This window comes from Actinobaculum suis (assembly GCF_900618115.1).
GTDB classification, from domain to species: Bacteria; Actinomycetota; Actinomycetes; order Actinomycetales; family Actinomycetaceae; genus Actinobaculum; species Actinobaculum suis.
In genome coordinates, this window is the sequence record NZ_UYIO01000001.1 from 863,539 (window position 1) to 921,209 (window position 57,671).

Below are 57,671 nucleotides of genomic sequence, written 5' to 3' on the forward strand. Positions count from 1 at the left end.
CCGCGACGGCGCTTTCCTGGTACATGGCGGTGGTTTCCGTACGCCCGATTTTCGAAATGATCCAGGGCTAAACCTGCCAGCGCCCGCAAAGTTTGCGCTAGTACCGTAAAGCGGTGTGAAGGGATAAGGTAAGGGAATGGTATCGATTGATTTGAATTCGGATCTGGGAGAGAACACTCCTGATCGCGTAGTTTCCGACGACGCCGCTATGCTGGGCATTGTTTCCTCCGCGAATGTGGCGTGCGGATTTCACGCGGGTGATCCGGCGGGTATAGCCGCGACTTTGCGGGCCGCCGCCGCGCACGGCGTGGTAGTTGGCGCACATCCCGGATACCGCGATTTTGAGGGGTTTGGGCGGCGCGCCCTGGATATTCCGGCCGCGGAACTGCAAGCCGATATTGAATACCAACTGGGAGCTTTGCAGGCCCTTGCCCGCGCTGCCGGTACCACCGTGAGCTATGTAAAACCGCATGGCGCTCTTTACAATTCCTTGGCACGGGACCGCAAGCTCGCCCACACCGTAGTGCGGGCGATCAAAGCGGTCGATCCGAACCTGGTGTTCTTGGGTTTGGCCGGTACCGAAGGAATCGAAGTGGCCGCACAGGAAGGTTTGCAGGTAGCGGCGGAAGCTTTTGCAGACCGCGCCTATACGCCCAGCGGAGATTTGGTGCCGCGCAGCCAAGCCGGTGCCGTACTGCATGACCCACAGGAAGTATCCGAAAGGATTATGCGGCTGGTAGAAACCGGAAAAATGCGGGCGATTGACGGCAGTGACGTGCAGGTACAAGCCGATTCGATTTGCGTGCATGGAGATTCTGCCGGGGCGGTTGCCATGGCCCGGGCCATTCGCGAAAACCTAGAAGCCGCCGGAATCATTATCCGGCACTTCGAAGGCCGCGCAAATCCTAAATAGGGCCATGCGAATAACCACTAATTAAGGACAATTAGGGGCAAACTAAGGCCGCAATCTCGCGCGGCCTCGCCTGGCTCTGCCACACGAATTGCGTAAGCAAACTGGAAAAGATTGCGCAAGCGAGTTGGAAAACTACGCAAGCGAGCTGGCAAAGAAGAACAAGAGAGCTGGAAAAGAGGAAGAGGACACGAAATGTTGTTTGCACAAGGAGAACTGCTCGCCAGTGCGCAGGCGGCCCGCGCCGCTGCCCGCGCCGGTAACACCGATCCCACCAGCGGGGTGGCAGAAGGCCTTGTGCAGGCCAACCTTATTTCGGTTCCCCGCGATTGGGCCTATGACGTTTTGCTATACGCCCAGCGTAACCAGAAAGCAGTACCGCTGTTGGACGTGATTGAAGATGGTGGCGTGGAATCAAAGCTGGCGCCCGGTTCGGATTTGCGTACCGATATTCCGCGCTACCGGATTTGGCACGAAGGCAAACTCAGCGCCGAAGTTGCAGATGTAACCGAAGCTTGGGCGGAGCACCCGGACCTAGTTTCTTTCCTCATCGGCTGTTCCTTTACTTTTGAAGCCGGGCTCACGGCCGCGCAAATCGAGATTCGCCACCAAACGGTAGGCCGCAATGTTCCCATGTATGAAACGAATATTGCCTGCACACCGGCGGGCCGTCTGCACGGCGCGATGGTGGTTTCCATGCGGCCGATTCCTGCTAATAGAGTGGCGGAAGCGGTGCAAATTTCGGGCCGCTACCCGGCCGTACACGGAGCCCCGGTACATGTTGGCGATCCGGAATCTTTAGGTATTGCCGATCTGTACTCGCCGGAGTACGGGGATGCTCCCGTGCCGTTGCGTCCTGGCGAAGTGCCGGTGTTTTGGGCTTGCGGAGTAACCCCGCAAGCTGCCATCCAGGCCTCGGGCGTGCCTTTCGCAATCACGCACGCCCCGGGATGCATGTTCGTATCTGATGTTTTGAATGAGAGCTATGCGGTATGAGTTTTGAACCTGAATCCCTACTCGTACTTCCCGCCGCGGAAGATACCGTGCTGGTCGAATATCCGGATCTTGATGCTGTGCTCGCCCACTATCCGGCGCTGGTTGCCTCGAAAATTTACGGTGTGCGCGAACTTGTGCCAGCGGCCCGCACCATCGCCGTCTACTTCGAACCTTCCATGAGTAGCGCCCGCGAAATTGCGGAAGCGGTACGAAGCGTGGAACCGCTCGACGTGGTTTCCCATGGCGGGGAACCCACCGAAATCGAAGTGATGTACAACGGGGAAGACCTCGCCGAGGTAGCAGACCTTTTCGGGGTTAGTACCACCGAGCTCATTACCCGGCACCAAGCGGCGCACTGGAAAGTAGCTTTCGTGGGTTTTGCGCCCGGTTTTGCGTATTGCGTGGGTGATGACGAACTGTTTGCGGCCACCCCGCGCCGCACGACGCCGCGCACCCGCATTCCGGCCGGTTCAGTTGGGCTGGCCGCCAACTTTTCGGCGGTATACCCGGGCGAAAGTCCGGGAGGATGGCAGCTGATTGGTAATTCGCGGGCGCCCATGTGGGATATTCACCGTACCTCTCCGGCGCTACTTTCCCCGGGCGACGCCGTTAAATACGTGGCCGTGCCCGAAGAAATCCAACTTGCACCACCGGCTAGCCCGGAATCGACTAGCCCGGAATCGGCTAGCGCAGAACCGGCCAGCCCGGATTTGGTTAGCTCAGAATCGGTTAGTCCGGAATCGGTTAGCCCGGAATCGGCCGGCGCGGTTGGGCAGAGCACATCGGGAGCCGAAAAGGCCGGCGCGGTTTCGGCTCCCGCCGCCGCGCCCGAACCGGCTGATTCGACGGCGCTTCCGGAACGGTACTGGGAGATCATCAATCCCGGCGTGCAAATGATTTTCGAAGATTTGGGGCGGCCCGGTTTACTGAACATTGGCGTGGCTGCGGCCGGCGCGGCCGACCACCAATCGCTCATGGCCGCTAACAGCGCGGTGGGTAATGCCCCGGATACGGCTGCTTTGGAAATTGCGGGCGGGGGAGCTGAGATTCGTTCCCATGCTCGCTGCGAAATCGCAATTGCGGGAGCTACCGGGGAAGTAACCGTCACCGAAGCAGAAACCGGGTACAGCTTTGCACTCACACCCGGTTTACCGGCCGCTATCGAACCGGGAGATACCATTTCCATCGGCTGGTTTGACCGCGGGGTACGTGCCTATCTGGCTGTGCGCGGCGGCTACGAAGTGGAGCCGATTTTAGGTTCGCGTTCTCTAGACACTTTGGCCGGCCTGGGCCCACAAGCGCTCACGGCCGGATCAATTGTGCCGCTCAGCGAAAAAGTGGCCAGCGGCGTCGTCGCCGATGCTCCCACCGTGGGAACCAAACTGCCTACGGAAGAGGAAGTAACCTTGCGGATCGTGCTCGGCCCGCGCACCGACTGGTTCACCGCCGCAGCATTGGAAAACCTCACCGCACAAGCCTGGAAAGTAACCCCGCAATCAGACCGCGTGGGCATCCGGCTGGAAGGTGAAAAACCGCTCGCGCGGGCCCGGGAAGGCGAACTACAAAGCGAAGGGGCAGTAACCGGAGCGATCCAGGTACCAACCTCGGGGCAACCGGTAATTTTCTTGGCGGACCATCCACTCACCGGGGGCTACCCCGTGATCGGCTCCCTGGTGCGGAGCGATATTGATACCGCCGCACAAATCAGACCAGGAACCACCATTAGATTCAAGATTGTGACGCCGTTCACGCAACTGTAGCGGCAGGGGAAGGGAAGATGAAGAGAATCCTTATTGCCAACCGCGGGGAAATCGCGGTGCGGATCGCGCGGGCATGCCTCGACCAGGGATACACATCCCTCGCCGTCTACGCGGATCAAGACGTGGATGCAATGCACGTGCGGCTCGCCGATGAAGCTTATGGGTTGCGCGGGCAAACCGCCGCGGAAACCTATCTTTCGATCGAAAAAATTATTGGGGTAGCAAAGCGGGCGAAAGCTGACGCGATCCACCCCGGATACGGTTTCCTGGCCGAAAACGCGGACTTTGCGCGCGCGGTGGAAGAAGCGGGGATGACGTTCATCGGCCCCACCGCGGAAACTATCGAAAAACTAGGCGATAAAGTAACCGCCCGCGAAATTGCGCGGGAAGTAGGCGCCCCACTCGTTCCCGGTTCGGAAGGCCCGCTCAGCGGCCCGGAAGAAGCGGTCAGCTGGGCGGAAGAAAACGGTTTGCCCGTAGTGTTGAAAGCTTCCTACGGGGGCGGCGGGCGCGGCATGAAAATCGTGCACCAAATCGAAGACGTGGCAGCGGCCTACCAAGCTGGTTCCTATGAAGCACAAATGGCTTTCGGGCGCGGGGAAATGTTTATCGAAAAATTCCTGGACCGGCCGCGCCATATTGAAGTACAAATTTTGGGTGACGGCACAGGTAACGTGCTCGTGGTGGGAGACCGCGACTGTTCCTTGCAGCGGCGCAACCAAAAACTGGTAGAAGAAGCCCCGGCCCCGAACCTGCCAGATCCGATTCGGGAAAACATTCACCGCGCCGCGCACGATATTTGTGCGGCCGTGAATTATCGCAGCGCCGGGACGGTAGAGTTTTTGCTCGGCCGGGATGGCACGGTTTCCTTCCTCGAAGTAAATACGCGTTTGCAAGTGGAACATCCGGTGACGGAAAAAACTTCCGGAATCGATTTGGTACGCGCCCAGTTCGCGATTGCGGAAGGGGAAGGCCTGCCGGCAACCACCATGCCCGAACCGGTGGGGCACGCGATCGAATTCCGCGTTAATGCGGAAGATCCGGGCCGTGGGTTCCTGCCTTCCCCGGGCCATATTTCCCGTATCCGCCAGCCTGGTGGCTTAGGCGTACGCTGGGATAACGGCGTGCAAGCGGGCGATGACATTCCGGCCGAATTCGACTCTATCGCCGCGAAGCTGATTGTTTCTGCTTCTTCGCGCGGGGAAGCTTTGGCGCGGGCGCGGCGCGCGATTAAAGAAACTTCGATCGACGGCGTAGCTACCACCCTGCCATTTATGCGGGCCGTAGTGCTGCATCCGGATTTTGCGGGCGAAATACCGGCCGTGGATACCGGGTGGATTGAACGTGAACTCATCCCGGTGCTAGAAGCCCAACCGCGGGCGAAACTGCGCCGGCGCGTGGACTTCCACCGGGTGCCAATCGAAATTGATGGGCAGATCCGCACTATCGGCCTGCCCGATGGGGTAGCCATGCTCGGCACGCCGGGCGCGGCAGCCGCCCAAGCCCCGGCCGAAGACCCAACGGAACTGAAGAGCCCGATCACCGGCACCATGTTCCGCCTGCTCGCCGCCGAAGGCTCGCGCGTGGAAGCAGGCGAAACCGTAGCGATTGGCGAAACCATGAAAATGGAAACGAACATTATCGCGCACATTACCGGCACCATCCACTGGCTCGTAGAAGCTGGCGGTCCGCTCGAAGCCGGCAAACCGGTAGCACGGATCTCCTAACCGGCAGCGGTGCTGGCCAGAAGCTTGCAACACAGCGGGAGCTAGCAACATAGCGGGAGCTAGCAACATAGCGGAAGCTAGCAACATAGCGGAAGCTAGCAACATAGCGGGAGCTAGCAACACAGCGGGAGCTAGCAACACAGCGGGGCCCGGAAGTTCGTAAACTTCCGGGCCCCGCTGCTTGTGCGCAGCGTGTGCGCAGCGTGTGCGCAGCTTGCGCGAAGCCGCGCGGTGCGCTGCGCGCGGCTTCGTTTTACTTGCTGGAATTCACGAGCGCAGTTGCCTGGCGAGCGATTTCCAGTTCCTCATTGGTCGGCACCACAAACACGCGGACGGAAGAATCCGGCGTGGAAAGCTCGCGGGATTCCTTCGACCGCGTGGCGTTCACGGCGGCGTCGTACTTCACCCCGAAAGGTGCCAGCCGGTCGAGCACGGCGGCGCGGATAACGTCGTCGTTCTCGCCCACCCCGGCGGTAAAGGTGAGCGCATCCAAACCACCCAGAATCGCCGTATAAGCGCCAATGTACTTGACGATGCGGTGCACATAAATATCCACCGCTTCCTTCGCGTTCTGATCGCCGGCTTCCACCATCGCGTGCACGTCACGCAGATCAGAAGAACCGGTAAGTCCCATCATTCCGGATTCGCGGTTGAAGAGGTTATCGAGTTCTTCTACCGTCATTCCCGCTTCGCGTTCCAGGTGGAAAACAGCCGCCGGATCAATATCCCCGGTACGGCCGCCCATAACCAGACCTTCCAGCGGGGTGAGCCCCATCGAGGTTTCCACGGCCTTGCCAGAATCCACCGCCGAAACCGAAGCACCATTGCCAATATGCAAAACAATTTGCTTCGCATCATCGCGGCCCAGTAGCTTAGCCACTTCCTGGGAAACAAACTTGTGGGAAGTACCGTGAGCACCATAGCGGCGAATTTCGTACTTATCAGCCACGTCGCGCTTGAGCGCATAACGCGCTGCTTCTTCCGGCAAAGACTGGAAGAAAGCGGTATCGAACACCACTACGTGCGGTACCTGGGGGAGGAGCTTGCGCGCCACCTGGATACCTTCCAGGGCCGGCGGATTGTGCAGCGGGCCCAGCGGCTGCAAATCCTCGATCTTGGAAATAACTTCTTCCGTAACCAGGGCCGGGCCGTCGAAATACTTACCACCCTGCACTACGCGGTGCCCCACCGCCACAATCGAACCATCGGTGAGGGAAGGTCCGGTTTCCGCGAAGAACTCCAGTACTTTTTCCAGACCAAAAGCATGATTGGGAATCTCACCCACATATTCACGCTCCTGCCCATTACCGGTGTGCTCGATATGCCCGGAGGGCAAACCAATCTGTTCCACCAGCCCCTTCGCCGTGGATTCTCCGGTGACGGGATCGATCACCTGATACTTGATCGAAGACGAACCGGAATTAATTACTAGAACGGACATCGAATTCTCCTTATTGTTTCTCTCGAAGCCGATCGGCACAATCCGCCCCGTCACCGTAATGGATTCCTGGTTACACTCCAGAAAACTGGTTACACTCCAGAAAATCTGAGCCAGTGCGGATCAAACTCTTCGGACATTATTCAAAGTATAAGGTGCCGGGCCGCCAAGCCCGGCACCAAAGCTGGCACTCAAACCAGCGCTAAAACTGCCTAACCGGACAGCAAAACGCTTAGCCCTGCGCTTGGATGGCAGTAATAGCCACGGTATTCACAATGTCTTCCACCAGGGCGCCCCGCGAAAGATCATTGACAGGTTTATTCAGACCCTGCAAAACCGGGCCTACCGCTACCGCACCCGAAGAACGCTGCACGGCCTTATACCCGATATTGCCCGCATTCAAGTCCGGGAACACAAAGACGGTAGCCCGGCCAGCCACCGGTGAACCGGGCAGCTTCTTGGCAGCAACTGCCGGATCAACCGCGGCGTCGTACTGGATTGGCCCTTCAATCAACAGGTCCGGCGCCTTTTCCTTGGCGAGGCGGGTAGCTTCCACGACGGCGTCTACCAGCGGCCCCTTGCCGGAAGTGCCGGTGGAGTAGGAGAGCATGGCCACGCGCGGTTCCACCCCGAACTGGGCGGCGGTACGTGCCGAATCCACGGCGATCCCGGCTAGCTGTTCCGGAGTGGGGCTGATATTTACAGCGCAATCGGCATACACGTAAACGCGGTCATCGAGCAGCATGAGGAAGGCACCGGATACCGCGGCGGTACCCGGCTTGGTCTTGATTGTCTGGAAGGAAGGCACAATCGTGTTTGCGGTTGTGTGGTTGGCACCGGAAACCATGCCATCGGCTTCGTCCAGGTAAACCATCATGGTGCCGAAGTACGAAGGATCTTCCATCGTCTTTTGCGCCTGTTCGTAAGTCACGCCCTTCTTCGCGCGCAACTCGGCGAACTTTTCCGCATAGCGGTGTAAACGATCCGGATCGTGCATGGAAACGATTTGGGCGGCGTCGATATTCAGGCCGAGTTCGGCGGCCCGCGCCCGCACTTCCGCCTCTTCCCCGAGCAGTACGATATTGGCCACATCGCGGGCCAAAAGCTGGGCGGTGGCCTGCAAAATCCGGTCGTCTTCCGATTCTGGGAGCACGATCGTCTTCTTCGCGGCCCGGGCCCGCGAAATCAAGTTCGCTTGGAAAGCTAGCGGGGTGACCACATCAGAGCCACGCTTGACGGCGGCCAGAAGAAGTTCGGCGTCGTTCCCCGCAAACTTGGCGGCTGTACCTTCCGCTACGAAAACTACCTGGCTGGCATCCCCGCGGTATTCCGCGGCCAGGTTTTCCGGAGCGTCCGTAACCACCAGGGCAGAAACCGGGGCATAAGATTCACTAATTTCTTTGGCGGCCAACTCCGCCACTACTTCCACCTGGGCAGGGGAGCGCATGGAACCGGCAACAACCGGTACCACCGAGGTGCCCAGATTGGCAGCGGCTCGGCCACTGCGCGCCAGCATTCCCGGATTTACCGGGTCGCCATCGCACAGACCGAGGATGAGCACCGCATCCAATTCCTGGGCATAATCCGTGTAGCGATTGACCAGCTGGTTCATCGCCGTTTCTTCATCTTCTACGTAAGCCCGGCGGGTAGTTCCCCAGGCCTGTGGCGCATCGGCGCGCTTTCCTGCCCGTTCGAGAAGGGTCAGGAAAAGTGAGTCATTTTCAATTGGTCCATTCGCGAAGGCGCGGAACACCCCGATATTGGAGTATTCCTGGAGCAAAAGATCAATGTAAGCAGTGGCGACGCCGAGGGTACCGGCATTGCCTTCCGCCGCTGTGAGATAAACACTGTAAGCCACTATGTATATCCTTCCGGCCCGTAGGCCACTTCTTGCGGGATGGCATACTCCACCCACTCCCTTAAAGATAATCGCAACCGCCCCTAAAGTGAGGCACAAAGCAGATAAGAACATTATTCAGGTTGGAATGAGGTGGGCAGAAGCTAAAAAATCTCGGCACGCCGGGGCCTAAATAAGCTCATCGTTCGATATCACCGCGCCGGACCTGCACGGGAAGGCCCTCACCCCGTAAACTGGGAGGGTGAGTAACCCTGAGATTTCTCCCGTTCTAGTTGTTGATTTCGGTGCCCAGTACGCCCAGCTGATTGCGCGGCGCGTGCGTGAAGCACATATCTATTCGGAAATCGTGCCCGCGGCAATGAGCGCGGCTGAAATGCTGGCTAAGAACCCGGCGGCGATTATCCTCTCCGGCGGCCCGGCTTCGGTTTATGCCGAAGGAGCGCCCAGTTTGGATCCGGAAATCCTTTCTTCCGGCGTACCGATTCTTGGTATCTGCTATGGCTTCCAAGTAATGGCCCAGCAACTGGGTGGGGAAGTGGGGCAGACCGGAACCAGCGAATACGGCCACACGGAAGCCGCGGTAAATAACGATTCTTGCCTATTCCGGAACGTTCCGGCAGAAGACATCGTGTGGATGAGCCACGGCGATAAAGTGACGGGCGCCCCGGAAGGCTTCGAAGTGGTAGCTTCCACACCGGATACCCCGGTGGCAGCTTTTGAAAATGCGGAACGCAAACTGTACGGCGTGCAGTGGCATCCAGAAGTGCGTAATTCGCGCCACGGCCAGCAAGTGTTGGAAAACTTCCTGTATAACGCGGCCGGCCTGCAACCGGAGTGGACTGCTGGTTCGATCATTGACGATCAGGTAGCCCAGATTCGGGAACGCGTGGGTGATGCGCAGGTTATTTGCGCGCTTTCTGGCGGCGTGGATTCTTCCGTGGCGGCAGCGATCGTGCACCGCGCCATCGGCGATCAGCTCACTTGTTTCTTCATTGACCACGGTTTGTTGCGCGAAGGTGAACGCGCCCAGGTAGAGAAGGATTACGCGCAAACCATGGGGATCCGCGTAATCACCATTGATGATTCCGATATCTTCTTGGACACTTTGGCTGGCGTAAAGGATCCGGAAACCAAGCGCAAGATTATTGGCCGCGAATTTATTCGCTCCTTCGAACGTGCCGCCCGCAAGGTGGTAGATGAAGTTTCCGGCGAAGTGAAATTCTTGGTGCAGGGCACGGTATACCCGGACGTTGTGGAATCCGGGCAGGGTGATAGCAACTCGAATATCAAGAGCCACCACAATGTGGGCGGCTTGCCCGATGATATGCAGTTCGAACTTATCGAACCGCTACGCGCCCTGTTTAAGGACGAAGTGCGCCAGATTGGCCGCGAACTGGGCGTACCCGAAAAAATTGTGGCACGCCAACCCTTCCCGGGGCCGGGCCTAGCGATTCGCGTGGTAGGCGAAGCTAGCCGGGAAAACTTGCGTATCTTGCGGGCCGCGGATGCGATCGCGCGTGAAGAGCTAACCCAGGCTGGGCTCGATGACCAAATCTGGCAGTGCCCGGTGGTTTTGCTAGCCGATGTGCGCTCGGTAGGTGTGCAAGGCGATCACCGTACATATGGGCACCCGATCGTAATTCGGCCCATCGAATCCGAAGATGCGATGACGGCCGATTGGTTCCGAGTTCCCTACGATGTGCTCGCCCGCATCTCTACTCGCATCACCAATTCCGTTCCGGAAGTAAACCGCGTGGTTTTGGACGTTACCTCCAAGCCGCCAGCCACCATCGAATGGGAGTAAAACGCGGTTAGCTCCGCGGCCGGGGAGGGCTGTTTTCCGGGTTTTTTCCGGGCTGTTTCCAGGGAACGGCTTCGAGGTGTGGTTGTTCCTAAAGAACACAGAGCCTCGCCGAAAATAAGGGTAGGATGATAAACGTCACGTGGGGCGGGCTAGCGCTGGTGCGTGGCTCCAGGGCCGGAATAATCCAGGCGGATAGCCCGTTCCAACGATGAGCGGGAAGAAGATACCTACTCCGCAGCGACGCCAGATACGGTGGTTAATTTCACCGCCTGCGTGCGCGCGTTAATTAGCAGAGTTTCGAGATCGCGATCGCCGCCGCAGGAGGTCGCGTGAATACCGGGTTTGCGGGCATACAAGTTCACAGAACGCGGGAATGGAAGCCCCTCCTGGGACTTAAGTCCACGGACGAAATGCCCGGAAAAAGTGGTCAAGCATTTGAGAAAATGCTAGATGTCCTAATGGAATAAAAGGAGAGAGCCATACATATGGAGCGCACTGCAACCGAGGTCCCGGTCGCCGGAGAGGCGGCATGGGCTGGATTCACCCCGGGCGAATGGACAACTTCCATTAACGTCCGTGACTTCATCCAGAAGAACTACACGCCTTACGAGGGCGACGCCTCGTTCCTTGCAGGTCCCACGGAAAAGACCAAACGCCTTTGGGATCACCTGGAAGAGAACTACCTTTCGGAGGAGCGCAAGCGCCGCGTTTACGACGTCGACGTCGACACCCCGGCGGATATCGACGCGTTCCCGGCCGGCTACATTTCCGAAGATGACGACGTTATCGTAGGGCTACAAACCGATGTTCCACTCAAGCGGGCAATGATGCCGAACGGCGGTTGGCGCATGGTGGAAACCGCCATCCGGGAAGCCGGTAAGGAGCCGAACCCGCGCATCAAGGAAATCTTCACCAAGTACCGCAAGACTCACAACGATGCGGTATTCGATATTTACACGCCGCGTATCCGCGCGGCCCGGCACTCCCACATTATTACGGGCTTGCCGGATGCTTACGGCCGGGGCCGTATTATTGGCGATTACCGCCGGGTAGCCCTGTACGGTATTGACAAGCTCATTGCCGAAAAGCAGGAGGCCAAGGACGCAGTTGCGGACAAGACCTTCTCTGAACACTGGGCTCGCTACCGCGAAGAACATTCGGAACAGATCAAGGCGCTGAAGAAGCTCAAGCATCTGGGCGAAATGTACGGCTTTGATATTTCGAAGCCCGCTACTACCGCGAAGGAAGCGGTGCAGTGGACGTACTTCGGTTACCTCGCGGCAATTAAGAGCCAGGACGGCGCTGCCATGTCGATTGGCCGCCTGTCTGCCTTCCTCGATATTTACTTCGAACGTGATCTGGCCGCCGGGCGCATCACCGAAACTGACGCTCAGGAGATGATTGACAACCTCGTCATGAAGCTCCGCATCGTCCGCTTCTTGCGCACCATCGATTACGACCAGATCTTCTCCGGCGATCCGTACTGGGCTACCTGGTCGGATGCTGGTTTTGGCGAAGACGGACGTTCCATGGTCACCAAGACCTCCTTCCGTCTCTTGCAAACACTGCGCAACCTCGGCCCGGCTCCGGAACCGAATATTACGATTTTCTGGGATCCGGCCCTGCCCGCTGGGTACAAGGAATTCTGCGCGGCGATTTCCATCGAAACTTCCTCCATCCAGTACGAATCTGATGCCCAGATTCGTGCGCAGTGGGGTGACGACGCCGCTATCGCCTGCTGCGTTTCCCCGATGCAGGTAGGCAAGCAGATGCAGTTCTTCGGCGCGCGCGTGAACGCCGCCAAGGGCTTGCTGTATGCCATCAACGGTGGCCGTGACGAAATGACGGGCGAACAGGTAACCCCGGCCGGCGAATTCCCGGCCGTGGAAGGCGATGGCCCGCTCGATTTCGATGACGTGTGGGAAAAGTACGAGCACATGCTTGACTGGGTTGTGGAAACCTACGTGGAAGCGCTCAACATTATCCACTACTGCCATGACCGCTACGCCTACGAAGCGATCGAAATGGCCCTGCACGATTCGGAAATCGTGCGCACGATGGGTTGCGGCATCGCCGGGCTTTCCATCGTGGCCGATTCGCTTTCCGCAATCAAGTACGCCAAGGTGTACCCGATTCGTGACGAAACCGGCCTGGTAGTGGATTACCGCACCGAAGGCAAGTTCCCGATCTACGGTAACGACGACGACAAGGCAGACGAAATTGCCGCCACCGTGGTCCACACCATCATGTCGAAGATCAAGGAACAGCCGATGTATCGCGACGCTATTCCGACCCAGTCCGTACTTACCATTACCTCGAATGTGGTTTATGGTAAGGCAACTGGTTCCTTCCCCTCGGGTCACCAGAAGGGCACCCCCTTCGCCCCGGGCGCCAATCCGGAAAACGGTATGGATACGCACGGCATGGTGGCTTCGATGCTTTCCGTGGGCAAGCTTGATTACCAGGATGCGCTCGACGGTATCTCGCTGACGAACACCATTACTCCGCAAGGCCTGGGCCGCTCTAAGGAAGAGCAAGTTCAGAACCTGGTGGGGATTATGGACGCTGGCTTTATCGGCGCCGACGCTGAATAACCAAGATTTCCGGAAGCGGGGCCGCAAGGCCCCGCGGAAGGACGGTAGATGTGACGGCGTCCGCGCTTATTAGCGGACGTTGAAATAACCTCAGCGCGGCCAATAAAGAGTAAAATTTGGGTGGGATGGTAACACCCGTCCCACCCGGGTTCTGTTTGCTAAAGCAGGATTTCAAAGAAAAGAGGAATTAGATGGCAAAGACTTATGAAGAACGGGTTGCTTCGATGAAGGCCCAGCGGGCAGAAGCCGGCACGACCGACGGCCTCTACCACGCGAATATTAATGTTTTGGATCGCCACACTTTGGAAGATGCGATCGACCATCCGGAAAAGTACCCGAACCTCACCGTTCGTGTTTCCGGTTACGCCGTCAACTTCGTCAAGCTGACCCGCGAGCAGCAGCTCGACGTGCTTAACCGTACGTTCCACCACGGCGCCTAATTGGTCCAAAGAATTAATTTCGACCCGGTCGGGGACCGTGAAATCGAGGATGATTACCAAGATTTCCAGGCCCCGACCGGGCGTTTGCAGGGAGCGGGTCTAGCCGGAATAGATACGCTCACGGATGTTGAGCGGTCCGATCGTATTAAAAAGATGCGGGAAGGAACGCTCGGATCCATCCACTCGTGGGAGCTCGTAACCGCGGTGGACGGACCAGGAACCCGGATGACGGTGTTCTTCAACGGTTGTCCGCTACGCTGCAAGTACTGCCACAATCCGGATACTTTCCTCATGAAAGACGGCCAACCGGTCGAACTTGATGAGCTCATGCGGCGCATCAAGCGTTACCGTCGGATGTTCAAAGCTACCGGTGGTGGGATTACGCTTTCCGGTGGGGAAGTGATGATGCAACCCAAATTCATGGCGAACGTTTTACATGGCGCCAAGAAAATGGGTATCCACACGTGTATTGATACTTCCGGTTTCCTCGGGCGCAGTGTTTCCGATGAAACCATGCAAGATATTGATCTGGTGCTCCTCGACGTGAAATCCGGAAATGAGGAAACCTACAAGCACGTCACGGGCCGCGCCTTGCAACCAACGATCGATTTCGGAGATCGGCTCAACGCCGCCGGAATTGAAACGTGGATCCGTTTCGTTCTGGTGCCGGGGCTTACCGACGATCCGGAAAATATTAACCAGGTAGCTGATATTTGCGCACGGTGGCGAAGCAACGTGACCCGTGTGGAAGTTCTGCCTTTCCACCAGATGGGCCGCGATAAGTGGCACAACCTGGGCATTCACTACGAACTCGAAAATACTGAGCCGCCAACGAATGTCGAAGTGGAACGAGCCCGGGATATCTTCCGGCAGCACGGCCTGAACGTACCCTCGTTCTAGGTTGCGCGGGATATGACGCAGCTACGCGGTTAGTTCTTAGCCACAAGGCCGCTGGGCGGGAAAGACGAACCCATATTGGTTCGCTCTCTCACCCAGCGGCCTCGTTTGTTATTTTGTGCTACCCGGGCTTAGTGTTACTTGTTTTCTGCCGGGGCCGCAGCGGACTTCTTGGCAATGTTTTCCAGGTAGGTGATAAGCGTGCGCACTCCGTACCCGGTGCCACCCTTGGGCGTGTAGCCCCATGGTTCTTCCGAGTTGAAGGAGGGGCCGGCAATATCGATATGGCACCAGGGAGTATCGCCCACGAATTCCTTTAGGAACAGGCCGCCTACGAGCATGCCACCATAGCGCGAACCGCTGTTTTGCAGATCGGCAACTTCCGAATCCAAAGACTTGCGCAGGTGGTTAGGCAAAGGCATGGGCCAAGCAGATTCGCCGGCCTGTTGGGAAGCTTCGAATACGGCGTCCACTACCTCGTCACTACCCATTAGTCCAGCAGTGCGAGAACCGAGTGCCGCAATTTGCGCGCCGGTAAGCGTAGCAATATCGATCACCGCATCAGGTTCTTCCCGGACCGCCAAACAAAGTGCGTCGGCAAGTACGAGCCGGCCTTCGGCGTCGGTATTGTTTACCTCTACCGTTTTTCCGTTCGGCATGGTGATAATGTCATCCACGCGCTGGGCGGTAGACGAAAGCATGTTTTCAGCCACCGCGAGCCAAGCGGTCACGCGCACGGGCAACTTCCGGGCCGCGGCCAACCGCACGGTTTCCATCACGGTGGCGGCGCCGGCCATATCAGACTTCATCGAAACAAGACCCTGGCTGGGCTTAAGACTCATCCCGCCAGAATCGTAGGTGATGCCCTTGCCCACGAGCGCCACGTGACCCTGCGGGTTTTCACCGCCGGCCCACTCGAGGCGGATCAAGCAGGGCGGGAATTGGGAACCGGCGCCGACGCCGATAAGCCCGCCACAGTCGTCTTCCAGGAGGTCTTCGACGTTCCAGGTTTTGACGCTGATTTCGTCGTCGGTCTCTTCGTCCAAAATTTCGGAAATCGTGTAGAAGAATTCCGGGTTGAGATAAGAACCGGGCATATTGACCAGGTCACGCACCATGTTTTGGGCGCTAGCCAAACGTTCCGCGGCGGCAATAGCCTGCGCGGTAGCTTCTTCTTCACCTTCGGTGAAAACTTCGATCGCGGTAATTTCCGGTTGCTTCTTGAACAAAGTAGGCCGGTAGCGGCCCAAGTTCGCGCCCTCCACAATCGCTTGCAGCTCTTCCATATTCTGGTAGGGCATCTGCAAAAGCACCTTGCCGCTCACGTCCTTGCGGCGCAAAGCTTGACCAGCGGCCTCCCGCAAATCGGCCAGACTCGGTTCGGCGGGCAAAGCAATTGCAATGCACCGGCGAGCCAGTTCCTGGGGAACCGCGAACACAGACATCGTGCCGGGCTTATCATAATCCGGCATGGCCTTGATCGCTGTATTCAGCTCGGTAGCAGTTGCTTCATAGCCCTGGAAAGCCGGGCCAGAAAGTTGCGGATTCTCAGCTACTTTGTAACCAAGTACGAGAATCGGACTTAGTTCTTCGGTATCGGGTACATGATTACTCATACCTTCGAAGGTAGCAGACGCCCCGCACCGGCGCACTGAATCCGCGCCATCTGCCGGCGCCTTACTGGTACGTGCACCCGCGTACTCGAATCACAACCCGCACGGCTGCCTTGATCTATGTCCTAGCATTTGCCTCGCAAAAGCCGTTAAATAGGAACTATGAGTAGGTATGCGGTCAATAATCCGAACACTGGTATCACTGAAGAAGAATTTCCTACCTTGCGGAAGGAAGAAATTCCGCAGGTCATCGATACTGCGTGGCAGGCGTACGAAGAGTGGCGGCGCACTCCCATAGCAGAACGACGCCGGCTCATGCTCCGCTTCGGGGAGCTCTGCGAAGAAAATGCTACCGAGCTGGCCCGGATTGCCGGGCAGGAAATGGGTAAACCGCTCGCGGACGGTAAAACCGAAGTGGCAAATGTGGCGGCCCACGCCCGCTGGTTCGGAGAAAACGCAGAGCGTCTGCTGGCTCCTACCCAGCTCGCGGTTTCTGACGGGGTGCCAACTTATGTGCGGCATGATCCGCTGGGTGTGCTCCTGGGGATTATGCCCTGGAATTTCCCGTATTCGCAGATGGCCCGGTTCGCCCTCCCGCAAATTATGGTGGGGAATACGATCCTCATGAAACAGGCGGGGATTTGCCCGCGCAGCTCGGCCCGCTTTGCGGAACTTTTGCGCGAAGCAGGTTTCCCGGCAGGCGTGTACCAAAACATTTACTTGGATACGGCAGATACGGAAACGGTGCTTGCCGATTTCCGGGTCAAGGGTGTTTCCCTCACCGGTTCGGAAGCAGCCGGATCGGCGGTAGCCAGCCTGGCTGGCAAACACCTGAAGCGTTCCCTCATGGAACTGGGCGGTAATGATCCCATGGTCGTATTGGACGCGGCCGATGTAGCAGCAGTAGCAGAAAAAGCAGTGCGGTTGCGGACCTTCAACGCCGGGCAGGTTTGCACTTCCAATAAGCGGATTATTGTGCTCGCCAATATTTACGACGAGTTCCTAGCCGCCGCCAAAGAAGCAATCGCCAAAATCCGGGTGGGTGCTTTTGATGAAGATATTGATATGGGGCCGCTTTCCTCGATCGGTGCGCGCGATGAAGTAGTACAACGCGTAGCCCAAGCGGTGGCCGAAGGCGCTACTTTGCACTATGGCGGGGTAGCTTTGGACCGGCCGGGAGCCTACATGTTGCCGGCCCTGCTCACCGATGTGCCAGAAGAACAAGACATTTCCTGTAATGAACTGTTCGGGCCCGTCGTCGTCATTTACCGCGCCCGCGACGAAGAAGACGCGCTCCGGCTCGCCAACGCCACCAAATACGGTTTGCAATCTTCCGTGTGGAGTGAAGATATCGACCGGGCAGAACGTTTCGCCGCGCAGATTAATGCGGGCATGACGATTATCAATAACCACCGCGAATCCGGGCCGGAATGGCCCTTCGGTGGCATCAACAATTCCGGTTATGGCCGGGAGGAAGCCGTGTGGGGTTTGCATGCGTTCACCAATGAGCATGCGATCCGCGTCCACAAGACGGCGCAGGTGAACTAGCTTGGGGCGGCCGGGCGGGTACCCTAGGGGATGATGTCAGAGAACGATTCCTTGAAGTCAACCCTCAACCGGCTGCGGGCCCGCATCGAACAGCTCGACGCCGGCCCCGCCGCCCCGGCCCGCCTCACCGGTACGTCCGGTGCCGCCGAATCCGCCGGAGCGGCTGCTGCCGGTGCTACCGGAACGGCTGCTGCTGGAGCTACAGGTGCCGGTGCCGCCGGAGCGACCGCTGCCGCCAGTGCTGCCGGTGCCGCTGCCGCCAGTGTTGGCGCGGCCCACCCGGCCGGGCCCGTTCCCGGTAACGCAATTTCTACTACGCCCTATGCCGGCGATGCGGGCGCGCCGGGTGGCTATAGGTCGCGGCGCGATACTAGCCATATTGTGGCGGGCTTGAACCCGCAACAATTGGAGGCGGTGACCTATGAGGGCGGCCCGCTCCTCGTGGTGGCCGGCGCCGGTTCCGGTAAAACCCGCGTGCTCACCTCGCGCATCGCCTACCTGATTGCGGAAGGCAAAGCCCGTGCCTCCGAAATATTGGCTATTACTTTCACCAATAAGGCCGCCCGAGAAATGCGGGAACGGTTAGAGCAGATGCTTGGCGGGCTGGCCCGTTCCATGTGGATCTCTACTTTCCATTCGGCCTGCCTGCGCATTTTGCGGGCCGAACACCGCGCTCTGGGGATGCGTTCCACCTTCACCATTTATGATGCCCAAGATTCCCAGCGGCTTATGAACATGGTGTGCCGGGAAGAAAACATTGACGTCCGCGCTTATCCGCCAAAGTCTTTGCTCCGGCAAGTTTCTAATCTGAAAGACGAACTGGTAACGCCGGCCCAAGCGGCCCGCCAGGCCGAAGATGCGGCGAGCGAAGTACTGGCCCGCGCCTACCGTTCCTACCAGGAACGCCTGCAGGCGGCCAATGCCATGGATTTCGATGATTTGATTATGCGGGCAGTACAGCTCCTGCATGAACACCCCGAGATTGCCGAACGCTACCGCACCCGTTTCCGCCACATCCTGGTGGACGAATACCAAGACACCAACCATGCCCAATACGTGCTCGTCCGCACACTAGCCGGCGCAGAAGCTGATCTGCTGCGCGCCAATCTCACCGTGGTAGGCGACGCCGACCAATCCATCTACGCTTTCCGCGGGGCCACCATTCGCAATATTGAAGACTTCGAAAAAGACTTCCCGGGTTCCCACACCGTCCAGCTGGAACAAAACTATCGGTCTACACAAAATATTTTGTCTGCCGCCAATGCGGTGATCGCCAATAATGCGCATCGGCGTGCCAAGCGCTTGTGGACAGACCAGGGCGACGGCGAAAAAATCGTTGGCTACGTGGCAGATTCGGAAAGCGACGAAGCTAAATTCGTGGTCGACGAAATCGACGACCTGCGCGCCCAAGCCGGCTACAACTACGGAGATTTTGCGGTCTTCTACCGCACTAATGCGCAATCGCGGGCCCTGGAAGAAATGTTTGTGCGCGCCGGCATTCCTTACCGGGTTATCGGCGGCACCAGGTTTTATGAGCGCAAGGAAATCAAAGACGCCATCGCCTACCTGCAAGCGATCGTAAACCCAGACGATACAGTTTCCATACGGCGGATTTTGAACGAACCCCGCCGCGGCCTGGGCGCCAAAAGTGAAGAACATGTGGCCATGCACGCAGCCCGCTGGCAGATTTCCTTCGGCGCTGCGCTCGCGGACGTTGCCGATCCCGAAGCGCACGGCCGCGGGGAAGTAGCCGGACTAACCGCGCGGGCACGCAATTCAATCACCTCTTTCGTGCAGGCATTGGACGCATCGCGACAGCTCGCAGCAGCGGGGGCCAGCCCGGCAGAAGTGCTAGATAAAATCATGGATGAATCTGGGTATCTGGCGGCTTTGCAGGAAAGTTCCGATCCGCAAGATATTTCCCGCGTGGAAAACCTGGCGGAACTGCACGCCGTCGCCGTCGATTTTGCGAACGCCCCCGAAAATGCGGGCGCTACCCTGGCCGACTGGCTCGACCAAGTTTCCCTCGTAGCCGATACCGATCGGCTTCCGGATGGCACCGGCCAAGCCGATGCGAGCGGCACGAAGAACACTAGCAGCGCAGCCGCGGAAACTAGCGGCACGGGGAACTTCAACAGAACCGGAAATGCTAACCACGCGGGCGCAGAAACCGGTGGCGCAGGTGCGGCGGGTGCGGCAGGTGCGGCAGGTGCGGCGGCGCGCGTTTCGGATGCGGCGGGTGCGGCGGCGCGCGTTTCGGATGCGGCGGGTGCGGCAGCGCCGGCTGCAGACGCAGCAGACGAAGTAACCCTAATGACCGTGCACACCGCCAAGGGGTTGGAGTTCCCGGTGGTGTTCGTGACCGGCTTGGAAGATGGCACTTTTCCCCATATTCGTTCCTTGGAAGATACGGCGGAATTGGCCGAAGAACGCCGCTTGGCGTATGTGGCATTTACCCGCGCCCGGCAACGTTTGTATGTGAGCCGGGCGGCCACGCGTTCTAGTTGGGGCGCACCCCAACAGTACGAGCCCTCGCGTTTCTTAGAAGAGATTCCGGCCAAACTCTTGGATTGGCGCCGCGCCGAATCGTCGCAAGATATTTTGCGCGGTTCGGCAAGCTATGGCAGTTACGGCGGATATCGCGGGTTTAGTAACTACGATTACGGTGATTCGGGCTATGGCCGCGTGCAGTACCGCGGCGGCAGGAAAGAACCTGATCTGTCCTTTGACGATCCAGATTTTGCGCCACCCATTGGTTCCGGCAAAGCAAAGTTCGTGCCCGGGAAACTGGGCGTGCGGCGTCGGCAAACGGAAGATGCCACAACGCAAACCAGTACGAGACCGGCGCGTACCGGTACCGATAGCGCGCAAGCTGCAAGCACCGGCACCAAGCTGGGAACCGGAAACACGAAAACGGCGGCAACAGACGCGCAGAGTAACGCTGCGGAAGCGGACGGTACCGGTGGTTTACGAGTAGGGGACCGCGTGCAGCACAAGGCGTTCGGTACCGGCACGGTACTTTCCTTCGAAGGTAGCGGTAAGTCGACGACGGCGAAAGTGCGCTTCGGTGGGGGAGTGACCAAACGGTTACTGCTCCGCTTCGCGCCGCTAAGCAAAGCGGACGATGCGACAGATGCCGAATAGGAGGCGGTAGCAGCCGCCGGGGAAACCCGCCGGCCGAGTGCCGCAAAATATGGACGGTTTTCACCTTTGCGGGAAAATGCGCTAATCTGGTGCCATGGTAAGCGTGGAACAAAGAAGCGGCCGGGTGGCCTTGGGAACCGAGGGTTCCGCGGCCCTGGCGCAAACGGCGGCAGAAGACAGCCGGCAAACGCGTTCTTGGCACGCAGGTACCTGGCTGGAAGGAACTGCGCCAGCACGGCGATGGTGGTGGGCGTAATTTTCGCGCCCATCGTCTAGCTCAATGAAGGGGAATACCGTGCGTCGTACCCACCCGTATACCAGTTTTTTCGGCGGAGCTACCAGTTACTTCCGCCATTATCGCAATCACACCGATGTTCGTCGCTCGGCGGCTACCGCGCTTTCTATGCGCCGCATCGGTTCACGCGTGGCCCAAGCCATCGTGGCTCCGGCCGCCATCGCGCATAGTTCTTCAGAACGCGTGATCTTGCTACGCCCGCCCGGGGAGCGATAATTCACGCCTCCCCACTCCAGTGGCAACTGTTTGCACTGTTTTGTTGCACCGTTTTGCAATCTTGTGCGCGCCGTTGTTAGCGCTGTTCTTTGTAGCGTTATCAGTACTGCGGTCAGCACCGTGTATACGTCGCGCAGGTACGCAGGTAGTTGTGTATAAGCGGCGTTTTAACGGCAGTGTTTTCTAGTGGGCGGGATTTTCCGGCAGGCAATATTTACCAGTCGGCAGCGTTTTCCGGCCCGCAGTATGTGTGTTGCTCGCGGTAGCTATGTTGCTCGTGGTATCTGTGTTGCTCGTGGTATATATGCGGCCGGCAACGTCTTTTGGGTCGCTAAACATATCGCGGGAAGCCAGCAACAGAACCGCAACAACAGCGTAAAACCAACAACCACGCAAACAGTAGAAACCCAGTTCTAAGGCACTCGGTTTCCCGCCCCTGTGAGTAAAAAGCGGAGTTTTTTCTAAACCACAGTAGCACCGGCGAAAGAAAGAAGAACAATGATTAAAGAAGCAATCCAGAAGGTCGTTGGTAAAGGTGATTTGACCTTCGACGAAGCCTATACCGTCATGAAGGAAATTATGAGCGGGGAATCTACACCCACTCAAAACGCTGCTTATTTGGCCGCACTTTCCACTAAGAATGCGCGCGCAGAAACCACGGAAGAAATCTCTGGCTCTGCTGCCGCCATGCGTGAAATGGCCGAAACCTTCGAGGTTCCCTTTGACACTTTGGAAATTGTGGGGACCGGCGGAGATAACGCCTCCTCCTTCAATATCTCCACAACTTCGATGTTTGTTATTGCAGCCGGGGGAGTAAAAGTTTCGAAGCACGGTAACCGTGCGGCCTCCTCCAAATCAGGTACTGCGGACTGCTTGGAAAGCTTGGGCGTAAATATTGACCAAGACCCAGAAACCTGCACGCGGCTTTTGCGCGATATAAATATGTGTTTCATGTTTGCGCAGCGGTACCATAAGTCGATGGGTATCGTCGGTTCGATCCGTAAAGAACTTGGATTCCGCACGGTTTTCAATATTCTCGGCCCGCTGACCAATCCGTTGCGCCCGGAATATATGGTGCTCGGCGTCTACGACGGATACCTGGTAGAACCGCTCGCTCGCGTTATTAACGACCTTGGCGTGAAGCACGGCATGGTGGTGTACGGGAAAGATAAACTCGACGAGATCTCGGTTTCCGCGCCCACGGAAGTATGCGAGGTCAAAAATGGCGAATACCGCTCCTACGAGATTTATCCGGAAGTATTTGGCCTACCCCGGGCCAATAAGAGCGACCTTGCCGGTGGCACCCCGGATGAAAACGCACAAATCACGCGCGATATTTTGAGCGGAAAAATTCAGGGCGCAAAACGCAACACCGTGCTGCTCAATTCCGCGGCCGGGCTGTACGTGGCCGGCGCGGCGAGCTCCTTGGCTAACGGCCTAGAACTAGCGCGCGAACTTGTTGATAGCGGCGCTGCATACGAACAAATCGAAAAATTTGTAACCGAGTCCAACGTAAGGAAGTAATGAATATTCTGGCGCAAATTGCGGAAAATACGCGAGAATTAGTGGCCGAGCGGCGGCGTCGTACCCCGCTTACGCAACTACGCGCGCAGGCAGAAGCCGCACCCGCACACAAACTGGGAGATTTCGCTTTTGAAAAGGCTTTGCGCGGGCCGGATGTGGCCTTTATTTGCGAAGTGAAAAAAGCGAGCCCTTCGAAAGGCGTGATCGCGGAAGATTTCCCGTACCTGCAAATCGCACAGGAATACGAAGCGGCCGGGGCAGAAGCAATTTCCGTGCTCACCGAACCGCGCTGGTTCCTTGGGGCACCGGAATATTTAGCGGAAATTTCCCGGGAAGTTTCGATTCCCACCTTGCGGAAAGACTTCATAATCGACGAATACATGATTTATGAAGCGAAATTGCTTGGGGCGGCGGCGGTTTTGCTAATTTGTGAACTGCTCAGCACCGAGCAGGCTCGCGAATACCGTGAGCTTGCCGAATCTTTGGGGATGAGTGCCTTGGTGGAAGCTTATGACGACGCCGCGGTACAGCGGGCGGCCGCTTCCGGGGCGAAGATCATCGGCGTCAATAACCGGGATCTCACCTCTTTCGAAGTAGATTTTTCGAATGCCCAAAGACTGCGCGCCTACGTTCCGGAAGGCACGATTTTCGTGGCCGAATCCGGGGTGAAAACTCCGGCGGATGTGGATGCGGTACGAGCGGCCCAGGCGGATGCGATCCTCATTGGGGAAACCCTGATGCGGGCAGATAATAAAACTGCCGCGCTGGCAGAACTGCGCGGCCACTAGTACCGCCACTCACTCCACTAACTACTCACTACCTAATAATTTGAAAGGAAAGGAGCGGATATGCCTACTCAGCAGGCCGGACGTTTTGGCATCCACGGTGGCCAATACATTCCGGAAACGCTCATGAATGCTGTTATCGAGCTTGATGCGGCATACCAGAAATATCGCAATGACCCGGAGTTCAACCGCGAGTTGCAGGAACTGTTTAATTCCTACGCGGGCCGGCCCTCCCGGCTCTATTTCGCGCAGCGGATGACGCAAGATTTGGGCGGCGCCAAGATCTATCTGAAACGCGAAGATCTCAACCATACCGGTGCCCACAAAATCAATAATGTGCTCGGCCAAGTATTGCTCGCCAAGAAAATGGGGAAGACCCGCGTAATCGCCGAAACCGGAGCCGGCCAACACGGGGTGGCTACCGCTACCGCGGCCGCGCTTTTCGGTATGGAATGCGTGGTCTTTATGGGGAAGGAAGATACGGAACGCCAGGCGCTCAACGTTTACCGGATGCGGTTGCTGGGCGCGGAAGTAATACCGGTCGCTTCCGGCACGGGCACGCTCAAAGATGCCACTTCGGAAGCCTTCCGGGAGTGGACTTCACGTATTGACGATACTCATTACTGCATTGGTTCGGTGATGGGGCCGCATCCGTTCCCCACGATCGTGCGCGATTTCCAGGCGGTTATTTCCAAGGAAATGCGCGAACAGATTCTCGACGCGGAAGGCCGGCTCCCCGATATGGTGGTGGCCTGCGTGGGTGGGGGATCGAATGCGGCCGGTTCCTTCTACCACTTTATTGACGAACCGGGTGTAGAACTCGTAGCTACCGAAGCGGCCGGGCGCGGCGTGGATTCCACCGATACCGCAGCCACTATCGCCACCGGCCGGGAAGGTATTTTCCACGGTATGAAGAGCTACTTCTGCCAAGACGAATACGGCCAAATCGCGCCCGTATATTCGATTTCTGCCGGGCTGGACTATCCGGGCATCGGCCCCGAACACGCCTACTGGCATGATACGGGCAAGGCCCGTTACGTGCCGATCACCGATGAAGAAGCCGTAGAGGCTTTCGAATACCTTTCACGCACCGAGGGCATTATTCCGGCGATTGAATCCGCCCACGCCCTGGCGTATGCGATGCAGGTGGCGCCAAAGATGGACAAGGACAAGATCGTCGTTGTCACCCTTTCGGGCCGCGGCGATAAAGATGTGGCGGCGATCGCCCGCTACCGGGGAGAAGATATTCATGACTAACTCACTTCCAGATGCGTTGAGCGCTTCCGTTGCTCGCATTCACCGTTCCTTTGCCGCCGGCAAAGTATTTATCCCCTTCTTTACTTGCGGGGATCCAGATTTAGAGACGACGGCGAACTGCGTGCGAGCAGCGATTCAGGCCGGGGCCGGGCCCGTAGAATTCGGGATGCCGTTTTCGGATCCCATGGCCGAAGGGCCAGTAATTCAAGCTGCTTCCGCCCGGGCGATTGCGGGTGGGGCCACCACGGACAAAATCTTCGCGATGATTGCACAATTGCGCGAAGAATTCCCGGACACCCCGTTCATCACCATGGGCTACGCCAATTCCGTGTTTTCCTACGGGATTGAAAAATGGAGCCAGGCGGCTGCCGCGGCCGGGGTAGACGGCGCTATTTTGGCCGATGTGCCCCATGAGGAAAACACTGAGTTCGCGCCCACCTTCGCCGCGCACGGCATTTCCCTCATCCCGCTAATTGCCCCGACCTCCAAGGAACGAATCGCGCAAATCGCGGCGAGTGCCACCGGATTCATTTACGTGGTTTCCTCGCTAGGGGTGACGGGCGTGCGTTCGGAAATCACCACGGATATCGGATCGATCGTGCGGGTGATTCGCGATACCACACAGGTGCCGAGTGCCGTAGGATTCGGGGTTTCCACGCCGGAGCAGGCCAGCCAAATGTCTGCCCGAAGCGACGGCGTTATCGTTGGCTCGGCCATCGTCCGGCTGATTCACGAAAGCGGGCCCGAAAAAGCACCGCAAGCCGTGGGCGAATACGTCACCAAAATGGTGGCAGCCCTGCAGTAAGCCCTGCAGTAAGCGGTGCAATAAGCGAGGCGGGTCTGCAACAAGAGTCACGGCGCCGCAATAAGGGGCGCGGCCCTGCAGTAAACCGGCCCTGCAGTAAACGCAGTGAACCTCGCGAAGTTTCGGCTAGCGTGCGGCGTGTGCAACACACCAGCCGCGTGCTAGCCGGAGCCTGGCCCGGCGAGGAACAATAAGCTTGATGTTTACGTATCCTCGCCGGGTCGCCGTCGGCCTGGCCGTAGTTCAGGCTTACATGCTGACGTGGCTCGGCGTGGTGCTGGTGTGCGTGCTTGCCTATGTGCTCACCGCCAGCTCCCCACTGCTCGGCGACGTGCAGTGGCAAGACGCCAGCAACTTCGGCAGTTCGGTATGGTTACTCTCCTTCGGCACCCCCATCGTGGTAGCCGGAGCCCATATTTCCTTACCGCCACTACTGCTCACCCTCATTATTTTCCTGACGCTACGCAGCTTTTTACGTTCCGCGCGTATAACCGACTGGTGGGATGTACTCATTGCCGCGAGCACCGGCGCGGTTTTAGGGGCTATTGCTTCCGGCCTGGCCCTTGCCCATTCTTCACTTTTATGGGCGATTGTGGGTGGCGGGCTATTCGCCGCCTTCGCCGCGCAATTCGCCTGGGAAGAACCACCCGAAATTCTCTATCTGGCACGCCTAGTAGCCGCGTGGAAGATCGCGCGGCCACTGGTGGGTGCCCTCGCCATTTTCAGTGTAATTCTGCTGATTGTTGCCCTTATATCCGGGTGGGATCGGATCAGCGCCATCCACGCCAGCTACCTGGTTTCTGGCACTTCGAGTTTCTTGCTAGTGGTAGCTCAACTCTTCTTCCTACCTGCCGGGCTTGCCTGGGCGCTTGCCTATGCGAGCGGAGCCGGATTTGCGGTGGGGGAGGGCACACATTTCTCGGCCCTCGGTGGAGTGGGCGCTCCCATCCCGGCGATCCCGCTTTTCGGTGCGCTACCCGAACCGGCAGGTACAAAATCCTGGCTTATCGCCATCCTGGTGGCTATCGGGTGCCTGGCCGGAGTATACGGCTGGTACCGGGTACGCCAATCGGGCCGCTGGGAAAAACTCGCGCTGGCGCTGGCCGAAGTAATTTTGATTACCGCCGCCCTTGCCGCACTTACGCGGGGAGGCATCGGCCCGGGCCGCATGGCCGAAGTAGGCCCCAACGCGCCGCGCGTTGCCGGCATGATACTGCTAGAAGTAGGTCTTCCATTCCTCGCCGTGCCTGCCTTGATCGAACTTTCGCGTTTCGGTGCCCGCCGTCTGCAAGTTTATCTAGCCCAGCGCCGCACCCGAAGCAAGGTAGCGTCCTTACCCGATCCTGACGCCGGCTCAGCTGCGAACCCTGCCGGCTCAGCTGCGAGCACTGCCAGCTCTACCAGCGCCGCCAGCTCGGCCAGCACCGTCAGCTCGGCCAGCTCTACCAGTTCCTCCAGTACTAGCTCTACCATTTCCGCCAGCTCGGCCAGCCCCGCTAGTACTGCTAGTGCTGCTAGTAGTGTTCACAGTGCGGGCTCTGCCGGTACTGCTAACGCTGCGAGCCCTGCCGGCACTGTTAACACAGCGCCGAGTGCAGATACGGGGACGGGACCGGCGGTCGGCGTGTCGCCAGAGCAGTCTTAGCGTGTTAACTTGCCCGAAAATCCGCCAGTTTCACGGCGCGTCCGCCGTGGGGTGGAGGGGCGAGCCGCCGCACCGGCTTAGTAAAAATCTAGACTAGCTGAGTGTTTGCTCCTGATTCGAAATGGACCTTACTGGTCAGTGCCCTGATCTTTGTGGGCTTGGTAGCCCTTGCGGGCTGGCGCTTGAAAAATGCGCGTGGCATCTGGGGGCGGATTATTAGCGCCGTAGTGGTGCTACTAGTACCCGTTTCCGGTTTTGTTACGGTTTGCTTCGCGATCAACCACGCCCGGCATTTTGCCCCTACCTGGCGGTCCGTTGCCGCTTTAGCAGGAGTGAAAGAAGAACGCGAGGTGCAGGTAGAAGAAGCCGCGATCCCGGCCTACACCGGCCACGACCGGCCCTTAGAAGCACCTGATGGCCCGCAGTGGAAAGCCCAGTTTGTGCGCGACCCCGAAAACGGCGCCCTCAAAACCGATTTCACCGGCCCGAATTCTGGCGTTACCATGCCCGTTTGGGTGTGGGTTCCCAGCGACTACGATCCGGCGAAAACCTATCGGGTAGTAATCTTGCTGGAAGGCTATCCTTCACTCACCTCTGACATTCCAAAGGTTTTGGACCTGGACGGCCAAATGCCTGGCATAACTTCAGACACCATTATTGCCATCCCGAAACTGGAGCTGGATAGCGAATCCCCAGACTGTGTGGATATTGCCGGCCGGCCCCAAGCGGGTTCGTGGGTGACGAAAGACGTCGTCGGCCTGGTACAAGCAAACTTCTCTACCTCGCAAAACCGTAACGACTGGGCAATCGCGGGTGCCTCCTACGGCGGTTGGTGTGCTCCGGTACTCGGCCTGTCCCACCCGCAAATTTTTGGCAGCGTGATTTCGATGTCAGGCTACAACCCGCCCATGACAGGCCGGCTCCAAGACGACCCGCGGGCCGTTTCCTCCTACACCATCACCAATATGATGCAGAAAGCTAGTTGGCCGCAACGGTTCTACCTCACGGGAACCACCGGGGATACAGATTCGGAAGTGTTCCTACAAGAAGTGAGCCAGGTAAACAAACCAAATTTGCCGGTGGAAACCTACCTGGACCCGCGCGGCGGCCATAATTGGAAGATTTGGCATGACCATTTCCCCGAAGCCTTACGCTGGTGGCAAGGCGAAGTGCCCGATAACGCGGTAGCGAAGAAAACCGATATAAAACAGGACGCATTTTTTACCGGACCGCTCGGGCCAGTACTCTGCGGCCTGAGCGTGGTACTGCTCCTAGGTTGGGCACTGGCGCGCGGTAAAAACTGGGGCATACTGAAACACACCATCGTAATGCTCGCCATCGCCGGTTTGGGGGCGTGGTGCCTGCTATTGATCGTCAACCTGGATACTAAAACCGTGGTGAGCTTCGAATCCATCGATGCTTTCTTCAAACTCCTGCACCGGTAAGAAACTCGCGCAGCCGGGCCGGCGCTAACCGTAGCGGACTGCCCGGTGCCAGCGATGGTACCTCGCATAGCCGGGAAAGCGGGCAGGAGATCTACCCTTGCCCGCTCGGTGCAGACCTTGTTGCCCGGGGTAAGAATGCAGAGCCCCGGGGCTGTCCCGGCCTGCCCGGCTGCGAATATTTTGGCCGGGTGGCTACGCGCCGCTACTACTGGCGGGCGGCGGGCGGAACGGGGATACGCAACTGCCGGCGGGCGCGGGAAGTTTCCCGGGGCGAATCAACCGTAAGGACGGCTTGCGGGCGGCTCGGGTGGGCGGCGTCGTACCAGGTAAAGACCTGCCCGGTAGCGGTTTCGGTAACCGTTGGGGAAGAGGCGGCCGCGCTAATTTTCTCCCAGCTGCCCAGGAGCGCAATCTCGTGGCCAAACTGGGTGGAAAAAGCTTCCGGGGCGGGAAGCCACTCCGGGCCGGGCAAGCCGCAAATTGTGGCGGCCACGCGCTGCGCACTAGCAAGCGCAGACCGCCAATGCCCACCGAGAAGTAGTTCGCGGGTATCCATAAATTTGCGTGCGGCGTTACCAGTAACGGTACGAGTCGAGTTGTTGCCGGCGAAGGTACCTGCGGCGGTGCCGGTGCGTGCGGGGTTGCTCGTACCGGGGAATGCGGGGTTGCCGGTGCTGGTATACGCGGTGTTGCGGGTAGCCAGGTCCGGAGTGTCACCTGGCACATTATCGGAAACTTCGCTGGCAACCTGGCGCGGCAAATACGTATCGCACGCGTCCCCGGCGGCGAAAAGACCGGGAATAGGATCGCCGTTCGGGGCGAGTACCCGGCCGCGCACATCTACCACCAGGGCACCGCGCGGCGAAAAGGCAACCGGCTCGCGCACAAAACCGAGCGCCGGACGCGAACCGCTAGCTTCCACCAACACGTCAGGTTCCGCAAAGGCGGGCTTGCCGCGCCACAGTTTTTGCGGATAGGCCTCCGGATGCCAGACCACGCCCGCCCGCGCGCACCACCCTTGCCACAATTCGTCTACCTGCGCGCCCAGGTTCGCACCCAAAAAATGCCCGGAGCGGCCCCACAGCTCAACGTGCGCACCAAAGGCCGCGATAGTGGCCGCAAGCTCGGTACCAAGCCAGCCCGAACCGGCAATATGTACCACGCTTTGCGGGGTGATCCGCGCCCGCAAACTGTGCGCATCACGCGCGGTATACAAAGGTAGAGCGTTAGGGAGGGTCATTAGCGGTTGCGTGCCCGAAGCAATAACGACGGCGTCCACGATTTCTTCCGGCGCAGCAGATTCAATATGCCACCGGTCTTCAAAACGTTCCAGCAACTCATCGTGGCGCCACACCCGATCCGCCGGATCGGAAATAACGGTGACGCCGAGCGCCGCGAAATCTCCCAGGCCGTCTGCGGCTAGCAGATGCGTAAAATCCGTGAACAGGTTTTTGGACAGTGGCGGGCGGTCATAGGGCGGGCATCGCTCCAGGTCCCAGGCCAAAATCTCTCCGGCAAAACCGTTTTCCCGCAATTCGGCGGCGGTGCGCAAGCCCGCAATCCCCGTGCCAATAATCCCGATACGCATGCTTCCAGGCTAGTCGTTTCCGGCGCTGGCTGGGGCACGCTAGGATGGCAGGCGTGAATATCCGGATGCCTTGCTTTGCTTACTACGTGGTTGTGGCGGTGTGGGTCGTGGCTTGTATCGGCGCGGCCTTCCTGTGGTCGGCCCGCTACGCGGTGTATGGCCTGGCTGCGGGGATGGTAGTAGGTGCAGTAGCCCGGGCTTTGGCTCCGGAAGGGGCGGTGGCACGCATACGTTCCCGGTGGCTAGACGTTGCCACCCTGCTGGCTTTCGCATCCGTACTGACCTTCTTGGCTCGTTTTGCGAGCACCCCGCCGGTGCTATAAGCGGGGCACGCTACCGGTGTTTTAAGCGGGGCACGCTACCGGTGCTATAAGCGGGGCATGCTACCGGTGCTTTAAGCGGGGCACGTCGCTGGTGTTTTTAACTAGGGCACGCCGTGCGCGTGTCACGATGTGAACACAAATCGCTTTTAAACGAAGATCGTGTAAGGATTCATACATCATTTTCGCGGTAAGGGGAGCGATATAGCACAGTTGCCCGCCTCCTTCCCGCGATTATTTATTAGCGGAGGATGGTATGGAAACACTCAAGAAATTGGGGATCTTGCCGTGGGTTATCTTGGCAATAATCCTTGGCATTGTGTGCGGAATGTTTTTCCCGGAAGGGCTCTCCCGCGTCTTCTACACCTTCAATGACGTTTTTGCCCTGTTCCTGAACTTCTGCATTCCCCTGATTATCGTGGGCCTGATTGTGCCGGCGATTGGGGATTTGGGGCGCGGTGCCGGATACTGGCTGTTCCTCACGGCCGTTATTGCGTACGCCTCTACCTTGTTCTCTGGTTTCCTCACCCTCTTCGTCTGCAACGCGTTGTACGACAAGGTGTTAGATCCGAATGCTTTCGCGGGACTAGGGGCAAGTACCGGTTCGGCAGAAGCCGCGCAAGATACGTTTAGCACCACGCCGGGCTATTTGCCCACCGAAGTATTGCAAATGCCGCCCGTTTTCTCGGTGATGACGGCGCTCATTTTGTCCTTCATTATGGGGATCGGTCTGGCTTTGGTACCGCGCGGGGTATTGCGCCGCGGTTTCCTCGAATTTAAGGAAATCATCAATGCGCTGATTTCCAAGATCATCATTCCCTTGCTGCCCTTGCATATTTTCGGGATTTTCCTGAATCTCACCGCGAGCGGTGCGGCCTTTAATGTGATGCGGGTGCTGCTCATCGTCGTCGTGATTGTGTTGGCGTTGGAAGTGGTAATTCTGCTGGCCCAGTTCATTGTGGCCGGGGTAGTGGACCGCAAGAATCCTTTCCGGGCACTGTGGAATATGAAGGACGCTTACCTGACGGCGCTGGGTACTTCTTCCTCTGCGGCTACGATTCCGGTGACCTTGCGGCAAACGTTGAAGAACGGGGTGCGCGAACCGATCGCTAGCTTCGTGGTGCCATTGTGCGCCACGATTCACCTTTCGGGTTCGACGTCGAAGATCACGGCTTTTGCCATGGCGATTGCTTTCACGCAGGGGATGCCGATCACTACCGGGCAGTGGATTGCTTTCATTTGCATGCTCGGCATTATTATGATTGCCGCACCGGGCGTGCCGGGCGGGGCGATTATGGCATCGATTGGCATTATTACTTCCATGCTCGGCTTCAATGATGCCCAGGTGGGGCTCATGATTGCCACCTATATTGCGCTCGATTCCTTCGGTACCGCCACGAATGTGACCGGAGATGGCGCGATCGCCATGATTATGGACCGGATTGCCGGCAAGAAGATCGACGAGCGGGAAAAGCAAGAAAGCCCAATCGGCCAATACGAACCCTTCGACCCGGACGCCTACTTGGCAGAAGTCAAAGCACAATAAGAACAAACTGCGGGCGCGGCACAAACCCGTGCCGCGGCAGCCGACTCCCTCGACAACCGGTGTACGGCGAAGCGGGTGCCTCGGCAACCGGCGCACTTGTAGATAAACTAGGGCGCCCCGCACCAGGCAGGAACTAAACCTAGCCGGTGCGGGGCGCTCTATTGCGCTGAGGTAACGCGAGTTGGTAGTCAGCTACGCAGTTCATTGGCCGCTCATTGGCCGCGCAGTTGGTACCTGTGGTACCTGGCGCTTCCATATAGTTAGCGTTGGGTGGTGTTCGCGTACTTGGCACTCGCGTTAGTTGGCGCTAGTCCAGGTATTTGTCTGGGTATTTGCGGGTGTACAGATCTAGCGGTAGTTGTTCGCCCGCCCAGAAACGTTCTCCTACGGTGTAGAGCACCGGTAATACGCCCAACCACCACGGGTCATAGGGTAGGCGGGTTTCCATATTCATCTGCTCGTCCATGTGGAGGATCGGATGGGTTACAAATTCGCCGCGCACCTGCCCCACATAACGGGAAGCGAAACGGCCCGAATCGAATTGCCGGTCGATTTCGTCTAGGGCGGCGTCTACGAGTTTCACCGCGAGCGTCCGGTCATATGGGCTAGGTTCGCCGCCTTGTTGCTGGTGGCCAATAATATTGGCCCGCACATCGAAAAGATTGCCGCCTTCTTCTTCGAAAATATTAGCCAGGAGCTCAGTGGTGTAGTACTTGGAGGCGTTCTCATTGCGGATTACCAAGTAGAGGGTGCGGGTGCCGCTAAAGGAACGGATCATCCGCTGGCAATCATTAGTGAGCTGTTTGAGGGTAATACCCAGTTCGAAGAGGTAAACCTGTTCGGCGCCGGTAGCGATCCCGCTCATCAAAGCCAAATACCCGGAACGGCGTCCCATTACTTCCACCACGAAACACCGGTTGGTAGCCGAAGCCGATTCGCGGATTTTGTCGATTGCGCGCACATTAGTGTTCAGTGCCGAATCCGCTCCGATGGACAAGTCTGCGCCCGGCAAATTGTTGTCAATCGTGGCCGGTACACACACGATCGGAATATTGAAAGCCGGGTAGCGATGCCGTTCCTGGGTAAGTGCCAAAGCTGCTTCGTAACCGGCCAGGCCGCCAATGAGAATAATCCCGTCAATCTGGTTTTTCTCAATCGACTGGGCAAGCGTGAAGTACTGGTCGATCGTGGGGATCGCGCGGCGCGTGCCCAACGCGGCCCCGCCTAAACCAGCCCAAGAATCCACGTCCATCCAGTGCAGTTCGTGGACGTCTCCCGCAATCAAACCGGGGAATCCGCCTTCTACTCCCAACATGGTATAGCCGCGGTCAATGCCGAGCCGTACCGCCGTGCGCGCCGCCGGATTCATTCCGGGGGCCAGCCCGCCCACATGCATAATGGCCAGGCGCGGGCTACGCCCATCAGGGCGCGGTTTGGGGGCGGGGAAGGGCCGGGAGATCGCCGAGAAAATATTGAGCATCTGCTGGAACCCCTTGCCGCGGCTGGCCACTGCGGCGTCGTAATTACCAGCGGCAAGATCCTGCGCTACCTGTTGCGTGTTAGCTACCGCTTTAACCAGCGGCAAACGCTGCAGTTGGTTATTGCATACGCCGATAATGCAGGAGTCATCGCCGGCTTGCATCCCCATGAGTTCCACGGCGGCGGTGTAGCCAAGCAAAGTAGACATCCACCGGTCATAAGCGGAAGGAGTGCCACCGCGTTGCACGTGCCCGAGGGCGGTGATGCGCGGAGATTCGTGCAACCGGTCTTTAATTGCTTGTTGGATCCGTTGGGCCGTGATTTTTTCGCCGTGCCGATCCTCGCAACCTTCCGCCACAATAATGATCTGCGCGCGCCGCCCGGCTTGCCGGCCTTGGGTGAGACGGTTACACATGGCGTCTTCCCAACCGTCTTCCGGTGGATGTTCGGGAATAAACACGTAGTCGGCACCGCCACCCACGGCCGCTTGCAAAGCCAAATATCCGCACCGCCGGCCCATTACTTCCACGATGAAAGTGCGTTGGTGAGAAGCCGCGGTAGAAGTAATCGCATCAATCGCATCCAAAATACGGTGCAGGGCCGTATCCGTACCTACCGTAATATCTGAACCTACGAGGTCGTTATCAATCGAGCCGACCACGCCCACCACTTGCAGTTCCGGATATTTTGCGGCCTGTTCGCTCGTAATATCCCCGCTGGCTACCAGTTCTTCCAAATATTTTGGCCAGCGTTCGTGGAGTAGGTTGGCGCCGGTGAGTGAGCCATCCCCGCCGATCACTACCAGGTGGTCAATCCCTGCCTGTACAAAGTTTTTGACGGCAACGCGTTGGCCTTCCGGCTCCCGAAATTCGGAGGAACGCGCCGAACCGATCACGGTGCCGCCCTTTTCCAAGATGGAAGACATATCTCCCCACACCACGGGCTGGATGAAATCGCCACCGGCAATCGCCCCCTTCCAACCTTCGTGGATTACACAGGGCTGCCATTTATTTTGCAAAGAAGTACGTACTACCGCGCGCAACACGGCATTCATTCCGGGAGCATCGCCACCAGAGGTGAGAACGGCGAGCTTCGGACGGTCTGAGTGAACCAGGCCAGGGCCGGCTAGCTCTTCCGTAGAAGGCACATTTTGGCTTGAAGCACTCGCCTGCCTAATAGATTCAAGATTCGCCATGGGCTTCTCCTCACTTGTTTCTCCGATAATTCTTTCAAATGGGGGAAGATTTAGGCGGGATTTAAGCCCGCGATTCTTCAAACTTGGCTGCGATCTGCGGGTTTGCTGCATACTGCCGGTTTGCCGCGCGATCATTTTGGGGCGGGTAGTAGCTTTGCGGGTAGCAGGTGTAGTTCGGGGCGGGTAGTGGGCGTCTGCTTTTTCGGGGAGGGTGACAGCCGTTTGCGGGGGCGATGAGCCGCTAGCGGGGCAGTATTTTCGGGGGGGGGGGGGGGCAGAAATGCGGCCTGTCTGGCTGGCGCGCCTGCGCAAAGCGGCCTATACCACAGTGCGCGGCGTTGGTTAGGATGGTTGTGTTACATACTCTTCAACGTGGAGGACTCATGCAGAAACCAATTGATCCCACGAGTACGGCCGCATGGGCGAAACTCGAAAAATTGTATGCGGATTTCCAGGTGGATTTCCGGAGCTGGTTTGCCGCTGATCCGCAACGGGCCAGCGAGTTCACGTATGAGGCGGGGAGCCTCAACGTAGATCTTTCGAAGTCTTATTTGACGGCGCCGGTGCGTGATGCCCTCCTAGAACTGGCCGCGGAAACCAAGGTGCTCGAACGCCGGGATGCTATGTATGCTGGCGCGCATATCAACACCACTGAAGACCGCGCGGTTTTGCATACGGCTTTGCGCCGCCCGGCCACCGATGAGCTCGTAGTAGATGGGCAAAACGTGGTGGCCGATGTGCATGAAGTGAAAGGCCGCATGTACGATTTTGCGCGCGCGGTCCGCTCGGGCGAATGGAAGGGCGTGACGGGTAAACCGATCCGCACCGTTATCAATATTGGGATCGGTGGTTCCGACCTCGGGCCGGTAATGGCCTATGAAGCACTTAAACCGTACGTAAAGGACGGTTTAGAATGCCGGTTTATTTCCAATATTGATCCCACCGATGTGGGGGAGAAGCTACGCGGCGTCGATCCAGAAACCGTGTTGTTTATCGTTGCCTCCAAAACCTTTACCACCCTGGAAACCCTTACGAATGCGCGCCAGGCACGTACCTGGTTGCTCCAGCAGTTGGCGGCGCGCGGGGTACAAAGTGCCGACGCCGTAGCTAAGCACTTTGTGGCGGTGTCCACCAATTTGGAGAAGGTATCCGAGTTCGGTATTTCGGTGGAGAATGCCTTCGGGTTCTGGGACTGGGTGGGCGGCCGCTACTCGGTAGACAGCGCGGTTGGCCTTTCCCTGGTGATTGCGATCGGCCCGGATAACTTCGACGATTTCCTGGCCGGTTTCCATGCGATCGATGAGCATTTCGCGCAGGCAGCACCGGAAAAGAATGTGCCCTTGCTGATGGGCTTGCTCAATGTGTGGTACGTGAACTTCTTCGGGGCGGCCACCCACGCCGTGCTCCCGTACTCGCAGTACCTGCACCGTTTCCCGGCCTATTTGCAGCAGCTCACCATGGAATCGAATGGCAAGCGGGTGCGCTGGGACGGCAGCCCGGTTACTACCGCAACTGGCGAAGTGTTCTGGGGCGAACCCGGCACTAATGGCCAGCATGCTTTCTACCAGCTCATCCACCAGGGCACGCAGCTTATCCCCGCAGATTTCATTGCTTTTGCCAACCCCACCTACGCCTTGCGAGATGGGGAAGCAGACCAGCATGAGCTGTTCCTCGGTAACTTCTTCGCCCAAACGAAGGCCTTGGCATTCGGCAAGACGGCCGATGAGGTACGGGCTGAAGGCACACCGGAAGAAATCGTGCCCGCCCGCGTGTTCCCGGGTAATAAGCCGACGGCGTCTATCATGGCGCCGGCACTCACGCCGGCAGTGCTCGGCCAGCTCATTGCCCTTTACGAACACATCACCTTCACTCAAGGCGTGGTATGGGGGATCGATTCCTTCGACCAGTGGGGTGTGGAACTGGGCAAACAAATGGCAATCGACCTGGCACCCGCCATTGCCGGAGATGAAGAAGCCCTCGCGGCCCAAGATCCATCCACGCGCGCGCTGATTGCCTACTACCGCGAACACCGGCAGTAAAACTCCAGTTGCGTTTGCGGTGCGCGGTAGCGCGAAAAAGTAAAAACATATATCTACGGCCCGGGCTAGGAATGCGTTTTTCCTGCCCGGGCCGTTTATTTTGCGGCGCTGCTAATTAGGCGCTAATTAGGTGCCTACTAAATAGGTACCTGCTAATTAGGTAGGGGCGCCGTTAGTTAGGCGATAGTTAGGCAAGACCGCGCGGTTACCTTCGCCTCGTTTTACTGCCCGCTCGTATTTACGATTTCGCGGATTTCCGCCACGTTTTCTTCTAAAACGTGGAGCGGCATGCGGAAGGCAATTGCTGAAACGCTGATCGCGCCGGCCAAATATTGACTACCCGGCGCGTAGTACGGCACGGCCAGGCAGTTGAGTCCGTTTTCGCTTTCCTCGCGATCCACCGCGTATTGCTGGGCGCGAATGATTTCTAGTTCTTTCCACAATTTCGGTACCGAGGTAATGGTATGGGCCGTGCGCCTCTCCAATTCGGGCGTGCTACCCGCGCTGGGTGCAGCCGGCCCACTTGCCACGCCGGCTTTGGTGGCGTGTGCGGGGGCAGCTGCGTGTGCTTTGCCGGTTACGGCGGCGGCGCGTGCTTCGCCGGTTACAGCGGCGTCAGTATTCGGTGTATTCGGTGTACTCGGCGGAGTGAGGCCCAATATTTCGTAGAGGTCCGTGAGCGTGTGGGTTTTATAAGCGAGGAGAAGTTTGCCGACGGCGGTGGCATGGGCCGGGTTAGCGCCGCCCACTACCGAGGTTAGTTTTACAGCACGGCCCTGCGGTTCGGCCTTTGCTTGATAGATCACGCGGTTACCATCAAGTACCGCATAGTGCGCGGTCTCCCCGAACCGTGCCACCAAACGGTTCAGAATTGGTTGCACGCGCTGGGTAAGCGGCCGTGATTCGGCATAGGTAAAAGCGAGGCGCAAAAATTCGTCACTTATTTCGTAGCGCCCATGTGCAGAATTCGTTACCAGCTCGGATTTAACCAGCGAACTTAGGGAACGATGCACGGTGGATTTTGGGGCCGCCATAATTTCCGCCAGTTCTTCCAAACTGGCACCTTGGGGCCGGTGAGCGAGCACGATGAGGAGAGCCAAAACACGATCGGCACCCTTGAGTTTACTAAGGTCCGCGGAAACCAGTGGCTGGGAAACCAAAGGTTGGGTATGAGGCTGGGTATCGCCGTGATAATACGCGCTATCACCGTGTACAGTGTGCTGACTCATCGCTCTACTTCTTTCCTACAACGCTTGTTCTTGCCACGCCCGGCAAACCAGCAGGCCCGGCAAACCGGTTTGCCTTCGGCGTGCGGCGGTGAGCCTGAAGCGTGCGGGCACATGCTGGCACACCGTCGTGCGGCCGTGGCTCCAAGCTTTCGGTTACTTGGAAGATACCGGAGTTTTGGGCCTTTTGGCTTAAAACCTGCCGAAAAAAACTCAGAATTAAGCAAGATTCATTTTGCTAAAACGCGGTTCCGGTTGATGGAATGCGCTTTTCTCGCTACCGTGAGGTTAAATTCAGATAGACGGACTGAAATTCGCACAACGTGAATTTACCGTATTTGATGGAAGGAGTCCAATGGCTGGAATTCTGACCCAGACATTGCCGCTTACCGCGGCGGCAGGCGCTGCAAGCAGTGCCTCTCCCACCCAGCTCATCGTGGCCGCGCTGGTGGGTGTTGCCCTCATTATCCTTTTGATTACCGCACTCAAAGTGCATCCCTTCCTCGCCCTGCTCTTCGGTTCCTTTGTGATGGCCCTAATCGCGGGCACGCCACTCTTGGATGCTTTCTCCTCCTTCACCACAGGTTTGGGAAGCACCGTAGGCGGGGTAGGAGTACTCATCGTCCTCGGGTCCATGATCGGCGAACTATTGATACGTTCCGGTGGCGCCGATCAAATCGTAGAAACCATTATTGGGGCTACAGGAACCAAACGGCTCCCGTGGGCGATGGCCCTAATTGCCTTTATCATCGGCATCCCGCTCTTCTTCGAAGTGGGCGTGGTGCTCATGGTTCCGGTAATCATGCTGGTAGCGCGCCGCACGAAACAGCCACTCATGTTGCTGGCTATGCCGGCGCTGGCCGGCCTAGTGTGCTTGCACTGCTTCGTGCCACCCCATCCGGGCCCGCTTATCGCCATCGACACCTTGGGCGCCAATATTGGCCTCACCTTGGGAATCGGCCTGATTATTGCCATCCCCACGGTGATTATCGCCGGCCCGCTGCTGGCTCGGCCCATGGCAAAACTCGTGCCCACGCACGTAACCGACGAACACCTCGAAGGCCACCAATCGGAAGTCGCACACAGCGAGCGGCCCAGTTTCTTCGCTTCCGTACTGATCGTGCTAATTCCCGTGGTCCTCATGCTCTTGCATTCGATCTTCGAGATCGTGGGCTGGGAATCGGACCTGGTGGCCTTCCTCGGCAAGCCGCTCGTGGCACTTTTGGTAGCCGTGCTCTACGGAATTATTGTGCTCGGCCTGGGCCGCGGGAAAAGCCTTTCTGAAGTTTCCGATATTATCGGCGGCTCCTTCGCCCCGATCGCTTCCGTCTTGCTCATCGTGGGTGCGGGCGGCGGCTTCAAGGAAACCCTGGTGGATTCCGGTATTGCCGACGTTATTGGCGGCTGGCTTTCCGGCCTGCCAATCTCCCCGCTGCTTGCCGCTTGGCTAGTAGCCGCTTTCATTCGCGTTGCCACCGGTAGCGCTACCGTCGCCACCATTACCGCGGCCGGTATCGTGGCCCCACTTGCCGCCGGCATGGTCCCGGTGGAATTGGCCCTCATGGCGCTCGCGATCGGTGCCGGTTCCACTTTCCTTTCCCACGTGAACGACGCCGGTTTCTGGCTAGTGAAGGAATATTTCCACCTCAGCGTGGGCCAAACCTTCAAAACCTGGTCCGTGCAAACCTGCCTGGTTTCCGTACTCGGAATTGTGTGGATCCTGCTCATCAACGTCTTCGTCTAAGCGTGCGGGGCGGCGCGGACAATTGCTGAAAAACAATGCGGCGCTGAAATCCCCATCACGCTTAGCTAGAGAAAGGAATAACTTTGACCTCTGCCCGTGCTTCTGCTACTACCGCTAAAAATCCTGCGGCCGCACCTGCGCTCCCGCAGCGAACAGTTCCCGCACCAAAATACTTGTGCCCGGTTATCACCCCGTTCCGCGAGGACGGGAGTATCGACGCCGATGCCTGCCGGACCCATTGGGATAAACTCTGCGCTTCCGGGTTGGACGGTATTTTGCTGCTCGGTTCTATGGGAGAGTTTTTCGCCCTCGACGCCGCCCGCAAGCAAGAACTGATTCGCCTTGCCGGGGCAGAACTGGCCGGGAAAACCCATCTCATGGTCGGAACCGGTGCTAATTCCGTAGCGCAAAGCGTGGAACTATCCCGCTATGCTTTTGACCACGGCGCCGATAGCGTGATCCTCATAGCCCCGTACTATATGCGGCTTTCCGAGGAAGATCTCTTCGCCCATTTTTCCCAGATCGCGCAGGCTTTAGCTGACAAACCCGTGTATCTATATAATTTCCCGGATCGTACTGGAAATCCTCTTACCGGGCCCCTAATCCGAAAGCTGGTAGAAAAACATCCGAATATTGTTGGCATCAAAGACACGATTTCGGATGTGGCGGGCACGCGCCAGCTAATTGCCGAAGTAAGCCCGTTAGCCCCGGATTTCATTTTCTATTCGGGAATGGACGAAAACTTCTTCCACAATGTGCTCGCGGGTGGGAATGGCTGCATTGCTGGGCTATCCAATGTGTTCCCCGAAGTATGCGCGGCCGGGGTTGCCGCAATCCAGGAAAATGATCTTTCCCGGATCCGCAGTATCCAGCGGATATTGGACGCAGCCTCGGCGCTGTACGGCGTCGTCACCTTCTTCCCGGCCGCGATCAAGGAAGCCACCCGGCAACGCGGGCTCGATATTTCCCCGCGTAGCGCGGCCACAAGCGCACCACTTACGGAGAAGGCACGTACCCAAATCAGCGGCATACTCGCCCAGGTAGAAGCACTAATGGAAGCAGAAGGGATCGCTACCACCTGAAACTGAGAACCAGAACCACGAAGGATGCACAAGATTCAAAGGAGAATGACATGAGCAACCTACTAGATGAGATTTACCAACCCCGCGAACCGGAGTTTTACCACGTAGATACGCACGCGCCCGGGCCGAAAGGGCGCCTGCCACTGACCGCTAAACAACTGCGGGAAGCCCCTTCCGGGGTGCTGTTTTCGATGACCCAAGGTGTGGGGATGGGGTGGGACCCCGAGACGATCGGGCAAGACGACGTCATGATTATCTCTACGCTAGGTGGTATGCGCGGGGAAGATGGCACGCCTACCGCGCTGGGCCTACATACCGGGCATTTCGAATTGGGAATGCTGATCGAAGAAGCCGCCAATGAACTAAAACGGCAAGGCGATGTGCCCTACGCGGGATACACTTCCGATCCGTGCGATGGGCGCTCGCAGGGCACTATCGGCATGTTCGATTCCCTGCCTTACCGTAATGATGCGGCGATCGTGATGCGCCGAATTATTCGTTCCCTACCCACCCGGAAAGCGGTAATGGGTATTGCTTCTTGCGATAAGGGCTTGCCCGCCACCATGATGGCACTTGCTTCCCAGCACGATACGCCCACGATTTTGGTGCCGGGCGGGGCTACGCGCCAGCCTACGGTTGGGGAGGACCTCGGCACGATCCAAACTATTGGGATTCGCTATGCGGCCGGGGAGATTGATCTGGACTATGCGGCCCTGGAAGGGTGCCGGGCCTGCGCTTCTGGTGGCGGGGGCTGCCAGTTCTTGGGGACCGCCGCCACCTCCCAGGTAGTTGGTGAAGCTTTGGGGCTGGCCTTGCCACATTCGGCCCTGTGCGTTTCTGGCGAACCAATCTGGAAAGACCTCGGCACTGCTTCGGCGCGCGCCTTGCACCGTATGAAGGAACAAGGAATTTGTACGCGCGACATTATCACCGATAAGTCGATCGAAAATGCGATGATTATGCACGCCGCTTTTGGTGGGTCTACGAACTTGCTCTTGCATTTGACGGCGATTGCATATGAGGCAGGTTGCCGGGTGCCGACCGTGGACGATTGGTCGCGGATCAATAAGATCGTGCCGCGAATTGTTTCGGTGTTGCCGATCGGCCCGGTTATGTTCCCCACCGGCGTGGTATTCCTAGCCGGCGGCGTGCCCGAAGCCATGCTCAAGATTCGCGAACTGGGGCTTTTGCATGAAGATGTGCTCACCGTTTCGGGGCAGACCCTGGGCGAAAACTTGGACTGGTGGGAAACTTCGGATCGGCGCCAGCAAGTACAGCAACGGTTGCGGGAAAAGAACCACACCGATCCGGGCGATGTGATTATGGATATCGAGGTAGCCAAGGAACGCGGCCTCACCTCCACGGTGACCTTCCCGAAGGGCAATATTTCCCCGGAAGGATCCGTGGTGAAATCTACCGCTATCGATCCGAGCGTAGTAGGGGAAGACGGCGTGTTCCGGCAAACTGGCCCGGCCCGCGTTTTCGCTTCCGAAAAGGCAGCGATCGCAGCGCTCAAGGACGGCAAGATCAAGGCGGGCGACGTTATGATCGTGGCCGGTGTGGGCCCGCGCGGTACCGGCATGGAAGAGACCTACCAGCTCACATCCGCGCTCAAACAGTTGCCTTACGGTAAGCATGTTTCGCTGATTACGGACGCCCGGTTCTCCGGGGTTTCCACCGGGGCCTGTTTCGGGCACGTGGGGCCCGAAGCTTTGGCGGGCGGCCCAATTGGCAAGATCCAAGATGGGGATCTGATCGAAATCGTGGTGGATACCGTGAACCTAGACGGTTCTCTCAATTTCGTGGGCAGTGCCGAAACCCCGCTTTCCTATGCGGAAGGTGCCCAGGTGTTAGCGAACCGGCCCTCGAATCCGGATCTGCAGCCCGATCCGGATCTGCCCGCAGATACGCGTTTGTGGTCCGTGCTGCAAGATGTTTCCGGTGGTATTTGGCGTGGTTGCGTGTACGACGTCGATAAAATCATCGAAACTCTGGAAGCGGGCACGGCTGCACTCGCGCAAAAGGAAAACCCTGCTGCGTAGGCAAATGCCCGCGCGTCCCTAAGCAAATGCTCGCGTGGGCCGCGTCAGCGGGAATGCGGCCGCGGGCGCGGAAGACACCCCTAGCAAATGCTCGCGTGGGCCGCGCGGGCCGCGCCGCGCGCTACAGGATTGAGGTGAAGAAATCCTGAGCGCGCGGTTCTTGCGGGTGGTCAATAACTTGTTCCGCGGCGCCCTGTTCCACAATGGAACCGGCATCCATAAACACCACGTTATCGGCCACCTCCCGCGCGAAACCAATTTCGTGGGTAACCACAACCATAGTCATCCCAGCCGCGGCCAAATCCTTCATCACGGCCAATACTTCGCCTACCAGTTCCGGATCGAGCGCGGAGGTCGGCTCATCAAAAAGCATGATTTCGGGTTCCATAGCCAAGGCCCGCGCGATCGCCACGCGCTGCTGCTGGCCGCCCGAAAGTTCGGAAGGATAGTGGTCTTGCCGGTCCGAAAGGCCCACTTGGGCCAAATAGTGCGCGGCTTTTTCGCGCGCTTGCGCGGCCGGCAAACCGGCCACTTGAGCCGGTGCTTCCGCCACGTTTTCCAAAGCCGTCATATGCGGGAATAAATTAAAACGCTGGAACACCATCCCCATGCGAGCCCGCTGCGCCGCCACCTCGGCGTCGGAACGTTTCTGCAACCACGTACCCGCAGCCGTAATCGCCCCTTGCCGTTTCGCGTTCCACAAAGCAAACCCTGTAGGGGCAGGTGATTCCGTCATCCCCTGCAACTCGCCATCTACGTAGATGCGGCCTGCCGAAATATTTTCCAGCTGGTTCAAACACCGCAAGAGTGTGGACTTACCAGACCCAGAAGGCCCTAAAAGCACCAGCACTTCACCTTGCTGAACTTCCAAATTGATGCCCTTGAGTACATGCAAATCCCCAAAATACTTGTGGACGTCCACCACTTGCACCAGCGGGGTAGAGGCAGTATCGGGCGCGGTTGCTACCGGCGCGGCGGCGGGCACGGCACCGGGTACAGCGGTCTCGGGCGCGTTACCGGGGGTGTTGCCGGGTGTGTTGCTGGGCGCGTTGCTGGGCGCGTTGCCGGGTGTGTTGCTGGTCGTGTTTCCGAGCGTATTCCCGGGGTCAGGTGCTTGCATTTTTTCTGCCTTGGTTTCCATCTGCGTCACCGTTCTTATGTATGCCGTTCTATAAAAATTCGTAACTATGTGTGGTAGCTCAGCGGTCCGCGCCGCGCCTAGGGCGTTACATCCAAAAATTGGGTACCGCGCGCCGTGGCCGCCCCGGCCCGGCCTTTCCCAGTGCCCGGCCCACCGCTAGCCAGGCCAGCACCATTTTCCGGCTCACCGCCAGCACCGGCAGCTTTCGCGGCGTTGGCGCGCGGATTATGCCCGCGTCCGAAATGCCGTTCCAAACGCGCTTGCCCCACCATGAGCACCGAGGTAATAGCCAAATACCAAATGGCGGCCACCATCAGGAAAGGAATCGGCAAATAGGTTTGCGAGCCCAGATCCGTCGTCGTAAACGTAAGCTCCAAAGTGAAAGGCACCGCGACCACCAGGGAAGTGGTTTTGAGCATGGAAATCGTTTCATTCCCGGTGGGCGGAATAATAATACGCATAGCCTGCGGGAAAATAATCCGCCTGGTAATCGTGCGCGGAGTCATCCCCAAAGCGAGCGCGGCTTCCCGCTGGCCCGGGTCGATGGACTGGAAACCGGTACGAATAATCTCCGCTAGATAAGCACCCTCATTGAGCCCCAGGCCCAGCAGCGCAGAAACCAGCGGCGTGAAAACCTGACTGGTTTCGAAAGTAATAAACTCCGGACCGAAGGGAATTCCCAGCGAAAAAGTAGAATACAGCGAGGGCAGCAAACCCCAGAAAATCAGCTGGGTATAAATAGGCGTACCCCGGAAGAACCAGATATACACCCAGGCCACCCCGCGCAAAAGCGGATTTGTGGACTGGCGCCACAGCGCCATCGTAAGCGCCAAAATAATGCCGATGACCATCGCGCCCACCGTCAGCAAAATCGTGAACAGCACCCCGCGCAAAATCCGCTTATCGAACAGATAAGAAAAGACGAGATCCCAACGGAAAGCCTCATTTCCCACCAGCGCTGAAACCAGCATGGCCGCCAAAATCGCGATCACCACGCCCAGCACAATATTCGAAATCTTTAGGTGCGACTGCGGATGAATAAGATCCGGTTTACTGGCCGCTCCGGCGCTCGCGGTAGCCACTCCGGCGCTCGCGGTAGCCGCTCGGGCGCTCGCGGTAGCCGCTACCGTGCTGTTCGCGCCGGCGTTTGCTTTGCCGTTCGCCGCGGCGGGCGCGGAAAGCGCGGAATTGGTTTCTTGTGAGTCGGTGGTGTGCATTAGTTGACCTCCGGGTTCAAAGTGGCGTGGGGTAGCGCAACTCCGCTGGCCCCGTAATAGGAAAGAATCTTTTCGAGTTCACCGGTATCGATGAGGTAGTTGAGGGCGTCTTCCACGGCCTGGGCTAATTCCGGATCATCTAGGGGAACGACGACGGCTTGCGGGGCCGAGTCAAATTCCTCGCCAATATGTTCCAGTTTGCCTTCGGTGCGAACTACCGAATATCCGATTACTGGCGAATCGGCCAAAGTGGCATCGTATTGGCCAGAAGCAACTTTCACCGAAATTTGCGCTTGGCTTTGCATCGGCATGATCGTGATTTCCGGCTTGCCTTCCGCCTCGCACTGCGCACTGGTTTCCTTCAAGAAGTCATATTGCGAAGTGCCAGTTTGCACGCCGATGGTGAAGCCACACGGATCTTCCGGCGTGAACGCGGCCGGATTACCAGCTGCCACCGCCCACGAAGTCCCCGCTTGCGAATAGGCGATCATATTGAAAGATTGCAAGCGCTCTTTGGTTACCGTAAAGCCCGAAAGTCCGACGTCGAACTTGGTTCCGATTTGTGGCAGGAGCGCATCGAATTCCGTGTGCTGGGTGGTGCCATCGCGCAAGCCCATTACTTTCGCGAGTGCCCGGGTCAGGTCGATTTCGTACCCGGTGGGGGTTTGGCCGTCAGATTTGCGGTATTCGAGCGGGGGCCAGTTCGTGGAAGCTCCGTTTCGTAGCACCCCGCGCGCGCGAATATTTTCCGGAACTTGCGCGGCAATTTCCGGGACTGCTTCTATATGCGAAACGTCGTATCCGGTTTCCCCGGGATCATTATCGAAAGCGCTAACCGCGGGCGTACAGGCGCTTAGGCCAAAACATGCGAGCGCCGCCATAGCAACCCGAGCTGGGGTGCGATTCACTGTTCCCTCCCTGTGTATATTCGCCTGCCGGAATTATCTGCTTGCCGGAATAATGGGTTATATGCCCTGCAAGTACCCCATCCGGCATGCGTTAAAAATGCACTATAGCGGATAATCATTCATTCTTGCTGCTAGTCTCGTGCGCTAACCGTGCGAGAAAGCTCACCCGCCTTGCGCGCGGGGGAGGTGGCGGGGTGAAACCGGGCCGGGGCGGGGCAGAGCTGAGGAGGGCTCGGGGCAGAACAGAAGGCAGAGCTGGGGCGGGCCGGGGCGAGCCGGACCGGGGCAAGCGCAATATCGAAACGCACGTGCTCACAAAAACCGCGTACCGTGTGTCCCTAGCCACAATGCCCGCTGAGGGCGATAATGGAAAGCACCCGAAAGCTTCGGTTATTCGACGGTGAAACGGATGTTTTCAACGGCGAAGCCTCAATAACGGAGAGGAATAAACATGCACGAGTGGATGGATACCACAAAGACGCCCGATGAGCGTGCAAAAGCTCTCGTGGCCGCCATGACTCTCGAACAAAAAGCGCAACAGCTGGGCGGTAGCACTCCGACGCTAGATATTTACGATCTGGATATGACCGATCCGGATGCGGATCTCAACCAGATTGAGATTTTGCGGCATGTAGACGGTATAGAAGAGCTCGGGATTCCGTATTTCGCGGTTACTAACGGCCCGGTAGGCGTTGGGATGGGTGATGGCCAGCCCTCACCGCCGGCCACCGCTATGCCCTCTTCGATGGGTATTGCCGCTACTTTCGATCCGGAAATTGCCTATGAATACGGCGACACCATGGGCCGCGAAGCTCACACGCTAGCCCAGCACGTACTGGAAGCCCCGGGCGTGACCATGAACCGCGTGCCGATCGGCGGGCGCAACTTCGAATACTTCTCCGAAGATCCCTATCTCACCGGAGTTATGGGCGTGGAAGTAACCAAGGGTATTCAGGCTAATGAAGTAATTGCCATGCCCAAGCACTTCGTATTCAACGATCAGGAAAAGGAACGTTTCCGCTACGACGTGCGCGTGGACGAAGCCGTTGCCCACGAAATCTATTTGCTCCCTTTCGAAATGTGCGTAAAGGACGGTCATGCCGCTTCGATTATGGCCTCCTACCAGCGTTTCAACGGTACGTATGTGACCGATAGTTTCGAATTGCTCACCGGGGTGCTGCGCGAACAGTGGGGCTTTGAAGGATACGTACAGTCTGATTTTTGGGCTACGCGTTCTACCGCCGGCGGCCTGAATGCCGGTATGGATCACGAAATGCCCGATAACAAGTGGTACAACGCCGCAGCCCTGCAACGCATGCTCAAGGAACGCATCCTGGAAATCGAAACGATTGACCGGGCTTTGGTGCGCCGCTACCGCGTAATGTTCGCGCTGGGGATGTTCGATAAGCCGCGCCAGGTCGGAAAGATCGATCCGGAAATCGGGGGTCGTTTCGCGCGGCGCGCCGCCGGCCGGGTTATCACCCTCCTGAAGAACGACGCCGTTGCCGGCCAGCCACTGTTGCCACTGGCCCCCGAAGGCAAGATCCTCATCCTGGGTGTGGATAAATACGTGAACCATATTGCCAACTGCGGCGGTGGTTCTTCGCAGGTGGTTCCGCTCTACGAAGTCCCGCCGGTACCCGGCATGGAAGATGTGATTGCCGAACTGGGTGGCAGCGCCACCGTGGAATCCTTCGTGGTGGCAGCCGACATGTCCAACCTGGAAGAGGCCAAGCAGGCCGCGGCCGGGGCGGACACCGTCGTCGTTATGGCGGGCCTGGAAACCACTGAAGGTGGCGACCAAAGCAGCTTGAGCTTGCCGCTACGCCAAGACGAAATGCTCTTCGCGGTACTTGGCGTAAACCCGCGCACGGTACTCGTGCTCAAGGACGGCGATCCGGTGCTCACCCCGTGGCGGCGCCAAGTGCCGGCAATCCTCGAAGCCTTTAATCAGGGCCAAGAAGATGGCCACGCGGTAGCCGATGTGCTCTTCGGGAAGGTCAATCCTTCGGCCAAGCTCCCGATGACATACCCCGAACGGGAAGAACACACGATTTACCACGGCCATCCGGAACGCTACCCGGGCGTTGTGGAAGCCGGTGGCTACCCGGTAATCCGCTACACGGAAGGCCGCCAAATCGGCTACCGGTGGTACCAAGCACAGGGCGTCAAGCCCGCCTTCCCCTTCGGTTTCGGTCTGTCTTACACCACCTTCGAACTTGACGATGTGGATGTTAATGCGGCCGGTGTGCGGGGCGGGAAGGATGCGTGCGGCCAAGTAACCGTGCAGTTCCTGCTCGAAAACACGGGCGAACGCGAAGGTGCCGAAGTGGTGCAGGTATACGCGGCAATCCCGGGCAAGGGCCAGCCGCCCAAGCGCCTCGTGGGCTTCAAACGCGTGAACCTGCAGCCGGGCGAAAGCCGCCGCGAAACCATCACCATCGATCTCGCCGCTTCCCACCACCCGCTGGGAGTGTGGGATCCGGCAGAAAAGAGCTTCGTGGTTCCCGAAGGTGAACCGATCGGCATTATGATCGGCAACTCCTCGGAGCACACGCCCTTCGGCGCAGAAATCATTTTGTAAAACGCTGCCGGCTGCCAGTTAGCAGCTAGCCAATCAGCAGCTAGATAGAAACCAGTAAGTGGGTCGCTGTTCGGTAACTGCCGAGTGGCGGCCCATTTTTTGTTTCGACCAGGTTTTCTTGGCTCGGCAGGGCTTAGCGGGGTTCTGTACGGGTTTTCTAGCTTCGGCACGCGCGGTGAGAATCCGCGCCCCCGGTGAAAAAACCAGTAAAAACTGCGGGATGCTTTACAGGGTGTCGCAAATGTGTATATAGCACGCTGAACTGGGCACATTGCCATCTACGCGGGCGGTGCTGTGTACTATGTGGAACGCGCTAGGTACGGTGCCGCGTGCTTAGCGTGGCGGGCGGCGCCTCCTTGTGGCAGGAAACTGTCAAGAAAACATAGGGGAGGCGCCGCCCTTATTTGTGATAGAAGCGCGTCTGCCTTGCTGCCCGGGAAATTCTTTGTAAACCTGGCCGCCCGGGAAATGTGTTGTAAACCTGGCCGCCCGGAAAATAGGTAATAAACAACAATGCGGGCGGTAGTGGGCCTCACGAAGTATGTAAGCATCGCGCGGATGCGGTGCGTTTCTCGTTTTTCATGAACATTGCCCGGAAAGCCTTCCGGCCAGGCTCCCGATAATCCGGAAATGGCGAGATATGGGCAAAAAGTGGGTAATGTTCATTTTTACGACGCGCGTCGTAAAAACGAACGAGTGGCGATATCTGTCACAAATAAGGCAAGGGTCCGTGTTCGCCCCAAAATCTTAGGTTACGGTTGCGTAAAGTTACGGTCGAGTAACTTGGTGTAGGTGGCGGCGGGCGTGCATGGCTAAACAGCGCGAAATTCGGCCGGCTTCCAGCCGGAGCCCAACCCGCCAGCTCGAAAGCCAACCGGCTGGGAAACCTGCCCGGAAACCAACCGGCTGGGCAACCAGCTCGGAAGTCAACCGGCTGGGAAGCCAGCTCGGAAACCAACTAGCTGGGAAAACTGGATAGTAGGAGCCAATAGGAAGCGGAGCCACTAGGAAGGAGGGGCCGGTGGAGGAGAAACCACTGCAGGAAGCAGCAGCGCAGTTTCCACAGCTCGCGCAGATTTCGCCGCGTGTATTGCACGTGGAGCGCACGGGGAGCACGCAAGACGATCTTGTGGCGCTATGGCAAGCCGGGGAAGTGGAACATGGCTGCGTGCTTATCGCTGATGATCAATCCGCAGGCCGCGGCCGAGTAGGCCGGCACTGGTACTCTGCGCCTGGCTCTTCGCTTCTCATTTCTACGGTGCTCGAAGTAAGTGAATCTTTGCGCACCCAAATCGGCTGGCTTACTTTGGCCGCTGCTGCCGCGGCCCGCCAAGCCTTGGCCCAGTTGGGCATCCCGGCCCTTATTTCCTGGCCTAATGACTTGGTGCTCCACCCGGGAGCGCCACGCAAACTTGGTGGCATCCTCGGAGAAATCGCCGGGGAAAAACCCGGCCGGATCGGCACCGTGGTAGGAGCGGGCATTAACTTGCAGATCGCGCCCGCTAACCTGCCTACCCCGGTTTCCACTTCGGTGGTGGCAGAAAACCTCCCGGTTCCCAGCCGGGATGAACTTGCGGCCGCCTATCTGGCAGGCCTGCTAGCCCGGCTCGTACAACTAGAAGAAACAGGTAGCGCGCGGCAATCCGGCTTGCTCGCAGAGATCAATCAATATTGCGAAACCTTGCGGGAAGGTGTGGTGGTCAACCGGCCACGCGCCGAACCGGTATGCGGCCGCGGCGTAGAAGTCACAGAAAACGGCGGAATCGTTCTAGAAACAGAAAACGGACTGGTCACCGTTACGGCGGGCGAAGTTTCGATGATAGAGGGCATAATTCGGTGAAAATTGAAAAAATTCTTGTAGCGAACCGTTCGGAAATCGCCGAACGCGTGATTCGCACAGCGAAAGATATGGGAATTAAATCGGTAGCTGTCTATGCCGATGCGGATCGGGAAGCCCGGTTCACGGATATGGCAGATTCCGCGTATGCCCTGCACGGCACCACATACGCGGAAACCTATATGAACGCGCAAAAAATTATTGACGTGGCTCTGCGTTCCCATGCCGATGCCATCCACCCGGGCTATGGTTTCCTTTCCGAATCCCCAGATTTTGCGCAAGCCGTAATGGACGCGGGGCTACGCTGGATTGGCCCCAGCCCTTCGGCTTTGGCTCGCTTGGGCGATAAAATCCAGGCGCGCCGGCTCGCCGAATCGGTAGGCGTTTCTCCGGTACCCGGTATCTCCGAACCGGTTTCCAGCCGCGCGGCCGTAGACGAATTCGTAGCGCGTTTCGGTTTCCCGATCGTTACCAAGCAGACCGACGGCGGGGGCGGGCGCGGAATTACCGTGCACGAAAATCCGGCCGATCTAGACCGTTTCTTCGCTATTCACGGCGACGACCTAGGCCAATTCTTCGTGGAACGGTTTATCCGCAGCGCCCGCCATATTGAGTCTCAATCGGCACGCGATTCGCACGGCAATTTCGAAGTAATCTCCACCCGCGATTGTTCGGTGCAAAGAAGAAACCAAAAGCTAATTGAAGAAGCCCCGGCCCCGGCCATGCCCGGCAAATCCGAAGCTATTATTCGCGAATGGTCGCGCCGCCTGTTCGACGCCGTCGACTTCGTAGGCCTGGGCACCTGCGAATTTTTGGTAGAACCAGACGGCCGCGTAAATTTCCTCGAAGTCAATCCGCGCCTGCAAGTAGAACACACCGTTTCGGAAGAAGTTACCGGGATTGACCTGGTGCGCGAACAAATCCGCATCGCCGCCGGGCACCGGCTCACCCCGGTACCCGCCCCGCGCGCCCACTCCTTCGAATTCCGTATCACTTGCGAAGATCCGGCCACCGGCATGGTTCCCACCACCGGGACGATCAAAAAACTGCGGTGGCCGGCCGGCCACGGCGTGCGCGTGGAATCCGGAATCGAAGAAGGCGATGTGATTGGCGCCGGTTTCGATCCCATGCTCGCCAAGCTGATTGTTACCGCCCCGGACCGCGAGCAAGCCATTGCCCGCTCCCATCGCGTGATTTCCGAGGTCGAGATTTCCGGGATCGCCACCCCGCTCGCCATGTACGACGCCGTTATCGGGATGCCGGAATTTAGCCCGCACGTACCTTCCACGCGCTGGTTTGAAGATACGGTATTGCCGAACTACCAAGCTTCGGCCGCGGAAGAAGCGGGCCCGGCAGGCGCCGGCCCTGAAGCCGGTGCTATGGGGCAAGGCACACCGGCCACTGCGCCCGGTGCCGAAAATAGCGGAGAACTTGAAGAACTCCACAGTTTTGTGATCGAGGTAAATGGTCGGCGCATGCGCCTTTCCCTGCCCACTTCGCTGGTACGCACGGGTGGGAATGCGGCTCGCCGGGCCTTGCAACCGCGGCGCGCAACTTCGGCAGCGCGTGCCGCGTTGGCCACAAACGCCCAGCTCATGGACGCACAAGGCACGGTAAATTCGCCGATTCAGGCAATCGTGGTGCGGTGCGTGGTAAAGCCCGGGGATGAAGTTTCCGAAGGCGATCTGCTGGTCGTTCTCGAATCAATGAAGATGGAAAGCTACGTGAACGCCCCGTGCAGCGGGACGATCGCGGAAGTGAAGGTGGAAGCCGGGCAAAATGTTGCGGCCTACCAGCCGTTGCTGCGCATCGACGCCGCCGGCACGGGCCAAACCCCGGGTGAGGAGAAATAGTGTCACTAACAGATTTGCGCTCGATTCACGAGTGGCAGACCGTTGATAACACGGCACGCGATATTGACCGCGAAGGGTTTGCGGATTATCAGGCCGCGCTAGCCGAAAAAGCAGAAGAAAAGGCCCGTAGCCGCCAACACAAACAGAAGAAAAATACGGCGCGGGAACGGATCGCCATGTTCTGCGATCCGGGATCCTTCCAAGAAATTGGCCGTTTCGCCGGCGGCAATATGGCCAAAGGCTACTCCGGTTCGGCCGTGGTTACCGGTATCGGTACCGTGGATGGGGCGCGGGTGGCCGTGTATGCGCAGGACTTTTCGGTTTCCGGGGGCACCCTGGGCGAAACCGAGGGCCACAAAATCGTGGCCCTCATGGAGAAAGCCTTGGAATTGCGGATCCCTATCGTCTCCATGCTCGATTCGGGTGGGGCGCGGATTCAAGACGGCGTCGTCGCCCTTTCCCAATACGGACGCATCTTTAAGAAAACGATCGAAGCATCCGGCGTGGTACCCCAAATTTCGTGCATTTTGGGACCGTGCGCGGGAGGCGCCGTATACGGCCCGGCACTTACCGACTTTGTGGTGATGACCCGCGATAACGCACACATGTTCGTGACCGGCCCGGACGTGGTGAAAGCAACCACCGGGGAAGACGTTTCCTTCGACGAACTGGGCGGGGCACAACTGCATTCCTTCCAGTCCGGAGTGGCCCACTACCTGGCAGAAGACGAAGAAGATGCGCTCGATTACACGCGTACGCTCCTGCGCTATCTGCCCGCCCACTGCAACGCGCCCACCCCGAAATGGGACTATGTGGAAGGCCCGGAAGACGCCGCGGCCGCCCGCGAACTATCCAGCCTGGTACCCCAATCCTCAAAACACTCCTATGACATGGTGGACGTAATTGGGCACATCGTGGACTACGGCGAGTTCGTGCAAGTACAAGAATGCTTCGCCCCGAATATTGTGGTGGGTTTTGCGGCCCTGGACGGCCAGTCCGTGGGGATCGTTGCCAACCAGCCGCTGTGCGATGCGGGCACGCTAGATGTTGACGCTTCCGAAAAGGCGGGCCGCTTCGTCCAGTTCTGCGATGCCTTCAACGTTCCAATTGTCACCCTGGTAGACGTGCCCGGTTACCGGCCCGGCACCGCCCAGGAACAGTCCGGCATTATTCGCCGCGGAGCAAAACTGATTTGGTCGTACGCAAATGCGACGACGCCGCTCGTCACCGTTATTTTGCGGAAAGCCTACGGTGGCGCCTACATCGTGATGGGTTCAAAATCTTTGGGCGGCGATTTTAATTTCTCCTGGCCCGGCGCGGAAATCGCGGTGCTAGGAGCGGAAGGTGCGGTGGCTATTACCGGCCGCAAGCGCCTACGGGAAGCAGAAGAGAACGGAGAAGATGTAGAAGCGGTACGTCAGGAACTGGCCGCGCAGTACACGCGGGAAAACGTGAATCCCTTCCTTTCGGTGGAACGGGGCGAACTCGACGCGATCATCACCCCGGAAACAACAAGGGAAACGCTCGTGGAATCGCTGCGTATCTTGCGCACTAAGGACCGCCAGCATACGGGCCGGCGCCGGCACGGGAATATTCCCATGTAGGCCGAAGGAAGGCCAGCGCCAGCGAGCAAAGAAAGGCCACCACCGGCTGGCCAAAATATCACGCTGCACAGAATTCCGCCCGGTTTCTCGCAGTCACGTCACCGCTAACTAGCAGACGTGTGGGGGAAACCTGGGTGCGAAAAACTGCTAAACGTAACTGAAAAACGTAACTCGAAAAACATCCATCTAAGGACTAACGGAGAAAAAATATGGCATCCGTCTACGATTCGCTTCGTACCGAAGCTTCATGGATCTTGCAATTCTCGGGGCAGGGCACGCCCTGGGGGACCGAGCTTGATGCGCTCATTGCAGACCCCGAAATTTTGCGCGCCCTGACCGAGCTGGACGACCAGGCCGAAGACCTGCTCGCCCCGGTCGTGCCCGAACTGGCACTGATTTCGGCGGGCCGGCTTGATCTATTGGGCCGGCGCGGCCCGGCTTCGCGCGGGGTAGCCCCGCACACTTCCGTGCCCGGCATCCTGCTCTTCCAATATGGTGCTGCTCTCGACTTGGACGCCCAGCCCAAACTGGCAATCGGCCACTCCCAAGGCGTGTTAGCCGCCGAAATCCTGCGCGCTCCGGCCGCGGACCGGCCGGCGATCTTCGCGCTGGCCCGCCTGATCGGCGCGGCCGCTTCCAAGGTGACCGCACAGGCCGGCATGGGCCCGGATGGGGTATCCACCCCGATGCTGTCCGTGCGCGGCGTACCGGTAAAACAGCTCAGCGCGCTGATTGACGAATTTGCCGATATTGATCTGAGCATTATTAACACCCGCGAAGCCTGCGTGGTTTCCGGTTCTCCGGCCGCCCTGGCCGGCCTGATCGTGGAAATCGAAGCGCTCGCCAAGCGTTCCGTGGAAGACCGGGAAGCTAAGCGGACCGGTGGGGAACCGCTCCAGCCCGTTACCGAATTCTTGAACGTGGCCGCCCCCTTCCATTCGCATCTGCTCGAACCGGCCGTACAGCTCGTAGATGATTGGGCGCAAGCGTGCGGGATTTCTGTTGCAGGCGCAGAAAAGCTGGCCCGCGCCGTACTTACGGACAACCTGGATTGGACGGAAGAATTCCGCAACGCGGTAGCCGAAATTTCGGGACCGGAAGCCGGCCAAGACACCCACTACGTGGTAGATGCCGGCCCGGGTGTAGCACTGCGCAAGATCACCCGCGATAACCTGGCCGGTACCGGCCTGTCCTACGTGGATGCGGCCACCGCGGAAGCCCGCGATGATCTGCTCACCGGCGATGCTCGCGTATACACCACGGCTGACTGGTCGGCATTTGCGCCCGCCCTGCGGGAAATCAACGGGGAAACCTACCTGGATACCGCGTTTTCGCGGCTTACCGGCCGCTCGCCGGTAATGCTCGGAGGCATGACCCCAACTACTGTGGATCCGCATATTGTGGCGGCCGCGGCCAATGCCGGGTATTGGACGGAGCTGGGCGGCGGCGGGCAAACTTCCGAAGCCGTGCTCACCAAGCACCTGCGGGATCTGCAAGCCGAACTGGCGCCGGGCCGTACCGCCCAGTTCAACGCCATGTTCTTGGACCGTTACCTGTGGGATCTGCAGTTTGGCGGCCGCCGCTTGGTATCCCGCCAGCGGCAAGGCGGCGCGCCCCTGGACGGCGTCACCATTTCCGCGGGCGTACCCGAACTAGAAGAAGCCCTGCAACTTATTAACCGTTTGCAGGCAGAAGGCTTTGCCTACGTTTGCTTCAAGCCAGGCACCGTAGACCAAATCCAGCAAGTAGTGGAGATCGCCAAGAAGAACACGGGTACTCCGCTCATCGTGCAGGTAGAAGACGGCCACGGCGGCGGGCACCACTCCTGGGAAAACCTGGACGATCTGCTGCTGGCCACCTACGCCGATATGCGGGAAGCCGGCCTGGTAATCACCGTGGGTGGTGGCCTGGGCACACCGGAACGCGCCAAGACCTACCTGACCGGCCAGTGGTCCGAACAGTACGGCCTGGCCCGCATGCCAGTAGACGGCATCTTCATTGGTACCGCGGCGATGACCGCGAAGGAAGCGAAGACTTCAGAAGACGTCAAGCAACTCCTGGTGGATATCCCCGGGGTATCGGCGGAAGATAACGGCGGCTGGGTAGCCGCTGGGGAAGTGCGCGGAGGTATTACTTCCTCGCAGTCTTCCTTGCATGCCGATATGTACAACGTGGAAAACTCGGCGGCCAAGGCCGCCCGGTTGCTCCTCGAACTGGACGGCAAACCGGAAGAAATTGCGGCGCGGCGCGAAGAAATCATTACCGCGATCAATAAGACCGCCAAGCCCTACTTTGGCGATATTGACGAAATGACGTACGTGGAAGCGCTGGAACGCTATGTAGAGCTTTCCTACCCGTGGCCCGATGAAACCGTAGCCACTCGTTTCCACGAATTCTTGCAGCGTGCCGAAGCCCGTTTGGCACCGGCCGATCACGGGGAAATCCCCACGATCTTCCCGGAAGAAGCCGCGGCCTGTGCCGATCCGGCAGCTTCTATTGCCCGCCTGGCCGAAACCTATCCGGAAGCCCGCGAAGAACTCGTTTTGCCTTCCGATGGGGCCTGGTTTGATGCGCTGTGCAATAAGTACCCCAAGCCGGTACCTTTCGTGGCCACGATTGATGGCCAAGTGCTGCGCAACTGGGGCCGCGATTCGCTGTGGCAGTCCCAAGATCCGCGTTACACGGCCGATCAAGTACGGATTATTCCCGGCCCGGTCTCGGTAGCCGCGATCACCACAAAGAACGAACCGGTAGCCGATATCCTGGGCCGTTACGAAACCGCGGCCGTAGCCGAAGTACAGGCTGAAGGTATTCAGGCACGCCCGGCCTTCTCCCGCACTTCCGAAGACCGTGATGCCTACCTGCGTTCGGTACCGTTTATTGTGTGGCACGGCCACCTGGCCACCAACCCGGCCGCGCTTATTGCGGAAGCCGAAATTCGGGATACTCCCGCCGGCCTAGAAATCTACGTACCGCTCGATACTGCCTGGGATGGCACTCAAACCACCCAGCACGTGGTGCGCGAAATGCGGATCCCCTTGGTATTGCCGGAAGACGTACACACCGGCGGCCTTCCCGTAGTAGACGACGCGCGCCTTATCGATTCCATGCGCGCCGTGCTGGCCGGAATGTCCGGCGTCGGCACCACCACCATTGGTGGTACCCCGATCACCGAACAACCCAAGATGGTCGACGGCGTTGCTACCTTCACCTTCGCCGTTTCCCCAGAAATCGGTAACCTGCACTCGGGAATTACCGCGCCGGGCGGCCGGGCCCCCGTAACGGTACCCTCCGCCCTGCTCGGCTCGTGCTGGCCGACCATTTATTCGGCGATGGGTTCGGGTGAAGCCGATGGCTTCCCGATTATTGAAGGTCTGCTTTCCGGCGTCCACTTGGACCATTCGGAAAAGATCAACGTACCGGTAGAAAAGATTTTGGGCATGGGCGAGCTCACGGCACGCTCGTGGGTAGATTCCGTGAAGGAATCTTCGGCTGGGCGCGTGCTCGCCATCCGCACGGATGTGAGCGGCACTTGGGAAGAAGACGGCGAAGAAGTAACCGGCGT

General features: G+C 58.5%; 39 protein-coding genes (2 of these 39 only partly in view). 30 read left to right on the forward strand and 9 right to left on the reverse strand.

The window, feature by feature from the left end; genetic code table 11:
• From H8274_RS03535 to H8274_RS03555, 5 genes are all read left to right on the forward strand, one after another.
• Positions 1–71: the end of an NRAMP family divalent metal transporter gene (locus tag H8274_RS03535; protein ID WP_074661294.1), read on the forward strand. The gene continues 1,237 nt to the left of window position 1, outside the view; only the last 71 of its 1,308 coding nucleotides appear in the window; its start codon lies beyond the left edge, outside the window; its stop codon occupies positions 69–71.
• 65 nt (positions 72–136) lie between these two features.
• Positions 137–913 carry a LamB/YcsF family protein gene (locus H8274_RS03540; protein ID WP_065415240.1) on the forward strand — a complete coding sequence of 259 codons (777 nt, stop codon included), beginning with the start codon at positions 137–139 and terminating at the stop codon, positions 911–913.
• Positions 914–1,105: 192 nt separating this feature from the next.
• A complete protein-coding gene (locus H8274_RS03545) occupies positions 1,106–1,906 on the forward strand; it encodes a putative hydro-lyase (RefSeq protein ID WP_065415239.1) in 801 nt (266 codons plus the stop codon).
• Positions 1,903–3,666, forward strand: a complete 1,764-nt coding sequence (locus tag H8274_RS03550) for a 5-oxoprolinase subunit B/C family protein (RefSeq protein WP_185933836.1) — start codon at positions 1,903–1,905, stop codon at positions 3,664–3,666. Before H8274_RS03545 ends, H8274_RS03550 begins: the two co-directional genes overlap by 4 nt.
• A gap of 17 nt (positions 3,667–3,683) precedes the next feature.
• Positions 3,684–5,393, forward strand: a complete 1,710-nt coding sequence (locus H8274_RS03555; protein ID WP_185933837.1) for an acetyl/propionyl/methylcrotonyl-CoA carboxylase subunit alpha — start codon at positions 3,684–3,686, stop codon at positions 5,391–5,393.
• 253 nt (positions 5,394–5,646) lie between these two features.
• Here H8274_RS03555 and H8274_RS03560 read toward each other — a convergent pair whose 3' ends face one another.
• Positions 5,647–6,834: an acetate/propionate family kinase gene (locus tag H8274_RS03560; RefSeq protein WP_049618899.1), complete on the reverse strand. Its 1,188-nt coding sequence runs from the start codon at positions 6,832–6,834 to the stop codon at positions 5,647–5,649.
• A gap of 229 nt (positions 6,835–7,063) precedes the next feature.
• Positions 7,064–8,689, reverse strand: a complete 1,626-nt coding sequence (gene pta / locus H8274_RS03565) for a phosphate acetyltransferase (protein ID WP_185933838.1) — start codon at positions 8,687–8,689, stop codon at positions 7,064–7,066.
• A gap of 256 nt (positions 8,690–8,945) precedes the next feature.
• On the opposite strand from pta, the gene guaA reads away from it, so the two are divergent.
• From guaA to pflA, 4 genes are all read left to right on the forward strand, one after another.
• Positions 8,946–10,493 carry a glutamine-hydrolyzing GMP synthase gene (guaA, locus tag H8274_RS03570; RefSeq protein ID WP_185934443.1) on the forward strand — a complete coding sequence of 516 codons (1,548 nt, stop codon included), beginning with the start codon at positions 8,946–8,948 and terminating at the stop codon, positions 10,491–10,493.
• A 485-nt stretch (positions 10,494–10,978) separates the two neighbouring features.
• Positions 10,979–13,087, forward strand: coding sequence for a pyruvate formate lyase family protein (locus tag H8274_RS03575; RefSeq protein WP_065419529.1), 2,109 nt, complete (start codon positions 10,979–10,981; stop codon positions 13,085–13,087).
• Positions 13,088–13,278: 191 nt separating this feature from the next.
• Complete coding sequence (gene grcA2, locus H8274_RS03580) at positions 13,279–13,527, forward strand: autonomous glycyl radical cofactor GrcA2 (protein ID WP_049618874.1); 249 nt, start codon at positions 13,279–13,281, stop codon at positions 13,525–13,527.
• Positions 13,528–14,427 carry a pyruvate formate-lyase-activating protein gene (gene pflA / locus H8274_RS03585; protein ID WP_231583028.1) on the forward strand — a complete coding sequence of 300 codons (900 nt, stop codon included), beginning with the start codon at positions 13,528–13,530 and terminating at the stop codon, positions 14,425–14,427.
• Between the two features lie 134 nt (positions 14,428–14,561).
• Here pflA and H8274_RS03590 read toward each other — a convergent pair whose 3' ends face one another.
• Positions 14,562–16,040 (reverse strand): leucyl aminopeptidase, encoded by a 1,479-nt coding sequence (locus tag H8274_RS03590; RefSeq protein WP_053093572.1) that lies wholly within the window; start codon positions 16,038–16,040, stop codon positions 14,562–14,564.
• A gap of 159 nt (positions 16,041–16,199) precedes the next feature.
• On the opposite strand from H8274_RS03590, the gene H8274_RS03595 reads away from it, so the two are divergent.
• From H8274_RS03595 to H8274_RS03640, 10 genes are all read left to right on the forward strand, one after another.
• Positions 16,200–17,585 carry an aldehyde dehydrogenase family protein gene (locus H8274_RS03595; protein WP_185933839.1) on the forward strand — a complete coding sequence of 462 codons (1,386 nt, stop codon included), beginning with the start codon at positions 16,200–16,202 and terminating at the stop codon, positions 17,583–17,585.
• A 30-nt stretch (positions 17,586–17,615) separates the two neighbouring features.
• Positions 17,616–20,729 (forward strand): ATP-dependent helicase, encoded by a 3,114-nt coding sequence (locus H8274_RS03600; RefSeq protein WP_420807970.1) that lies wholly within the window; start codon positions 17,616–17,618, stop codon positions 20,727–20,729.
• A gap of 94 nt (positions 20,730–20,823) precedes the next feature.
• Positions 20,824–20,985 (forward strand): hypothetical protein, encoded by a 162-nt coding sequence (locus H8274_RS03605; protein ID WP_185933841.1) that lies wholly within the window; start codon positions 20,824–20,826, stop codon positions 20,983–20,985.
• A 39-nt stretch (positions 20,986–21,024) separates the two neighbouring features.
• Positions 21,025–21,240, forward strand: coding sequence for a hypothetical protein (locus tag H8274_RS03610; RefSeq protein ID WP_185933842.1), 216 nt, complete (start codon positions 21,025–21,027; stop codon positions 21,238–21,240).
• 498 nt (positions 21,241–21,738) lie between these two features.
• Positions 21,739–22,764, forward strand: a complete 1,026-nt coding sequence (trpD, locus tag H8274_RS03615) for an anthranilate phosphoribosyltransferase (RefSeq protein ID WP_185933843.1) — start codon at positions 21,739–21,741, stop codon at positions 22,762–22,764.
• Complete coding sequence (gene trpC / locus H8274_RS03620; protein WP_185933844.1) at positions 22,764–23,552, forward strand: indole-3-glycerol phosphate synthase TrpC; 789 nt, start codon at positions 22,764–22,766, stop codon at positions 23,550–23,552. The genes trpD and trpC overlap by 1 nt, the downstream gene beginning before the upstream one ends.
• Positions 23,553–23,612: 60 nt before the next feature.
• On the forward strand, positions 23,613–24,806 hold the full coding sequence (gene trpB / locus H8274_RS03625) for a tryptophan synthase subunit beta (protein ID WP_185933845.1): 1,194 nt from the start codon (positions 23,613–23,615) through the stop codon (positions 24,804–24,806).
• Positions 24,799–25,611, forward strand: coding sequence for a tryptophan synthase subunit alpha (gene trpA / locus H8274_RS03630; RefSeq protein WP_185933846.1), 813 nt, complete (start codon positions 24,799–24,801; stop codon positions 25,609–25,611). Before trpB ends, trpA begins: the two co-directional genes overlap by 8 nt.
• Before the next feature lie 199 nt (positions 25,612–25,810).
• On the forward strand, positions 25,811–27,256 hold the full coding sequence (locus H8274_RS03635) for a cell division protein PerM (RefSeq protein WP_185933847.1): 1,446 nt from the start codon (positions 25,811–25,813) through the stop codon (positions 27,254–27,256).
• A gap of 101 nt (positions 27,257–27,357) precedes the next feature.
• Complete coding sequence (locus H8274_RS03640; protein WP_185933848.1) at positions 27,358–28,701, forward strand: alpha/beta hydrolase; 1,344 nt, start codon at positions 27,358–27,360, stop codon at positions 28,699–28,701.
• Positions 28,702–28,906: 205 nt separating this feature from the next.
• Here H8274_RS03640 and H8274_RS03645 read toward each other — a convergent pair whose 3' ends face one another.
• A complete protein-coding gene (locus H8274_RS03645) occupies positions 28,907–30,289 on the reverse strand; it encodes an FAD-dependent oxidoreductase (RefSeq protein WP_185933849.1) in 1,383 nt (460 codons plus the stop codon).
• A 53-nt stretch (positions 30,290–30,342) separates the two neighbouring features.
• Here H8274_RS03645 and H8274_RS03650 point away from each other — a divergent pair, with 53 nt between their 5' ends.
• Positions 30,343–30,612: a DUF3017 domain-containing protein gene (locus H8274_RS03650; protein ID WP_185933850.1), complete on the forward strand. Its 270-nt coding sequence runs from the start codon at positions 30,343–30,345 to the stop codon at positions 30,610–30,612.
• Between the two features lie 253 nt (positions 30,613–30,865).
• On the forward strand, positions 30,866–32,155 hold the full coding sequence (locus H8274_RS03655) for a dicarboxylate/amino acid:cation symporter (RefSeq protein WP_049618862.1): 1,290 nt from the start codon (positions 30,866–30,868) through the stop codon (positions 32,153–32,155).
• A gap of 307 nt (positions 32,156–32,462) precedes the next feature.
• On the opposite strand, the gene H8274_RS03660 is transcribed toward H8274_RS03655, so the two are convergent.
• Positions 32,463–34,829: a 6-phosphofructokinase gene (locus tag H8274_RS03660; RefSeq protein ID WP_185933851.1), complete on the reverse strand. Its 2,367-nt coding sequence runs from the start codon at positions 34,827–34,829 to the stop codon at positions 32,463–32,465.
• 383 nt (positions 34,830–35,212) lie between these two features.
• Between H8274_RS03660 and pgi the strand changes: the two genes are divergently transcribed.
• Positions 35,213–36,868, forward strand: a complete 1,656-nt coding sequence (pgi, locus tag H8274_RS03665) for a glucose-6-phosphate isomerase (protein ID WP_049618861.1) — start codon at positions 35,213–35,215, stop codon at positions 36,866–36,868.
• Between the two features lie 221 nt (positions 36,869–37,089).
• Here pgi and H8274_RS03670 read toward each other — a convergent pair whose 3' ends face one another.
• Positions 37,090–38,097, reverse strand: coding sequence for an IclR family transcriptional regulator (locus H8274_RS03670; protein ID WP_185933852.1), 1,008 nt, complete (start codon positions 38,095–38,097; stop codon positions 37,090–37,092).
• A gap of 352 nt (positions 38,098–38,449) precedes the next feature.
• On the opposite strand from H8274_RS03670, the gene H8274_RS03675 reads away from it, so the two are divergent.
• The 3 genes from H8274_RS03675 to H8274_RS03685 all read left to right on the forward strand — a co-directional run bounded on the left by H8274_RS03675 (position 38,450) and on the right by H8274_RS03685 (position 42,962).
• Positions 38,450–39,838, forward strand: coding sequence for a GntP family permease (locus H8274_RS03675; RefSeq protein WP_185933853.1), 1,389 nt, complete (start codon positions 38,450–38,452; stop codon positions 39,836–39,838).
• Positions 39,839–39,921: 83 nt separating this feature from the next.
• Positions 39,922–40,920, forward strand: coding sequence for a dihydrodipicolinate synthase family protein (locus tag H8274_RS03680; RefSeq protein WP_185933854.1), 999 nt, complete (start codon positions 39,922–39,924; stop codon positions 40,918–40,920).
• A gap of 50 nt (positions 40,921–40,970) precedes the next feature.
• Positions 40,971–42,962 (forward strand): YjhG/YagF family D-xylonate dehydratase, encoded by a 1,992-nt coding sequence (locus tag H8274_RS03685; protein WP_185933855.1) that lies wholly within the window; start codon positions 40,971–40,973, stop codon positions 42,960–42,962.
• Positions 42,963–43,083: 121 nt separating this feature from the next.
• On the opposite strand, the gene H8274_RS03690 is transcribed toward H8274_RS03685, so the two are convergent.
• The 3 genes from H8274_RS03690 to H8274_RS03700 all read right to left on the reverse strand — a co-directional run bounded on the left by H8274_RS03690 (position 43,084) and on the right by H8274_RS03700 (position 46,201).
• A complete protein-coding gene (locus H8274_RS03690) occupies positions 43,084–44,082 on the reverse strand; it encodes an amino acid ABC transporter ATP-binding protein (protein WP_185934444.1) in 999 nt (332 codons plus the stop codon).
• Positions 44,083–44,180: 98 nt separating this feature from the next.
• Positions 44,181–45,320 (reverse strand): amino acid ABC transporter permease, encoded by a 1,140-nt coding sequence (locus H8274_RS03695; RefSeq protein WP_185933856.1) that lies wholly within the window; start codon positions 45,318–45,320, stop codon positions 44,181–44,183.
• On the reverse strand, positions 45,320–46,201 hold the full coding sequence (locus H8274_RS03700) for an ABC transporter substrate-binding protein (RefSeq protein WP_185934445.1): 882 nt from the start codon (positions 46,199–46,201) through the stop codon (positions 45,320–45,322). Before H8274_RS03700 ends, H8274_RS03695 begins: the two co-directional genes overlap by 1 nt.
• A gap of 478 nt (positions 46,202–46,679) precedes the next feature.
• Here H8274_RS03700 and H8274_RS03705 point away from each other — a divergent pair, with 478 nt between their 5' ends.
• From H8274_RS03705 to H8274_RS03725, 5 genes are all read left to right on the forward strand, one after another.
• Positions 46,680–48,812, forward strand: a complete 2,133-nt coding sequence (locus tag H8274_RS03705; protein ID WP_185933857.1) for a beta-glucosidase — start codon at positions 46,680–46,682, stop codon at positions 48,810–48,812.
• Positions 48,813–49,833: 1,021 nt separating this feature from the next.
• Positions 49,834–50,652 (forward strand): biotin--[acetyl-CoA-carboxylase] ligase, encoded by an 819-nt coding sequence (locus tag H8274_RS03710; protein WP_185933858.1) that lies wholly within the window; start codon positions 49,834–49,836, stop codon positions 50,650–50,652.
• Positions 50,649–52,502: an ATP-binding protein gene (locus H8274_RS03715; protein ID WP_244924518.1), complete on the forward strand. Its 1,854-nt coding sequence runs from the start codon at positions 50,649–50,651 to the stop codon at positions 52,500–52,502. The genes H8274_RS03710 and H8274_RS03715 overlap by 4 nt, the downstream gene beginning before the upstream one ends.
• Complete coding sequence (locus tag H8274_RS03720; protein ID WP_082159989.1) at positions 52,502–54,106, forward strand: acyl-CoA carboxylase subunit beta; 1,605 nt, start codon at positions 52,502–52,504, stop codon at positions 54,104–54,106. The genes H8274_RS03715 and H8274_RS03720 overlap by 1 nt, the downstream gene beginning before the upstream one ends.
• 209 nt (positions 54,107–54,315) lie before the next feature.
• A protein-coding gene (locus tag H8274_RS03725; protein ID WP_185933860.1) for a type I polyketide synthase crosses the window boundary here: on the forward strand, positions 54,316–57,671 show its 5' end (the start). Its footprint extends 5,737 nt past the window's final position; 3,356 of the gene's 9,093 nt are visible here — the first part of the coding sequence; the start codon lies at positions 54,316–54,318; the stop codon falls past the right edge of the window.

What these genes read in the sequence shown, in the direction of transcription:
- H8274_RS03540 (WP_065415240.1), top strand. Translation starts at nt 137, where the DNA reads ATGGTATCGATTGATTTGAATTCGGATCTGGGAGAGAACACTCCTGAT.
- H8274_RS03545 (WP_065415239.1), top strand. Translation starts at nt 1,106, where the DNA reads ATGTTGTTTGCACAAGGAGAACTGCTCGCCAGTGCGCAGGCGGCCCGC.
- H8274_RS03550 (WP_185933836.1), top strand. Translation starts at nt 1,903, where the DNA reads ATGAGTTTTGAACCTGAATCCCTACTCGTACTTCCCGCCGCGGAAGAT.
- H8274_RS03555 (WP_185933837.1), top strand. Translation starts at nt 3,684, where the DNA reads ATGAAGAGAATCCTTATTGCCAACCGCGGGGAAATCGCGGTGCGGATC.
- H8274_RS03560 (WP_049618899.1), bottom strand. Translation starts at nt 6,834, where the DNA reads ATGTCCGTTCTAGTAATTAATTCCGGTTCGTCTTCGATCAAGTATCAG.
- H8274_RS03575 (WP_065419529.1), top strand. Translation starts at nt 10,979, where the DNA reads ATGGAGCGCACTGCAACCGAGGTCCCGGTCGCCGGAGAGGCGGCATGG.
- grcA2 (WP_049618874.1), top strand. Translation starts at nt 13,279, where the DNA reads ATGGCAAAGACTTATGAAGAACGGGTTGCTTCGATGAAGGCCCAGCGG.
- H8274_RS03590 (WP_053093572.1), bottom strand. Translation starts at nt 16,040, where the DNA reads ATGAGTAATCATGTACCCGATACCGAAGAACTAAGTCCGATTCTCGTA.
- H8274_RS03595 (WP_185933839.1), top strand. Translation starts at nt 16,200, where the DNA reads ATGAGTAGGTATGCGGTCAATAATCCGAACACTGGTATCACTGAAGAA.
- H8274_RS03600 (WP_420807970.1), top strand. Translation starts at nt 17,616, where the DNA reads ATGATGTCAGAGAACGATTCCTTGAAGTCAACCCTCAACCGGCTGCGG.
- H8274_RS03605 (WP_185933841.1), top strand. Translation starts at nt 20,824, where the DNA reads ATGGTAAGCGTGGAACAAAGAAGCGGCCGGGTGGCCTTGGGAACCGAG.
- trpD (WP_185933843.1), top strand. Translation starts at nt 21,739, where the DNA reads ATGATTAAAGAAGCAATCCAGAAGGTCGTTGGTAAAGGTGATTTGACC.
- trpC (WP_185933844.1), top strand. Translation starts at nt 22,764, where the DNA reads ATGAATATTCTGGCGCAAATTGCGGAAAATACGCGAGAATTAGTGGCC.
- trpB (WP_185933845.1), top strand. Translation starts at nt 23,613, where the DNA reads ATGCCTACTCAGCAGGCCGGACGTTTTGGCATCCACGGTGGCCAATAC.
- trpA (WP_185933846.1), top strand. Translation starts at nt 24,799, where the DNA reads ATGACTAACTCACTTCCAGATGCGTTGAGCGCTTCCGTTGCTCGCATT.
- H8274_RS03635 (WP_185933847.1), top strand. Translation starts at nt 25,811, where the DNA reads ATGTTTACGTATCCTCGCCGGGTCGCCGTCGGCCTGGCCGTAGTTCAG.
- H8274_RS03645 (WP_185933849.1), bottom strand. Translation starts at nt 30,289, where the DNA reads ATGCGTATCGGGATTATTGGCACGGGGATTGCGGGCTTGCGCACCGCC.
- H8274_RS03655 (WP_049618862.1), top strand. Translation starts at nt 30,866, where the DNA reads ATGGAAACACTCAAGAAATTGGGGATCTTGCCGTGGGTTATCTTGGCA.
- H8274_RS03660 (WP_185933851.1), bottom strand. Translation starts at nt 34,829, where the DNA reads ATGGCGAATCTTGAATCTATTAGGCAGGCGAGTGCTTCAAGCCAAAAT.
- pgi (WP_049618861.1), top strand. Translation starts at nt 35,213, where the DNA reads ATGCAGAAACCAATTGATCCCACGAGTACGGCCGCATGGGCGAAACTC.
- H8274_RS03670 (WP_185933852.1), bottom strand. Translation starts at nt 38,097, where the DNA reads ATGAGTCAGCACACTGTACACGGTGATAGCGCGTATTATCACGGCGAT.
- H8274_RS03675 (WP_185933853.1), top strand. Translation starts at nt 38,450, where the DNA reads ATGGCTGGAATTCTGACCCAGACATTGCCGCTTACCGCGGCGGCAGGC.
- H8274_RS03685 (WP_185933855.1), top strand. Translation starts at nt 40,971, where the DNA reads ATGAGCAACCTACTAGATGAGATTTACCAACCCCGCGAACCGGAGTTT.
- H8274_RS03690 (WP_185934444.1), bottom strand. Translation starts at nt 44,082, where the DNA reads ATGCAAGCACCTGACCCCGGGAATACGCTCGGAAACACGACCAGCAAC.
- H8274_RS03695 (WP_185933856.1), bottom strand. Translation starts at nt 45,320, where the DNA reads ATGCACACCACCGACTCACAAGAAACCAATTCCGCGCTTTCCGCGCCC.
- H8274_RS03700 (WP_185934445.1), bottom strand. Translation starts at nt 46,201, where the DNA reads ATGGCGGCGCTCGCATGTTTTGGCCTAAGCGCCTGTACGCCCGCGGTT.
- H8274_RS03705 (WP_185933857.1), top strand. Translation starts at nt 46,680, where the DNA reads ATGCACGAGTGGATGGATACCACAAAGACGCCCGATGAGCGTGCAAAA.